This is a genomic window from Pseudomonas sp. HP_14, from assembly GCF_055283875.1.
This window is the reverse complement of sequence record NZ_JBTOQI010000043.1, coordinates 57672-115209: the sequence shown is the minus strand read 5'-3', so window position 1 is coordinate 115209 and position 57538 is coordinate 57672. Positions and strand designations below refer to the sequence as shown.

Annotated in this window: 53 protein-coding genes and 1 riboswitch (2 of these 54 only partly in view); of the genes, 30 read left to right on the top strand and 23 right to left on the bottom strand. The window is 56.8% G+C overall.

The genetic code is table 11. The features are described 5' to 3' along the window. Positions 1-1143 carry the 3' portion of a sensor domain-containing diguanylate cyclase gene (locus ACYASS_RS22315; RefSeq protein WP_463587717.1) on the top strand. 627 nt of this gene lie to the left of the window's left edge, so the window shows 1143 of its 1770 coding nt (coding positions 628-1770); the start codon falls outside the window, past its left edge; the stop codon is at positions 1141-1143. A gap of 17 nt (positions 1144-1160) precedes the next feature. Here ACYASS_RS22315 and ACYASS_RS22310 read toward each other — a convergent pair whose 3' ends face one another. Both ACYASS_RS22310 and ACYASS_RS22305 read right to left on the bottom strand, forming a co-directional pair. Then, the gene (locus ACYASS_RS22310) at positions 1161-1340 is read right to left on the bottom strand and encodes a DUF6021 family protein (RefSeq protein ID WP_463587716.1); all 180 of its coding nucleotides are present in this window, start codon (positions 1338-1340) and stop codon (positions 1161-1163) included. A gap of 111 nt (positions 1341-1451) precedes the next feature. Beyond that, entirely contained in the window at positions 1452-1964 is a 513-nt protein-coding gene (locus ACYASS_RS22305) for an SgcJ/EcaC family oxidoreductase (protein WP_463587715.1), read from the bottom strand. A 177-nt stretch (positions 1965-2141) separates the two neighbouring features. Here ACYASS_RS22305 and ACYASS_RS22300 point away from each other — a divergent pair, with 177 nt between their 5' ends. From ACYASS_RS22300 to ACYASS_RS22285, 4 genes are read left to right on the top strand one after another with little or no spacing between them, the layout of a single operon-like run. Continuing rightward, a complete protein-coding gene (locus ACYASS_RS22300; protein ID WP_463587714.1) occupies positions 2142-3326 on the top strand; it encodes a sensor histidine kinase in 1185 nt (394 codons plus the stop codon). Next, the gene (locus ACYASS_RS22295; protein WP_463587713.1) at positions 3323-3991 is read left to right on the top strand and encodes a response regulator; all 669 of its coding nucleotides are present in this window, start codon (positions 3323-3325) and stop codon (positions 3989-3991) included. Before ACYASS_RS22300 ends, ACYASS_RS22295 begins: the two co-directional genes overlap by 4 nt. After that, positions 3982-6300, top strand: coding sequence for an ATP-binding protein (locus ACYASS_RS22290; protein WP_463587840.1), 2319 nt, complete (start codon positions 3982-3984; stop codon positions 6298-6300). Before ACYASS_RS22295 ends, ACYASS_RS22290 begins: the two co-directional genes overlap by 10 nt. Continuing rightward, positions 6297-6782 (top strand): response regulator, encoded by a 486-nt coding sequence (locus tag ACYASS_RS22285; RefSeq protein WP_463587712.1) that lies wholly within the window; start codon positions 6297-6299, stop codon positions 6780-6782. Before ACYASS_RS22290 ends, ACYASS_RS22285 begins: the two co-directional genes overlap by 4 nt. Positions 6783-6841: 59 nt before the next feature. On the opposite strand, the gene ACYASS_RS22280 is transcribed toward ACYASS_RS22285, so the two are convergent. Then, the gene (locus ACYASS_RS22280) at positions 6842-9520 is read right to left on the bottom strand and encodes a PAS domain-containing protein (RefSeq protein ID WP_463587711.1); all 2679 of its coding nucleotides are present in this window, start codon (positions 9518-9520) and stop codon (positions 6842-6844) included. Between the two features lie 352 nt (positions 9521-9872). Continuing rightward, a riboswitch (cobalamin riboswitch) is annotated at positions 9873-10077 on the top strand. A gap of 107 nt (positions 10078-10184) precedes the next feature. Here ACYASS_RS22280 and ACYASS_RS22275 point away from each other — a divergent pair. The 4 genes from ACYASS_RS22275 (at position 10185) to ACYASS_RS22260 (ending at position 16082) form a co-directional block, all read left to right on the top strand. Next, the gene (locus ACYASS_RS22275; protein ID WP_463587710.1) at positions 10185-12335 is read left to right on the top strand and encodes a TonB-dependent receptor; all 2151 of its coding nucleotides are present in this window, start codon (positions 10185-10187) and stop codon (positions 12333-12335) included. A 121-nt stretch (positions 12336-12456) separates the two neighbouring features. Further along, a complete protein-coding gene (locus tag ACYASS_RS22270; protein WP_463587709.1) occupies positions 12457-12963 on the top strand; it encodes a GNAT family N-acetyltransferase in 507 nt (168 codons plus the stop codon). Positions 12964-13318: 355 nt separating this feature from the next. Next, positions 13319-14752, top strand: coding sequence for a sugar porter family MFS transporter (locus ACYASS_RS22265; RefSeq protein ID WP_463587839.1), 1434 nt, complete (start codon positions 13319-13321; stop codon positions 14750-14752). Between the two features lie 121 nt (positions 14753-14873). After that, positions 14874-16082 (top strand): sugar transporter, encoded by a 1209-nt coding sequence (locus tag ACYASS_RS22260; RefSeq protein WP_243245673.1) that lies wholly within the window; start codon positions 14874-14876, stop codon positions 16080-16082. Here ACYASS_RS22260 and ACYASS_RS22255 read toward each other — a convergent pair. Continuing rightward, complete coding sequence (locus tag ACYASS_RS22255) at positions 16031-18568, bottom strand: sensor domain-containing protein (protein WP_463587708.1); 2538 nt, start codon at positions 18566-18568, stop codon at positions 16031-16033. The two genes, ACYASS_RS22260 and ACYASS_RS22255, sit on opposite strands and share 52 nt — an antisense overlap. A gap of 277 nt (positions 18569-18845) precedes the next feature. On the opposite strand from ACYASS_RS22255, the gene ACYASS_RS22250 reads away from it, so the two are divergent. From ACYASS_RS22250 to pcp, 4 genes are all read left to right on the top strand, one after another. Beyond that, complete coding sequence (locus ACYASS_RS22250) at positions 18846-19358, top strand: sigma-70 family RNA polymerase sigma factor (protein ID WP_463587707.1); 513 nt, start codon at positions 18846-18848, stop codon at positions 19356-19358. Continuing rightward, positions 19359-20309, top strand: a complete 951-nt coding sequence (locus ACYASS_RS22245) for a FecR domain-containing protein (protein ID WP_463587706.1) — start codon at positions 19359-19361, stop codon at positions 20307-20309. Between the two features lie 240 nt (positions 20310-20549). Then, complete coding sequence (locus ACYASS_RS22240; RefSeq protein WP_463587838.1) at positions 20550-22919, top strand: TonB-dependent siderophore receptor; 2370 nt, start codon at positions 20550-20552, stop codon at positions 22917-22919. Between the two features lie 175 nt (positions 22920-23094). Then, positions 23095-23748: a pyroglutamyl-peptidase I gene (pcp, locus tag ACYASS_RS22235; protein WP_463587705.1), complete on the top strand. Its 654-nt coding sequence runs from the start codon at positions 23095-23097 to the stop codon at positions 23746-23748. 55 nt (positions 23749-23803) lie between these two features. Here pcp and ACYASS_RS22230 read toward each other — a convergent pair whose 3' ends face one another. From ACYASS_RS22230 to pmrG, 4 genes are read right to left on the bottom strand one after another with little or no spacing between them, the layout of a single operon-like run. Beyond that, positions 23804-24169: a hypothetical protein gene (locus ACYASS_RS22230; protein ID WP_243246041.1), complete on the bottom strand. Its 366-nt coding sequence runs from the start codon at positions 24167-24169 to the stop codon at positions 23804-23806. 11 nt (positions 24170-24180) lie between these two features. Further along, a complete protein-coding gene (locus tag ACYASS_RS22225; protein WP_463587704.1) occupies positions 24181-24930 on the bottom strand; it encodes a phosphatase PAP2 family protein in 750 nt (249 codons plus the stop codon). Between the two features lie 12 nt (positions 24931-24942). After that, positions 24943-25812 (bottom strand): phosphatase PAP2 family protein, encoded by an 870-nt coding sequence (locus tag ACYASS_RS22220; RefSeq protein ID WP_463587703.1) that lies wholly within the window; start codon positions 25810-25812, stop codon positions 24943-24945. After that, positions 25812-26498 carry a lipopolysaccharide core heptose(II)-phosphate phosphatase PmrG gene (gene pmrG, locus ACYASS_RS22215; protein ID WP_463587702.1) on the bottom strand — a complete coding sequence of 229 codons (687 nt, stop codon included), beginning with the start codon at positions 26496-26498 and terminating at the stop codon, positions 25812-25814. The genes ACYASS_RS22220 and pmrG overlap by 1 nt, the downstream gene beginning before the upstream one ends. A gap of 330 nt (positions 26499-26828) precedes the next feature. On the opposite strand from pmrG, the gene ACYASS_RS22210 reads away from it, so the two are divergent. From ACYASS_RS22210 to ACYASS_RS22195, 4 genes are all read left to right on the top strand, one after another. After that, on the top strand, positions 26829-28469 hold the full coding sequence (locus ACYASS_RS22210; protein WP_463587701.1) for a phosphoethanolamine transferase: 1641 nt from the start codon (positions 26829-26831) through the stop codon (positions 28467-28469). A gap of 62 nt (positions 28470-28531) precedes the next feature. Then, positions 28532-29206: a response regulator transcription factor gene (locus ACYASS_RS22205; RefSeq protein ID WP_463587700.1), complete on the top strand. Its 675-nt coding sequence runs from the start codon at positions 28532-28534 to the stop codon at positions 29204-29206. Between the two features lie 142 nt (positions 29207-29348). Next, positions 29349-29993: an ABC transporter ATP-binding protein gene (locus ACYASS_RS22200; RefSeq protein ID WP_463587837.1), complete on the top strand. Its 645-nt coding sequence runs from the start codon at positions 29349-29351 to the stop codon at positions 29991-29993. Next, positions 29993-30787 (top strand): ABC transporter permease, encoded by a 795-nt coding sequence (locus ACYASS_RS22195; protein ID WP_463587699.1) that lies wholly within the window; start codon positions 29993-29995, stop codon positions 30785-30787. The genes ACYASS_RS22200 and ACYASS_RS22195 overlap by 1 nt, the downstream gene beginning before the upstream one ends. A gap of 172 nt (positions 30788-30959) precedes the next feature. Here ACYASS_RS22195 and ACYASS_RS22190 read toward each other — a convergent pair whose 3' ends face one another. Further along, positions 30960-31841, bottom strand: coding sequence for a LysR family transcriptional regulator (locus ACYASS_RS22190; RefSeq protein ID WP_463587698.1), 882 nt, complete (start codon positions 31839-31841; stop codon positions 30960-30962). Positions 31842-31960: 119 nt separating this feature from the next. Here ACYASS_RS22190 and ACYASS_RS22185 point away from each other — a divergent pair, with 119 nt between their 5' ends. Both ACYASS_RS22185 and ACYASS_RS22180 read left to right on the top strand, forming a co-directional pair. Further along, entirely contained in the window at positions 31961-32809 is an 849-nt protein-coding gene (locus tag ACYASS_RS22185; protein ID WP_463587697.1) for an SDR family oxidoreductase, read from the top strand. Positions 32810-33001: 192 nt separating this feature from the next. After that, positions 33002-33625 carry a hypothetical protein gene (locus ACYASS_RS22180; RefSeq protein ID WP_463587696.1) on the top strand — a complete coding sequence of 208 codons (624 nt, stop codon included), beginning with the start codon at positions 33002-33004 and terminating at the stop codon, positions 33623-33625. Positions 33626-33781: 156 nt separating this feature from the next. Here ACYASS_RS22180 and ACYASS_RS22175 read toward each other — a convergent pair whose 3' ends face one another. After that, a complete protein-coding gene (locus tag ACYASS_RS22175; protein ID WP_463587695.1) occupies positions 33782-34378 on the bottom strand; it encodes a TetR/AcrR family transcriptional regulator in 597 nt (198 codons plus the stop codon). A gap of 212 nt (positions 34379-34590) precedes the next feature. On the opposite strand from ACYASS_RS22175, the gene ACYASS_RS22170 reads away from it, so the two are divergent. Continuing rightward, positions 34591-35268, top strand: coding sequence for a type 1 glutamine amidotransferase domain-containing protein (locus ACYASS_RS22170; protein WP_463587694.1), 678 nt, complete (start codon positions 34591-34593; stop codon positions 35266-35268). Positions 35269-35417: 149 nt separating this feature from the next. Then, positions 35418-36542, top strand: a complete 1125-nt coding sequence (locus tag ACYASS_RS22165; protein WP_463587836.1) for an alkene reductase — start codon at positions 35418-35420, stop codon at positions 36540-36542. Between the two features lie 131 nt (positions 36543-36673). Here ACYASS_RS22165 and ydiJ read toward each other — a convergent pair whose 3' ends face one another. Then, the gene (ydiJ, locus tag ACYASS_RS22160; protein ID WP_463587693.1) at positions 36674-39712 is read right to left on the bottom strand and encodes a D-2-hydroxyglutarate dehydrogenase YdiJ; all 3039 of its coding nucleotides are present in this window, start codon (positions 39710-39712) and stop codon (positions 36674-36676) included. Between the two features lie 158 nt (positions 39713-39870). Here ydiJ and ACYASS_RS22155 point away from each other — a divergent pair, with 158 nt between their 5' ends. Beyond that, the gene (locus ACYASS_RS22155) at positions 39871-40770 is read left to right on the top strand and encodes a LysR substrate-binding domain-containing protein (RefSeq protein ID WP_463587692.1); all 900 of its coding nucleotides are present in this window, start codon (positions 39871-39873) and stop codon (positions 40768-40770) included. Positions 40771-40844: 74 nt separating this feature from the next. On the opposite strand, the gene dapF is transcribed toward ACYASS_RS22155, so the two are convergent. The 4 genes from dapF to ACYASS_RS22135 all read right to left on the bottom strand — a co-directional run bounded on the left by dapF (position 40845) and on the right by ACYASS_RS22135 (position 43736). After that, a complete protein-coding gene (gene dapF, locus ACYASS_RS22150; protein ID WP_463587691.1) occupies positions 40845-41666 on the bottom strand; it encodes a diaminopimelate epimerase in 822 nt (273 codons plus the stop codon). Positions 41667-41709: 43 nt separating this feature from the next. After that, on the bottom strand, positions 41710-42039 hold the full coding sequence (locus ACYASS_RS22145) for a DHCW motif cupin fold protein (protein ID WP_463587835.1): 330 nt from the start codon (positions 42037-42039) through the stop codon (positions 41710-41712). Between the two features lie 286 nt (positions 42040-42325). Continuing rightward, positions 42326-42637 (bottom strand): TM2 domain-containing protein, encoded by a 312-nt coding sequence (locus ACYASS_RS22140; protein WP_463587690.1) that lies wholly within the window; start codon positions 42635-42637, stop codon positions 42326-42328. Positions 42638-42815: 178 nt separating this feature from the next. After that, positions 42816-43736, bottom strand: a complete 921-nt coding sequence (locus ACYASS_RS22135) for a LysR family transcriptional regulator (protein ID WP_463587689.1) — start codon at positions 43734-43736, stop codon at positions 42816-42818. Between the two features lie 232 nt (positions 43737-43968). Between ACYASS_RS22135 and ACYASS_RS22130 the strand changes: the two genes are divergently transcribed. From ACYASS_RS22130 to tal, 4 genes are all read left to right on the top strand, one after another. Continuing rightward, positions 43969-44859, top strand: a complete 891-nt coding sequence (locus tag ACYASS_RS22130; protein ID WP_463587688.1) for an arginase family protein — start codon at positions 43969-43971, stop codon at positions 44857-44859. A 103-nt stretch (positions 44860-44962) separates the two neighbouring features. Then, positions 44963-45418, top strand: coding sequence for a hypothetical protein (locus ACYASS_RS22125; protein WP_463587687.1), 456 nt, complete (start codon positions 44963-44965; stop codon positions 45416-45418). Between the two features lie 180 nt (positions 45419-45598). Further along, on the top strand, positions 45599-46597 hold the full coding sequence (gene dusA / locus ACYASS_RS22120) for a tRNA dihydrouridine(20/20a) synthase DusA (protein ID WP_463587834.1): 999 nt from the start codon (positions 45599-45601) through the stop codon (positions 46595-46597). 179 nt (positions 46598-46776) lie between these two features. After that, complete coding sequence (gene tal / locus ACYASS_RS22115; protein WP_463587686.1) at positions 46777-47703, top strand: transaldolase; 927 nt, start codon at positions 46777-46779, stop codon at positions 47701-47703. 107 nt (positions 47704-47810) lie between these two features. On the opposite strand, the gene rssC is transcribed toward tal, so the two are convergent. After that, positions 47811-48293 carry an anti-sigma factor antagonist RssC gene (gene rssC / locus ACYASS_RS22110; protein WP_122666469.1) on the bottom strand — a complete coding sequence of 161 codons (483 nt, stop codon included), beginning with the start codon at positions 48291-48293 and terminating at the stop codon, positions 47811-47813. After that, a complete protein-coding gene (rssB, locus tag ACYASS_RS22105) occupies positions 48290-49474 on the bottom strand; it encodes a two-component system response regulator RssB (protein ID WP_243245696.1) in 1185 nt (394 codons plus the stop codon). Before rssB ends, rssC begins: the two co-directional genes overlap by 4 nt. Before the next feature lie 264 nt (positions 49475-49738). On the opposite strand from rssB, the gene ACYASS_RS22100 reads away from it, so the two are divergent. Continuing rightward, on the top strand, positions 49739-50038 hold the full coding sequence (locus ACYASS_RS22100) for a PilZ domain-containing protein (RefSeq protein ID WP_243245697.1): 300 nt from the start codon (positions 49739-49741) through the stop codon (positions 50036-50038). Between the two features lie 78 nt (positions 50039-50116). Here the strand turns inward: ACYASS_RS22100 and ACYASS_RS22095 are convergent, their stop codons facing one another. Next, entirely contained in the window at positions 50117-50818 is a 702-nt protein-coding gene (locus tag ACYASS_RS22095) for an MlaA family lipoprotein (protein ID WP_122666467.1), read from the bottom strand. A gap of 209 nt (positions 50819-51027) precedes the next feature. On the opposite strand from ACYASS_RS22095, the gene ACYASS_RS22090 reads away from it, so the two are divergent. Together ACYASS_RS22090 and ACYASS_RS22085 are read left to right on the top strand one after the other, a co-directional pair. Continuing rightward, positions 51028-51636 carry an HAD family phosphatase gene (locus ACYASS_RS22090; protein WP_463587685.1) on the top strand — a complete coding sequence of 203 codons (609 nt, stop codon included), beginning with the start codon at positions 51028-51030 and terminating at the stop codon, positions 51634-51636. Positions 51637-51832: 196 nt separating this feature from the next. Beyond that, positions 51833-52096: a DUF4404 family protein gene (locus ACYASS_RS22085; protein ID WP_122666465.1), complete on the top strand. Its 264-nt coding sequence runs from the start codon at positions 51833-51835 to the stop codon at positions 52094-52096. A 61-nt stretch (positions 52097-52157) separates the two neighbouring features. Here the strand turns inward: ACYASS_RS22085 and queF are convergent, their stop codons facing one another. The 5 genes from queF to ACYASS_RS22060 form a co-directional block, all read right to left on the bottom strand. Beyond that, on the bottom strand, positions 52158-52988 hold the full coding sequence (gene queF, locus ACYASS_RS22080; RefSeq protein WP_463587684.1) for an NADPH-dependent 7-cyano-7-deazaguanine reductase QueF: 831 nt from the start codon (positions 52986-52988) through the stop codon (positions 52158-52160). A gap of 74 nt (positions 52989-53062) precedes the next feature. Continuing rightward, positions 53063-53575 carry a copper-resistant cuproprotein CopI gene (gene copI, locus ACYASS_RS22075; protein WP_463587683.1) on the bottom strand — a complete coding sequence of 171 codons (513 nt, stop codon included), beginning with the start codon at positions 53573-53575 and terminating at the stop codon, positions 53063-53065. Positions 53576-53667: 92 nt separating this feature from the next. Further along, a complete protein-coding gene (locus ACYASS_RS22070) occupies positions 53668-54912 on the bottom strand; it encodes a lipoprotein-releasing ABC transporter permease subunit (RefSeq protein WP_463587682.1) in 1245 nt (414 codons plus the stop codon). A 72-nt stretch (positions 54913-54984) separates the two neighbouring features. Beyond that, complete coding sequence (gene lolD, locus ACYASS_RS22065; RefSeq protein WP_205504740.1) at positions 54985-55668, bottom strand: lipoprotein-releasing ABC transporter ATP-binding protein LolD; 684 nt, start codon at positions 55666-55668, stop codon at positions 54985-54987. A 7-nt stretch (positions 55669-55675) separates the two neighbouring features. After that, positions 55676-56926: a lipoprotein-releasing ABC transporter permease subunit gene (locus ACYASS_RS22060; RefSeq protein WP_243245702.1), complete on the bottom strand. Its 1251-nt coding sequence runs from the start codon at positions 56924-56926 to the stop codon at positions 55676-55678. 125 nt (positions 56927-57051) lie between these two features. Between ACYASS_RS22060 and ACYASS_RS22055 the strand changes: the two genes are divergently transcribed. Further along, a protein-coding gene (locus ACYASS_RS22055) for a PilZ domain-containing protein (protein WP_463587681.1) crosses the window boundary here: on the top strand, positions 57052-57538 show its 5' portion. The gene runs 95 nt beyond the window's last position; the window shows 487 of its 582 coding nt (coding positions 1-487); its start codon is at positions 57052-57054; its stop codon lies beyond the right edge, outside the window.

Sequence of the window (57538 nt, the reverse complement as noted above, 5' to 3'; positions counted from 1 at the left end):
GCACTCGACCATGGCCCGGGGCTGGTGGGTGCCAAAGCGGCCAGCATTACAACTCGCATTAATGAGGCATTGGGTGAAGAGCTGACGGCTTATCACATCAGTGAGCGCCACCTGTGCCTGTTGCTACCCGCAGAACCTCAGGATCAAAGCGAACTGATCCTTACGCTCAGCACATTGGTTTGCGAACCCTGCGCGGAGGACTCCATTTCGACATTACCCGGCATTCGTATGGGCATTGCAGTGTGTACGGATGGCAAACAGTCCATCGGTGATCTGTTGCGCAAGGCTCGCAGCGCGGCAGACACGGCAGCCAGAGACGGGATCGATTGGTCGGTATGGGACGAGGATCCAAATTGTGCATCGCGCCGCTCCGAAGCACTGATTAACGATGTTGCGGGGGCTTTGTCGAACGGCGGTATTTCTCTGGTCTTCCAGCCACGCTTCAGGCTTGAGGACGGTCGCCAGGTCAGCGCCGAAGCATTATTGCGCTGGAATCACGAAGTCTTCGGTCCCGTCTCCCCTGCAGAGTTCATCCCGCTGATCGAACGTTCCGGCCAGATCAGCCTTGTCACGCGTTGGGTCATTGATAACGCGCTCGCTCACGCTGCAGCCTGGGTGGATAGCGAAGCCAAGGTTTCCCTGAACCTCTCCGCACTGGACTTTCAGCACATCGATATCGCTCAGGCTCTGAAGGCTGGATGTGAAAAGCACGGGATTGGCGCGCATCGGGTGGAGGTGGAAATAACCGAAGGTGAATGGATCAGGGCCAGCACAACAGTGCTGGCTCAGTTAGCAGATATCCGTCTGCTTGGTGTGGATGTCGCAATTGATGACTTCGGCACCGGCTACAGCAACTTTGCCTACCTGCATGAAATCCCTGCCAATGTGATCAAGCTGGATAAGTCGATCATTACTGACCTGGAAAACAAACCACGCAATCGCGTCATTGCTCAATCCATTTTCCAGCTCGCGCATCAATTGGGTTATCGAACCGTTGCGGAAGGTATCGAAACCTTCAAATGCATGGACCTCGTCAGAGGCTACGGCTGCCATGAGGCCCAGGGGTTTTTCCTGAGTCGACCGCTTTCCGGAGAACAGATCAGGCTCACGGCAACCGGCAGCAACTTTCTTTTAAGCGCCTGATAAGTCTGGTAAATGCCCTACTTATCGGCCTTGTAAGGTGGGTAGTCGTCATCGCCCACGCGCTTGTCCTTGCTTGGGTCCTTGCCATCCTCGGGAGACTTTGCCGGACCCACAGGGTCAACTTGTGGGTCCGCAAGGTCGGGGGAATCCGGATCGAAGCCCAGATCCTGCTCAGGGTCGCGCTTATGGTTCGCCATGCTCACCTCTCCTGGTAAATGCCCAACCGCGTCGGGCTACTCATTTAAGAAGAAAGCCTGCGCGCAAAGTGCAGCGCAACTGACGAGCGGATCCTCATCAGTGGAGGCTGGTCACTGCTGCGGCATGGCCGAAGAGTGGTGATTGAGTATGAGCCATTCACCGTCAATCTTCTGATAAAGATAGGTGTAGCGCGCCTGAACCTGACGTTTGCTGCCATCAGCCTCGGTGAGCGTGAAGGTATAAACGCCCGTGTCCAGCGCCTTGTTTTCATTCAGGCGACGAATCTCGCGGAAGTTGATGACACCGACCGGTTTTAACAAAAGGAAGTGGTCAAAGTAATCCTTGATCTCCGCAGGGGTGGTGCGCACCTTGTTGGACACAGTGGGTTGCAGAATGGCGTTTTTCGCATAAAGGGCCGTGACCTTGGCAGAATCACCGGTCTGCAGCGTGCGGTTCCAGCGCTCGAACAGAGCGGCAATTTCGCGATCCTTGACGTCCGTCGGTTGCGGGGCAACCGATGTGTAGGCATACGGTTTGACCGGCGCGGTATCTACAGCATGGACCAGAGGAGTCGCCAGCAGAGCAATCAGCGTCACGGCAGACATTTTTACGTTGAGCTTCATTTACAGTATTCCTATCGGCTTTTGGTGGAGCTACTGTGCCGCGTCACAAAAACTCGGCCATCAGCCGATTGGACCTATCTGCCTATGCCATTTGGCAGATAGCGGCACCACACCGGAAACAGGTCTAATGGCGCCACTTTCTGCCGAATGGATCCGGCCCCTGTGTTGGAGCACCACATGCACAAGCCCCCTGATGATTCGGCCAGCGCGCTCAACCTGCGTAGCCAGTACCGCCAATGGGAAAGTCGTGCAGCCCGTTTGCGACTCCTTGTGGACACCGGCCAGGAACTGACGCGTCTTTCGCCTTCAGCCATGCGCCAACGTGCACTGCAACGAGCGTGCGCGTTTCTGGCCATGAACAAGGGTGTACTGCTTGAATGGAACGGCGAGGCGCCGGCCAGGCTCAGCGCCAGCCAGGGAAATCCGCAGTGCGTGGACACGCTGATGACGCTCCTCGACAGGACAATCCTTGCGCCTGAATGGCAAGTACAGCCCTGCCCCCAAGTACCGTGCATGCTGCATTTACCGCTGCTGAACGCTGATGGAGAGCCCTTTGCCGCGCTACTGCTGGCGAACAGCGCGAATATCGCAGCACCGGGTACCGAGGACTTGCAGTCACTGCAATTGCTGGCCACGCTTCTCGCGGCACATCTGGAAAACAGTCGCCTGCTTGATGCACTGTCGGTGCGTGAGCGGGCCATGTCGGAGCTGGTCCACCGTTTATTCACCGCCCAGGAAGACGAACGCAAGCGCGTCGCTTACGACCTGCACGACGGGCTGGCGCAAACCCTGGCCGGTCTTCACCAACGCCTTCAAGGTTTCGCCAGTCAATGCCCTGAGCTTCCTGCCCCGTTGAATCAGGAACTGACAACCATTCTGCAACTGGCGCAACGTTGTGTGGGCGAGGGTCGGCAGGTCATCAGCGGCCTGCGTCCGGTTGTACTGGATGACTTCGGCCTTGTTCAGGCCATCGACAAGGAAGCGGATCGCCTGCGCGAAGCTGGCTACTCCGTACAATGGACAGCCAAGTACGCGGAGCGGTTACCCGACGCGATTGAAATCACGCTGTTCCGCATTGCCCAGGAGGGCATCAATAACATCCTCAAACACGCGGGTCCCTGCAGTGTGCTGCTTGCCCTGCAACTGCGTGACGCCGATGTATCCGTGCTGATCGAAGACCTCGGCCAGGGTTTTGCAGTCCGACAGCCCGCTCAACCAGGCTCGACAGACGGGCTGGGATTAACGGCAATGCAAGAACGCGCACATCTTGTCGGCGGGCGTTTTGACTGCATCAGTCACCCAGGCAAAGGGACACGCCTGAGTGCGACTGTCCCGCTACATAGCCTGGAGGTGCAGGCATGAGCAGGACATTGAGAATAGTCATGGCAGATGACCATGAAGTGACGCGCGCAGGCTTCATCTCATTGCTCGCGGGTCATCCGGAGTTTGATGTGGTTGGACAGGCCGACGATGGTCAGATGGCACTGGAGCTATGCGAGCGTTTGCGCCCTGACATCGTCATTCTCGACGTGCGTATGCCGATTCTCAACGGCCTGGGTGCCGCCCGCCTTCTGCAACAGCGCATGCCGGAAATAAAAGTAGTGATGTTTACCATGGACGACAGCCCGGATCATCTGGAGGCTGCCATTGCCGCCGGCGCTGTTGGCTATTTGCTCAAAGACGCGACTCGCGAGGAGGTCATCAATGGCTTGCGTCGCGTCGCCGCCGGGGAAGATGCTCTTAACAGCGCGATGAGCGCGAGGCTACTCAGGCGTATCGCAACGCGCCGGGCCTCAGGCAATACGCCCCGGGAAAACCTGACCGAGCGGGAGCGTCAGGTACTGGGGCTGGTTGCAGGCGGCTTCAGCAACCGGGAGATCGGCGAAAAACTGGGCATCGCTACCGGCACCGTCAAAGCACACGTCGAACGCGTAATCAGCAAGCTTGATGCCTCCGACCGGACCCAGGCAGCGGTACGCGGTATCGCTCTGGGGCTGGTGGCCCAGCCTGATGGAAACTGGACGTGAGTCGCTGGTCGGACCTTCCCCTGCGAGGCAAGGCGCTGGTTGCAATCGCCCTGCCCCTGATCATCCTCATGTCATCGCTTGTGCTGATTTACCTGGCCGAACGGCAAACCGCACGTGCCGAGGAAGATGTGCGCAGGGTCTTGCTGGTACAAGGCGATATTCAGGCTGTTCATACCCTGCTTGCCGAGGCAGCAGCCAGCGAACGGGGCTACCTGCTCACCGGCCGTGAAGATTTCCTGCCCGCTTACAACAACGCAAAACCGCTGATCGACGCAGCTTTGCTGCGTCTGGACGCCAACGTTCGTGACCCTGAAATTCGTGAGCGCCTGCAACTCATGACGCCGCTGATCAGAATCAAACTTGGCGCCCTGGCGAAACTGCGCTTGAGCAACGGCAAGGATCCGGAGCAGGTCACAAACATTCTTGTGAGCAACAAGCAGGTTCTCGACACCCTGCGTGAACAGATCAGCGCCATGCGCAATCGCGAGGATACGCTGCTGGCGGAGCGCAGTGCTGCTGCTACGCAAACCCGCGAGCAACTGGTATTCGCCACCTTGCTGGCAGCGTGCTGCGGAGTATTTGCGGCGATCGTGGCGATGCTGTTGCTGTCCAGAGGTATCGTCAGCCGGGTCGAACATGTGAAACGTAATGCGCAACGCCTGGCCTTGGGTCATCCACTGTTGCCGCAGCCACCGGAACAAGACGAAATTGGCCAGCTGGGCACGCGTCTGGTAGAAGCCGCCCACCTGCTGGCACAACGCGAAGGTGCCTTGCGCGATAACGAAGAACGCTTGCGGCTTATCATCGATGCGGTCAAGGATTACGGCATCTTCGCCCTTGACGCCAACGGCCGCGTCACCTCATGGAACGTCGGGGCGGAACGGATCAAGGGCTACAGTGAGCAAGAAATCCTCGGTCAGCCATTCTCGGTTTTCTATTTGCCGGAACAATGCCCGCAGCGTCCGGAAATGGCATTGCGAGAAGCCAGAAGCAAAGGCTACTTCATGGAAGAGGCCTGGCGGCGCCGCAAGGATGGCAGCCGATTCTGGGCCAGCGTTGTTATCAGTGCCCAATACGACCACAGTGGAACCCTGCGCGGTTTTTCCAAGGTGACCCGCGATATCAGCGACCGCCATGCAGCCGAGATAGCGTTGAGTGCAGCCCGTGAAGAAGCTGAGCGCGCCAGCCGGGCCAAAAGCGAGTTTCTCTCCCGAATGAGCCACGAACTGCGTACGCCTTTGAACGCGATTCTTGGTTTCGCGCAACTACTTGAAATTGATCCTCAACCGGCGCAACGCCAACAGATCGGACACATCCTGAAAGCCGGTCAACATCTGCTGACACTGATCAACGAAGTCCTCGACATTGCCCGAATCGAGTCAGGCCATCTGCCCGTCAATCTGGAACCGATCAGCCTGGAAACGGCCTTGAAGGAAGCGCTGGCACTGGTCGCCCCCATGGCAAACGAAGCCCGGATCCGTATCGCGCCGCTTCCACTGATCCGCGCCGAAGAAGGTGTTATCGCCGACCGTCAGCGCTTGATGCAGGTGCTGCTTAACCTGTTATCCAATGCCATCAAGTACAACCGTGCAGAGGGAGAAGTCACGATTCAGGTTGCCCGAAGCGGTCAGCAGGTCACTGTGACGGTTTCGGACACCGGCCCCGGCATTGCCAAGGACCAATTACACAAACTGTTCCGGCCTTTTGAGCGATTGAACGCAGATCATCAGGTAGAAGGCACGGGCCTCGGGCTGGCGCTGAGTAAAAACCTGCTGGAAATGATGGACGGCAGCCTCAATGTCCTGAGCGCAACGGATGCAGGGTGTCGCTTCACGCTCAGTTTGCCTCATGCCTTCATTCAGCCGGACGAGACTCGCATGGTTTCGCCGCCAAATGCGCTCAGTGTTGAACCTGGGCAATCAACGGCTGGATATCGCGCCAGCGTGCTCTGCATCGAAGACAACCTGGCCAGCCTGACCCTGATCGAGACATTGTTGCAGCGGCGGCCCGGTATACAACTGTTTTCCAGCATGCAGGGGCAGATGGGACTGGATCTGGCGACTCGCCATGCGCCGGATCTGATCCTGTTGGACGTTAATCTTCCCGATGTCTCGGGTATCAGGATTCTACGCCGCCTGCGTCGCGCCACTCGTACTGCCAATACCCCTGTCCTGATGATGACCGCAGACGCCTCGCCGATGACCCATAACGTGTTACGCGAAGCGGGTGCTACCGCCATCCTGGTAAAACCGATCAATGTCCGCATGTTTTACGACCATATTGATCAGTACCTGACGGAGCCTTTATGACTCAAGATCTTCGTATCCTGCTGATTGACGATCAGCGCACCAATATAGAACTCATGGAGCAGTTGCTGGCTCGTGAAGGGCTGCTCAATGTGTTGAGCACCACACAGCCCACTCACACACTGGAGCTGTTCAATAGTTTTGAGCCGGATCTGGTTATCCTCGACCTGCACATGCCCGAATTCGATGGCTTCGCGGTGCTCGAACAACTGGGTCGGCGCATTTCACCTCATGAGTATCTGCCCATTCTGGTGCTGACCGCAGATGCCACCCGAGGCACCCGGATCCGCGCCTTGGCCCTGGGGGCTCGGGATTTCATCAGCAAACCCCTGGACGCCCTGGAAACCATGCTCCGGGTCTGGAATCTGCTGGAAACCCGCGTGCTCTACAAAAGCCTGCGTCAGCTGCTGCCAGCCGAACAGATTGAGCTTCTACAGCAGCGGCGCGGCGTGAATCTGCAAGAGACCAAAAGCATATCCCTGTAGGAGCTGCCGAAGGCTGCGATGCGCTCATCCTGATACACCGCTATCGCGACCGTTGGCAGCTACAGGTTAATGACTGGCGGTATCTGCCGCATACTGATCTCGTTGCGCAGCAGCCTGGCCAACGCTTCTACGGAATAGGGCTTCTGCAGAAAGGTAAAACCCTGTGAGTTCCCCTGTGCCAACGCGGGACTATAGCCGCTGGTCAGGACAATCGGGAGCGTTGGATAGAGCCTTTGAATTTCAAGGGCCAGCTCCACCCCGTTCATGCCCGGCATGACAACATCGGAAAATACTGCCTGAAAAGCGTCGGCTCGCTGCGCCAAAACCTCCAGAGCCTCCACACCACTCTTGGCCCAGTGAATGTCGTACCCCAGCTCTCTCAACGTCTGACTGGAAAACTCGCCAATTTCAAGGTTGTCCTCAACCACCAGCAGACGAGCACCTTCGCCACTGCTTTGCAGCTCCGGCTCCATCGCAGCATATTCGGCACCCGGTATCGCAACGGATCTAGGCAGGTAGAGAGTAAACGTACTGCCCTCGCCCAACCGACTGGCGACCAACACCTCGCCACCCGACTGTTTGGCAAAACCGAACACCTGAGAAAGCCCCAGCCCGGTGCCTTTACCGACGTCCTTGGTCGTAAAAAACGGGTCGAAGATACGATCAATCTGTTCCGGGTCGATGCCTGAGCCGCTGTCGATCAATGACACGGCAACATAATCGCCAACCACTGCGGCATGGGTGCGGCGAGCAGGAATTTGCCCGACAGGCTCAACACAAATCCTCAAGGTCCCCTCGCCATTCATGGCATCACGGGCATTGACCGCCATATTGATCAGCGCGGTATCGAACTGACCAGCGTCAGCGTTGATGTAGCAAGGCTGGGCAGGAAGCTCGATCAGCGTTTTTATCCGGGCTCCGGTCAATGAACCAATCATCTCGCCAATAGCCCGGACACTTTTGCCGACTTCAAAGACTTCCGGGCGCAAGGTTTGCTGGCGAGAAAACGCCAGCAACTGCCCAGTCAACTTGCTGGCCCGATCGACCGCATTGGAAATCGCGTCGATGTAACGTCGACGTCGCTCTTCATCCAGATTGCGCTTGAGCAGGTCTGTAGAGGCTTTGACCACCGTCAGCAGGTTGTTGAAGTCATGAGCCACACCACCGGTCAATTGCCCCACGGCTTCCATCTTCTGCGACTGACGCAATGCAGCTTCTGTGCGGCGTAGTGCTTCGGCGGCCTCCCGCTCAACCTGAACGTCGCGTCCCACGGCATGGATATAGGATTGATCCGGCACAGCGGTCCAGGCGATCCAGCGATACGAGCCGTCTTTGTGCAAATAGCGATTTTCGAAACTGGAGACACTGATGCCCTGCGACAATTCCGCCGCGGCAGAGGCAGTGGTCAAATCATCATCCGGGTGCAGAAGCTCCAGAAACGACTTGCCCAGCAACTCATCAGGACTCCAGCCAAGCACCTGAGTCCAGGCTGGATTGACCGCCACGATGTCGCCGCTGAATTCGGCAATCAGCATCAAGTCGGTGGACAACCGCCAGATGCGATCGCGGTCCTGAGTACGGGCTTCGACCCTCTCCTCCAGCGTAGCGTTGAGCGTACGCAGGTCTTCTTCAGCGGCGCGGGTTGCCGTGATGTCTCGGGAAATGCAGAGGATTTTTTCTACGGCCCCCGCCTCATCAAACATCGGCGTAACCTGCACATCCCACCATTTGGGGGTGCCCAGATAGGTGTTGGCAAAACCCTGGAAACGACCGGGGACGCCTGTTCTGGCGGCGACAATGGCAGCCTGAGCGTCGATATGCCCTTGATCCTGCCAGAAGTCCGGCCACGGGCAGCCTTGCACGTCGTTGAAGTTACTGATTTCCATGACGCGCATGCCGCCTTCACTCATGAAGGTAAGCTTGCCATCCAGGTCGATCACCTTGATGCAATCGTTGCTGCTGGCCAGCACCCGGCTATTGAACTCCTCGGTATTGCGCAAAGAAGACTCAATTCGCCGGGCCTCGGTGACATCCTTGAACAGCATCGCAATGCGGTTGTGCTCGGCCCCCTGGACTTTGTAGGCGTAGATTTCATACCAGCGCCCGCCAAGCGCAACCGCAGGCGCGTCAAAGCCAACTGACTCGCCACTCAACACCACGCTCGCATACACCTCAAACCAACGTGCAGGCTGGCCGTCTGCGATGTCCCGCATACTCTGGCCAATCTGCTGTTTGAGTTCTGTCATGTTGTCGAACGCGGCGTTGACCTCGATCAAATGGCAGGCCGTCAGCAGGTTATGGGTGTAGGTGACTTCAAATACGCCAAAGCCGATATCGATGTCACTGAACAGCGCACGATAACGTTCGTCGCTGGACTTCAGTTGCTGACCAAGGCGCACGGAGTGGGTGGTTTCAACCGTATGGCACAGAACACCCAATATGGACTCTTCATGCTCGTCGTACACCGGCGAAAATGAAAAGGTCCACCAGGTCTGCTCTTCAACCCCATAGCGGGCCATGCTGATCGGATGATTTTCATAGCGACTGGATTCGCCGCCAAAGGCCCTCTCTATCATGGGCCGCACCTGCTCCCAGGCGTCTGCCCACAGCGTGGTGATGCTCTGCCCCACGGCAACGTCAAGACGGGGGCCGAGAATGGGCCGATAGGCATCGTTGAAGAAGAAGTGCAGATCCGGCCCCCACACCAGATAAAGGCTTTCCGGGGAACTGAGCATCATGCTCAACGTCGAGCGAATGGGTGCGGGCCAATCTGACATAGGCCCAAGAGAGGTCGCGGACCAATCGAAAGCTCTGATTGCTGCGCCTGTTTCGCCGCCTGGAAGGGAGCGTGAAACCGGGCTGTTTAAAGGGTTCATGGCCATTTACTAATTGCTGGGGCGTCACTGGACGAAGATGATCGGCCGCATCAGCGGAGGAATGTGCTGAGTTTGGAGGGATGGCGAACAAGTGGCAACCACCGCACAGCGATTATCCATGCGTTGCCATGTCGCACACGAATGGACCCTGAGGACATCACAACGTTCTCTACCTCGCGGTGCGGCCGATTGACGTGACCGTTCATCGGTGGTCAGATGCGCGCCAGTTTCAGGTGTCTCATGCCGCCGAGCATGAGGTGAAACGGGAAGCCGGTGCGTCATTTCGATGATCAGTCCGGCGCTGCCCCCGCAACGGTAAGCGAGCGAAGCATTCGACAAACCACTGTGCTCCGGCATGGGAAGGTGAATGTTTCATGACCCTCGCAAGCCCGGAGACCGGCCTGGAACTTCGTTTTGGCAAACCCGCGGTGGGCGGGCGCAGGCCGGTTTCCGTGGGCTTTTGCGCCCGCGATTCCTCATGCGTTATTCCCCCGGGATCCATTCATTCCTCATTGGCTGGAATCGTATGTCCCGCAACTTCCTGTTTCAAACCCTGGCGAGTCAATCGCTGCGCATCACGCTGTTCCCTTGCTTCGCCATTTCGCCTGCGGCCTTTGCCGCTGACGACACTGTGATCGCCCTGCCGTCAATGGCAATCATCGATACCGCAGACAACGGCGAAACCAGTCTGGCCACTGCCCTGCCCGCCGGTTCCCGGTTGAATATCAGCGCGCTTGAAAACCCGGCCAGCCTGAGCAGTCTGGATGAGTCCGCCATCCACAACCGTAATAACCTTACTTTGCAGGACGCCGTCAGCCGCTCGCCCGGCATCACCAGCATCGCTACGCCGGGTGATGGCAACACGGCGCTTTCAGCACGCGGTTTCGCCGGACATTCTTCAGTGATGACATTGTTCGATGGCTCGCGGCTGTATACCGGGGCTGGCACCCAGACCTTCCCGGTCGACCCGTGGATGGTGGAGCGCATCGACGTTATTCGCGGCCCTGCCTCGGTGCTGTATGGCGAAGGCGCAACAGGCGCCGTGATCAATGTGATCCCCAAGAAGCCACTTGAAGGAGATGTTCGCAACACGCTGCGCCTGGGCTATGGGTCCAATGACCGCCAGCAGTCAGGGCTGGACAGCGGCGGCTCGCTGAGCGACACACTGAGCTATCGCCTGACCCTGAACCAGGAGCAAAGCAACGGCTGGGTGGATAACGGCAACTCCAGAAACCTGGCCCTCAGCGCCGCCCTGCGCTGGCAGGCAGCTGACAACCTGAGCTTCACCTTTGCCCATGAGCGTGGCGACAGCGAACCGATGAGCTACTTCGGCACGCCGCTGATCGACGGCCATTATCGCGACAGTCTGCGGAACAAAAATTACAACCTGCAAAACGCCGTGCAGCGCTACAACGATGAGTGGACCCGACTCAATACCGACTGGCAGATAACCGACAACGTCAGCGCCAGCAACCAGCTTTACTACATCAAGAGCCGTCGTCACTGGCGCAACGCCGAGACCTATAGCTGGAGTAACGCGCAAGGCCAGCTTTTGCGCGGAGACTATCTGGAGATCAAACACGATCAGGAGCAGATTGGCGATCGCCAGAGCTTCACCTTCGATCATTCACTGTTCGGGCTGGACAGCAGAACGGTGGTCGGCGCCGAGTACAACAAAATCCGCTTTGGCGTCGATAACAACTCGCCGTATACCGATGTCGGTGGAGACTACGTCGATCCATGGAACCCGGCCAACGGCTACTTTGAAAGTCAGTCGCCCACCCAACCTCTGAGCGACAGTACGACACGTACCTTCGCACTGTTTGCAGAGAACCGGCTGCAGCTGTCCGAGCGCTGGTCGCTGGTGACCGGTATACGGCGCGATCAAAATCATCTCGACCGTAACGACTTGCGCGCCAATACGCGCAGCGATCGGAGCCTCACCGGCGGCAATTGGCGCGCCGGACTGGTTTTCGCGGTGACAGATCAGCTGTCGTTGTATGGCCAGTATTCGACCAGCGAAGACGGGGTCAACAATCTGATCAGCCTTAATCCGACCCAGCAGCAAATGGACCTGACTGAAGCCAGACAGACCGAGTTCGGTCTCAAGCAGCAATTCTGGGAAGGCCACGGGGAGTGGACGCTGGCGGCTTACCACATCGTAAAAAAGAAAATGCTCACCACTGACCCGGTGACGCGTTTGGCGCAGCAGGTCGGCCAGCAATCCTCGGACGGCCTGGAGGCCTCGCTGGAACTGGCGTTAAGCCAAGGCTGGCGTGTATCAGCCAATGCCTCGGTAGTGCGTGCCGAATATGACGAATTCAATGAAACCGCTGGCGGCCAACTGGTGTCCCGGGCAGGCAACCGTCCCACCGACGTGCCTCGTCGCAGCGCCAATCTGTGGTTGAGCAAGGCGCTGACTCAAGACCTGGATGCAGGCATGGGCCTGCGCTATGTCGACGCCCGCTATGCCGATACGGCCAATACCACCAAAGTACCTGGCTACAGCGTAGTGGACGCAAACCTGGGCTGGAATGTGGTGCCGGATGTGCGTCTGGGCCTGCAGTTGAATAACCTGCTGGATCGGCGTTATGCAGCAGCACAGTACAACAGCGGCCAACAATGGCTGATGGGCCAGCCACGGTCGTTTTTCGTGACCGCGGATTACAGCTTCTGAGTAACGGGCCAATACACTGACCGCGCTGGCACGATTCGCGTGCCAGTTCTCAGTGCAAGCCCTGTGACACAAGGCTGCCGTATACTGACGGGCCGCACCCGCACTTAAGGAATGAATGCCAATGCGCGCCCCGTCTTCTGCCATCGTCCTCGAACGCTTTACTGAAGCGCACGCCGAGGGCGTTGCAGCGCTGTACAACGTCCCAGCAGTCGCCAGGCAAGTCCTGCAGATGCCTTTTCAGTCCGCTGACATCTGGCGCAAGCGACTGGACAGTAGCAATGAACGACTGGTCAGCCTTGTAGCGCTCCATGAAGGGGCCGTCGTTGGACAAGGCTCTCTTGAGCAGTTTTCCCGCATCCGCCGCAGCCATTGCGGTGCCATTGGCATGGCCGTCGCTCAGGATTGGCAGGGTCAGGGTATCGGCAAACAACTTTTAACCGCACTGCTGGATATCGCCGACAACTGGATGAAACTGCGCCGGGTCGAGCTGACTGTCTATGCGGACAATCAGGCGGCGGTAATCCTCTATGAAAAGCTGGGGTTCGAGACTGAGGGTTTGCTGCGTGATTACGCGATTCGTGACGGGCAGTTCACCGATGCGCTGACGATGGCGCGTATTCGCGGATGATGCGGTCCAAGGCACATTGTTAATGCCCAAGGACCGGCCGGGCGGCGTTCCGATTTAGCCGGGAGGCCGTCATTTATGCTGAAAGATTTGCCGCGAATCCATCAGCCATCTCCCGGCTGAAGCGGAACGCCGCCCGGCCGGTCCCTCAGGGGCGTAGCGCCACTCCCGCAAATCCCACCCGCTGAATCGATTAACCCTTCAGTGAATATGTTTCCAGTTTTTACGGAACTCGCCCGGCCTGACATCCCCTAAGCCTTCAAGCCAGCGGACTGGCAAGGCTTTGCCTCATGCACCGACGGCACCGTCGGAATATATCCGCTCACCTTCCCGGCCGCCTAACCGTTCAATCAAGGATTTGCAGTTCATGTCCTCAAACACTACGACCGCCTCCGCGCGCAACGATAACGACGGGCAACGTATGTCACCCCGCAGGATGATATTCATCTCCGTGCTTGTCGCCACCATGGGCGCCCTCGCCTTCGGGTATGACACGGGCATTATTGCCGGTGCGTTGCCGTTCATGACGCTGCCTCTGGATCAGGGTGGGCTCGGATTGAACGCCTTCACTGAGGGGCTGATCACTTCTTCGCTGATTGTCGGCGCCGCCTTCGGTTCGTTGGGCAGTGGTTACCTGTCAGACCGCTATGGACGACGCGTCACCCTGCGAGTGCTATCGCTGCTATTCATTGCCGGTGCATTGGGTACTGCAATCGCCCCTTCGATTCCGTTCATGGTCGCGGCGCGTTTCCTGTTGGGCATCGCAGTAGGTGGCGGATCGGCCACGGTACCGGTGTTCATTGCGGAAATCGCCGGTCCAAAAAAACGTGGTCGCCTGGTCAGCCGTAATGAGCTGATGATCGTCAGCGGTCAGTTGCTGGCCTATGTGCTAAGTGCCCTGATGGCTGCCTTGCTGAGTTCTTCGCACATCTGGCGCTACATGCTGGCTATTGCCATGATTCCCGGCCTGTTGCTATTGATTGGTACCTTCTTTGTTCCGCCTTCGCCACATTGGCTGGCTGCCAAAGGTCGTTTTGAGGATGCTCAAGACGTGTTGGAAAAGCTGCGTGATACGCCAGAGGAAGCGAAGCGCGAAGTCGAGGAAATGAAGGCCCAGAAGGAACATGCCCGCAAGCGCCCGCCTATCTCCGAGCTGCTGCGCCAGGGTTGGGTGATCAAGTTGCTGCTGATCGGTATTGGCCTGGGCTTCACCGCTCAGTTCACCGGCGTGAATGCCTTCATGTACTACACTCCGATCATTCTCAAAACCACGGGTATGGGCACCAACGCAGCATTGACAGCCACCATCGGTAACGGGGTGGTGTCCGTAATCGCGACCCTGCTCGGCATTTGGGCGATTGGCCGATATGGCCGCCGCCATTTGCTGATGACGGGGCTGGTCACGGTAGTTCTTGCCCAGATAGCGCTGGGTTGCGTGCTGCAGTTCATGCCGCAGAACCTGACCCAGAGCTACGCCGCCCTCGCCTGCATTCTGCTGTTCTTGCTGTTCATGCAGATGTGTATTGCACCGGTTTACTGGCTGCTCATGTCTGAACTGTTCCCGGCGCAAATCCGCGGTTTGTTGACTGGCACAGCGGTGTCCATGCAATGGCTGTTCAACGCAACAGTGGCTTTCCTGTTCCCGATAGCGCTGGACACATTGGGCAACCCTACATTCTTCGTCTTTGCAGTAATCAATGTCGGCTCTTTGCTGTTCGTGTTCTTCTGCCTGCCGGAAACCAAGGGCAAGTCACTGGAAGAGATTGAAAAACACATGAAAAAAGAGCTGTAAACGCTACTGGCCTGCTGCTCTAATCGCAGGAGCTTGCAGGCTTTATGACGCCGACTGGCTCAGACACACACGGCGGCTGCCCGGTTTCAGGGGCATTCGCCAAGACTATTTGCGAGGATTCATGAGTACGCCTGCCGACGCGCAACAGGCCAGCTGGATCAGTGTAGGCGCACTGGCAGTAGCGGCTTTCATCTTCATAACCACCGAGTTCGCCCCGGTGGGCCTGCTTTACGCCATTGGCAGCAGCTTCGACATGACGGCCGCCCAAGTGGGCCCGATGCTTACGGTTTACGCCTGGACGGTGTCGCTCATGTCGCTGCCGATGATGCTGCTGACGCGTAACGTCGAGCGACGGCTATTGCTCAAGGTTGCCATTGGCACGCTGATCGTAAGCCACATCGTGCTGAGCCTGGCCCCCAACTTCACCATGGTGGTCATTAGCCGGATCGGTATCGCCCTGGCGCATGCGGTGTTCTGGTCAGTGACTGCATCGCTTGCAGTTCGCCTGGCACCAGGGGGCAACCGTGCACGAGCACTCAGTCTGCTGGCGATGGGCGCTTCGTTGGCGATGGTTCTGGGGATTCCCATCGGCCGGGTGCTGGGCGAAAGCATGGGTTGGCGCGCAACGTTTGTGACCATCGCCGCCGTCGCTGCCCTGATCTGGATTCTGCTGACCAAGAAGCTGCCGCTGCTGCCGAGTCAAAACAGCGGCAGCCTGAAGAGCCTGCCCATTCTGTTCAAGCGACCTGCACTGGTTTCGTTGTATTGCGTCACTGCGCTGGTGGTTACGGCCAACTTCACGGCCTATACCTACATTGAAACCTTTGTGCAATCGGTCGCGGGCTTCAGCGAACAGACCACCACCTGGATGCTCTTGTTGTTCGGGCTGGCCGGTTTGATGGGGTCGATTTTCTTCAACACGCTGTACACCCGATTCGCCAACCACTTGACCGTCATGGCCATCGGTTCGCTGTGCATCTGCCTGACCTTGATGCTCTGGGCTTCATGGAGCATTTACACATTGGTCGTGGTGTTTGCGCTGTGGGGGCTGGCGATGTTGTGCTTCGGGATTCTGATGCAGTCGCAAGTGATCCAGCTGGCACCGGACGCCACCGACGTAGCGTCCGCGATGCACTCGGCCATCTACAACGTCGGCATCGGTGCCGGTGCGCTGCTGGGCAGTATCGTGGTGCATCACCTGGGCTCAGCCTGGGTCGGATTCGTCGGCGGTTTCCTCGCCCTGTGTGCGTTGGTGATCAGTCGGGTGACCAGCAAGCGTTATGGCGATTCCGAGCCATTGCCAGCGGGCTCAGTGGAAATCATGCACTGAGCCGCATCGTCACGACGCAGCTCCTTGAGCCGCTCGGTGGCAGACACCGGGTGGCCAAACAAGAAGCCCTGAAAATGTGAGCAACCTTCTGCTTCCAGTTGCAGCTGTTGTTCACGGGTTTCCACGCCTTCGGCAGTGGTCTTGATCGACAGGCTGTTGCTCATGCCGGTAATCGCCCTGATGATCGACAAGGCTTCCTGGCTTTTGCCCATGTCGCGAATGAATGACTTGTCGATCTTGATGCGATCAAACGGGAACGAGCGCAAATAACCCAGCGACGAATACCCCGTACCGAAGTCATCCAGCGAAATAGCGACCCCCAACGCTTTCAGCTCCCGCAACGTGCGGATATTCGCCTCGGTATCGTCCAGCAGTACTGACTCGGTGATTTCCAGCTCCAGACGCTCAGGCGCAAGCCCCGACTCTGCCAGTACCTGAGCAACGGTATCGACCAGCCCGGCCTTTTTAAACTGCGTCGGCGACAGATTGACCGCCACGGTCTGCTCTGTCCCCCAACTCACGGCTTCCCGGCACGCGAGGTCAAGTGCAAGGTGGCCGACCTCATGAATCAATCCCGTTTCTTCGGCAATGGAAATAAAGTCCAGCGGCATGATCATGCCTTTAACCGGATGCTCCCAACGCATCAACGCTTCGTAGCCGGAGATATGCCCATCCTGAGTATCAATGATGGGCTGGTAGTGCAATTGCAACTGGCCCAACTGCAGCGCCGTGCGCAGGTCGGTTTCGATGAGGCGACGACTGCGCGCAGCTTCATCGAGTTCGTGGCGGAAACACTCCAGGCGATTGCGCCCGTTACGCTTGGCCTCATAGAGCGCCATGTCGGCATATCCCAGCAGTTGTTGCGCGCTGTTGTGGTCATCCGGCGCGACGGAAATACCAATACTGACACCCACAGAAAGACCGTGGCCTTCGATTGAAAAAGGCGTGGTGATGGTGTTGATCAGCCTTTGCGCGGTAATGCGTGCGGCATCCAGGTTATCGATTGCCGACAACACAATCGCAAACTCATCACCGCCCAGGCGCGCCAGCGTGTCCTCATCGCGCAACTCACGGCGCAAACGCTTACCCAGGGCAAGCAGCAGTTTGTCGCCGAACGCATGGCCCAATGCGTCATTGATGTTTTTGAAGTTGTCCAGATCCAGGCACAGGACGGCGGTCATCCGGCCTTCTTGATGGTCGCGCTCCAGCGCCTGGCCCAGACGCTCGTTGAACAAGGTCCGGTTAGGCAGCCCGGTGAGACCATCGTGATGCGCCATGTGATGGATCTGCGCCTGAGCGGCAAGCTCCTCGGTAACGTCTTCGGCGACAAACAATACATAGCCCGGCTGGCCGTCGACGTTTTTGCACAGCAGCGTACGACTTCTCAGCGTTCGCTCCCCGGTGGCTGTCGTAACCTGTGTCTCAGCCAGTTGAACACCCGGGTGGCGCAGACCCCGTTCCAGCTGATGCTCCATGTAGTCGGCGACGGCAGGTTGCAATCCCTCATTCAACCCAAGCCCGACCATGCTGGCACGTCGACCGCCGAAAAGGCGTTCGGCCTGTTGATTGGCCAACAGGATCTTCTTGGTCGCGAGATCCTGCGCGATCACACTGGCAGGAATATTCGAGATTACCGAATCAAGGAAACCGGAAAGAGACGCCATCTCATGGCTATATTGTTCTGCCAGCTCTTTGGCCTGAATCAACTCCAGTGCCTGACGGCGACGCTCACTGATGTCCCGGGTGATCTTGGCAAAACCGATCAGTTGGCCGTCTTGATCGTCGTAGATGGCGTCAATCACCACGTTTGTCCAGAACAGCGAACCGTCTTTGCGCTGACGAATGCCTTCGGCCTCAAAGCGCCCGTCGCGCAGCGCTATGTCCAGTCCTTGCTGGGGCAGCCCTTGCACGCGATCCTGAGGGGTGTAGAAAACCGAGAAATGCTGACCAATGATTTCTTCGGCCAGATAACCTTTCGCGCGCTGCGCCCCGGTGTTCCAATTCACCACATGCCCTTGCGGGTCGAGCATGTAAATGGCGTAGTCCGTCACGCCCTGCACAAGCAGACGAAAACGGCGCTCTTGTTCCTGTTGCGCAAGCAACGCAGCCTGTTGCTCGGTGCAATCGCGAGTGATTTTGGCAAAACCAATCAGATCCCCGGACTCGTCACGTATGGCATCAATGACCACATGCGCCCAAAGGGAAGTTCCATCCTTGCGTAGCCGCCAGCCCTGAGTCTCGAACTGCCCTGTCGTTCTGGCGGTCATCAAACCTCTTTCAGGCAGGCCCGCGTCGCGGTCCTCCTGGCTGTAGAACGCAGAAAAATGACGACCGACAATTTCATGCGACTTGTAACCCTTGGCCCGCTCCGCACCGGGATTCCAGTTGGCCACGATCCCCTCTGGGGTCAGCATGTAAATTGCGTAATCAACCACGCTCTGTATCAGTTGGCGATACATCAGGTCGGAGCTTTCAATCAACGGCATAACGAACAAACCTCAGGCGAATCCCAGGCCAGGAAGCCCATTCCAGAGGGGCACATCAGAGCTGGTCACATGTTTTGATATCGGCATGATGCCACTTTTTTAAAGGTTTTTTCCGACCAATGTCCAGCCACAGCCCCTGCGCCACCGTGTTTTGCCTTCACAGGCTCGGCGCTGTGAAGAGGCTGTTGGACACGTCAATGCAGGCCAGGCTTGCCAAACCTGGTTACAACTATGAAAATGAGAGTCATTACCAGTTAATCATTTTCAGGCCTCCTCCATGTCCTCTGCCGACCCGTCGCTGCAACAAGCGGTGCATACGTTGTATGTGGATCACCATCGCTGGCTTTGCGCATGGTTGCGCAAGCGTATTGGCTGTGTAGAGCATGCGGCGGACCTCGCTCAGGACACCTTCATTCGAGTCCTGACGCAGCGCAAGGGGCCGGAACTGCGTGAACCTCGCGCTTATCTGAGTACCGTCGCGCGTAGCCTGATGATTGACAGTTTCCGCCGACGCGCGCTTGAGCAGGCGTACCTGGAAACCCTGGCCGCGCGCCCTGAGCTACTCGATATTTCTCCCGAAACCCGCCTGCTGATCATCGAAGCGCTGGTGGAAATCGATCGTCTGCTCGATGGTCTGGGTAGCCGCACTCGCGAGATCTTCCTCATGGCGCAGCTGGACGGTTTGAGTTACGTGGAGATCAGTCGGCAGTTGAAGGTTTCGGTAAACACAGTCAAAAAACACGCAGCTCGCGCACTGACTCATTGCCTGCTGTCGGTCGAGGACTGCTGAGTGGCCGTCGCCCATGCCCCCGATCGTGCCACTCTGGAAGCCGCGGCCCGTTGGTACGTGGACCTCAATTGCGAAGAACTGGACGACGCCACCCGTGAAGCTCATCGCCACTGGCTTGAGTGCGACCCAAGCCATCAGCAGGCCTGGGAACGACTGGGGCGACTGCAGGCAAAATTCGAACTGGTTACCCCCGGTATCGCTCGGCCGACATTGAACAGTGCACGAGCCAAACGCCGTGATGTGCTCAAAGTGCTGTCCCTTCTATTGGCCGCAAGTGCCGCCGGTGGAGTGGCATGGCAAACCACGCCGTTACCAAACTTATTGGCTGACCAACGCACTGGGGCGGGTGAACGTCGACGTGTGCGCCTGGACGATGGCAGCCAACTGCAATTGAACACCGCCACTGCGGTAGACATTCACTACAGTGCGCAACTGCGTGAACTGCGCCTGCTTAGCGGTGAAATCCTCATCGAAACCGCACGAGATACGCTAGCCCGGCCGTTCATCGTCCACACCCGCGAAGGCAGCATTCGCGCCCTTGGTACCCGTTTCATCATCCGCCAGGAAGGCGACCAGACCCGGGTTTGTGTGCTGGAGCATGCAGTGGAAGTGCGCCGCGCCAGTTCGACTGAAGCCGTGCGCGTGGACGCTGGCCAGCAAATCAGCTTCAGCGAAGCCAGGCTGGGGCCATTGCAATCGGCCGACCAACAGGCCGATGCCTGGACCCGTGGCATGCTGGTGGTCAACGATTGGCGGCTGGGGGATTTCATCGCAGAACTACAGCGTTACCGAAGCGGCCACCTGGGATGTGACCCGGCAATTGCGGCGCTGCGCATCTCGGGTGCGTTTCACCTCGGCAATACCGATACCGTCCTGGAAAATCTGACCACGACCTTGCCGGTGCGCATTCGTCGTTTCAGCCGCTACTGGGCGAGTGTTGAACCTGTTTGAAGGCTCAGGAGACACTGCCGGACGACATTGAAAAAACTCTGCCAAGGGGGTTGTTGATTCCTGTTCTCGTTCGACTTTGTAGATAGAGGCGCAACAGACGCCGCAATCACGCAACAGGACGAAAAAGGAACCCGCATGTCTCCGCGCACGCCAACCACTGGAAAACTTCACATCAATACCTCGTCAATCCAGACACCCCCCAGGGCATTGGCGCGGGCGGTTCACTTTGCAGTGTTCAGCATGATGCTGGGGGCAACGTCGACTGCCGTGATGGTCGCACCTCCCGCATGGGCTCAGACCAGCACCGAAACCGAATTCAATATCCCCGCGGGCTCGGTCAGTTCGGCACTGGAACAGTTTGCCGCAACCGCGGGCGTAACCGTTTCCTTCGAACCCGGCGCGGCACGGGGTAAAACCACGCAAGGCTTGCAGGGTCGCTACAGCACCGATGCCGGCCTGCGGCAGTTGCTGGTCGGGAGCAAGTTGCAGGCATTGCCTCACGCCAATGGTAGCTATTCGCTGGTGCCCGTGATCGGCGATGCCTCAACGGTACAACTCGACTCGACCAACATTTCCGGCAAGGCTGGCGAATCAGCGGCCGGCCCTATGGACAGCTACGTGGCTACCCGCACCGCTGCGGGGACCAAAACCGATACGCCGATCATCGAAGTACCGCAGTCCATTTCGGTGGTCACCCGCAAGCAGATGCAGGACCAGGGCGCGCAGACGGTAACCGAAGCACTGCGCTATGTACCCGGCGTAAAAGTCGAAGGTTACGGCCTGGACCCCAAAGGTTTTGACTGGCTGTTCATTCGCGGCTTCAACGGCCAGTCCACCAGCGACTACCTCAATGGCTTGCGCCAGCAGAACAACAGCTACGCGTTTTTCCGCAGCGACCCTTACGGTTATGACCGTATCGATGTCGTCAAAGGCCCCTCCTCGACCCTGTTCGGTCAGGGCGACGCGGGCGGCATCATCAACCGCGTCAGCAAAAAGCCTGAAGCCAATCACGTCAACGAAGTGCAGTTGGCTGCTGGCAGCAATGACCGCCGTCAGGGCCAGTTTGATCTGGGCGGTGCACTGGATGACGAGCAACACCTGCTCTATCGGGTGGTCGGTTCGGTGCGTGATGCCAACACCCAAGTGGATTACGCCGATGGTCACGAGCTGAAAGATGACCATCTGTATATCGCGCCGTCCTTCACCTGGGCGCCGAATGAAGACACCAGCCTGACGCTGCTCAGCGACTTCATGCAGGACCGCAACGGCGGTTCGCTGTTCGCGTACAGCACTCCGAGCGGTCACACCACCAACACGCTGATGGGCGATCACAGCTTCAACCACTTGAATCAGGATCAATACAGCTTCGGCTACGAATTCCGCCATCGCCTCGACGACACCTGGGAATTTCGCCAGAACGCACGCTACGGTCAGGTGGACGTGATCTTCCAGAACCTGCTGCCCTTCAGCGTCGACACCACCACCGGTGAGACGGTTCGCGGTGCAGATCGCTTCGATCAGCACATGAACACTTTCGCCCTGGACAACCAGTTGCAGGCGGACTTCGACACCGGGTCGCTGAGCCACAAGCTGTTGATGGGCGTCGATTACACCTGGCAGGAAGCCGACATTACGCGGTGGCGTATTCAGGGGCCGAACCTGAACATCTACAACCCGGTTTATGGCCAGCCCGTTACCCGGCCAACGCAAGCCAACAGCGGCAATTCGATCGATTACGACCAGAACATCGAACAGATCGGTGCTTACGTTCAGGATCAGATCAAGTTCGATGATCACTGGATTCTCACTGCTGGCGGTCGCTATGACTACGTGCGTAACGATCTGGACAACCATGCCAATATCAACGGCTCATCCAACCAGAAGGACAACGCGTTCACTGGTCGCCTCGGTCTGACCTATGTCACGGAGTTCGGCCTCGCACCGTACGTCAGCTACGCCGAATCGTTCGCACCCAATACCGGGCTGGACAGCAGCAACAGAGGCTTCGATTCCAGCGAGGCGCACCAGTGGGAAGTCGGGGTGAAATATCAGCCAAGCGACGCCATCCTGATGACCCTGGCGGCCTACGACCTGACCAAGACCAACGTGCTGACCGCCGAACTGGTCAACGGCGCCACCACCGGTTTTTCGGTCGCGACCGGTGAGCAACAGTCGCGGGGTATCGAAGCGGAAATCAAAGCAAAACTGGATCAGAATTGGGACCTGATCGCGGCGTACACCTACACCAACGCCGAGATTACCAAGAGCAATAGAGGCGACGAAGGCAATCGTCCGGCCAACGTGCCGAAACACATGATGTCGACCTGGCTGAGTTATACCTTCCGCGACAACCTGCTCAATGGCCTGATGCTGGGCGGCGGTGCCCGTTATACAGGCGTGCTGTATGGCGACAACGCCAACACGTACCACATCGACAACTACACCTTGTTTGACGCGGGAGCGAGCTACCCGATCAACAAAAACATCACCGTCTCCCTGAACGCGCAAAATCTGCTCGACGAAAAATACGTAGCCACCTGTGACGACTCTTATGAGTGTTACCCCGGCCTTCGTCGCACCCTTCTGACCAGCGTGAAATATTCCTGGTAACACCTGAAGGTACGCCTCCTGCAACGGGAGGCGATTGCCCCGTAACGTGCTGTCTGGAGCCGGACGCCAGGCAGCCCTGCGGCACAATACTGTTCCGTCCAACGGCCACGTGTTGCGCCGTACATTCTGGTGATAGAGTCACACTTTTCCCGACCTGCCCGATAAAGGAATGCACGTGAGCAAAACTGTTCTGTTGACCGGCTTTGAACCCTTCGACGGTGAGGCAATCAACCCGGCCTGGGAAGCGGTTAAAGCACTGGATGGCGTCGAAGTTGTGCCCGGCTATCACATCGTCAGTCGGCAATTACCCTGCGTTTTCAACCTGTCACTGAAGGCGCTGGAGCAGACGCTGCAGGCGCTACGCCCAGCATTGGTGATTGCCGTAGGCCAGGCCGGTGGTCGCCTGGACATCTCGCTCGAACGCGTAGCAATCAACCTCGATGACGCGAGAATCCCGGACAATGCCGGTCAGCAACCGATCGATAGCGCAGTGATCGAACACGGGCCAGCCGCGTACTTCTCCACCCTGCCGCTCAAAGCGATGTTGCTGGCGTTGCGCGAGAACGGCGTACCGGCCAGTGTCTCGCAGACCGCGGGAACGTTTGTCTGCAATCACGTGTTTTATGGCCTGATGCATCTCTTGCGCGACTATTCGTCAATGGTCCGTGCCGGTTTCGTGCACATCCCTTATCTGCCGCAACAAGCTGCGCGTTTTCCCGGAACGCCGAGCATGAGCGCTGAACAGGTCACTGCTGCCTTGAGGCAAATGGTGGTCACAGCGCTGGACGTGAAGGAAGACGTGGCGGTCAGCGCGGGCGCTTTGCACTGATTTTTGATCAGGGGTGAACGGCAGAGCTGCGAAGGCACTGCCCAAGCCTCTATCGTCAATGCCTGATTGCCTTGCTCCACGCCTGATCCTTGCTGTGCTGCCAGTCCCGATCGGCCTGGCTGTCGATGCCCACATGACGCTGAAAATCGCTGGTCGTGCTGGCCTGGCACTGGCGAAAACCATCATCCCAGCCTGTGGCGTATTTACGATCATCCAGGTAAGCAGGCACGTTCTTGCGAAACTCACCCAGTGCTCCGGCCGCTTGCCTGCCGCTGCCGCAGCCATCTTCAAAGCCGCTGGCATACGGCGCTGGATAGCCCTGAGCGAGTAGCCGTTCCCGGGTACTTTCACAGCCTGTCAGCACCGTGACAGATAGCAACACCGCCAATGCAGCAATGCCACGTTTACCCAGGATTTGCATGCACATGATATTCAGCCCTTCCCGCCTGCCACTTCTGCAGTGCCAGAGTCGAGTGATGCCTGTGCCTGCGGACGATAGAGAATCCAGCGGTAGCAGAGCACACAGATCACCCAGTCAAAAAGCAGGGTCCAGATGTTATGGGAAAGGAAATGGGCGCCCTGCAACATCCGGCCCACAGACAAAATCACCCCTAACCCGAGCGCGAACCCAAGGGCGATGCGCGCGCCGCGCTGATGGCGGTCACGCAAGGCAAAGAACAACGCCAGCAACGAAAACCCGGTAGACGCATGACCGCCCGGCCAGCAGCGGCCCGGTTTGAGGGTGTCCGGTCGCTGACTGAGCAATGGCGTGTAAGTCTCCGTGCCACCGAAATCGCTCAGGCTCCACGGGCACTGCACGGCCGTCACCACCTTCAGCGGCGTTACAATTGACGTGGTCAACGCGATGGCCAGCACCGTGTAGCCCAGCGGCCGACGCCATTGCGTGAGCTTCGACGAAAACCAGCTGCCCAGATAGGCAATCGTTAATAGAACGAACAGGAGAATCACCGCCTGCTTGACACGGTCGTGCAGGATGTCCTCCAGCCAGTAACTTTTACGCCCGATAAAGCCCTCTCCCGGCACGTAAAACATCTGAGCGATGGAAAAATCCAGCGCGGTCGGGTCAAGCAGCAACATCAACCCCATCAAAACGATGGGGATACCTAACGCGAGTCGAAAATCAAAAGGTCGCGATGCGCGAATTGGTAGTGCAATAGCCATGGACAGGTTCCGTTATTGGATGACAGAGGCAGTGCTTGTTACGTGTTGAGGCGTCGGGTTGATTAACGCTGGTTCAAATCGAGGCTCTGCTTTGACGCGGATCGGCTGTTGCAAGGCCGAGCGACCATAGAAAAACAGCGCCACAAGGAAAGTGCTCAGCCAGACAAAAATGCCCGCCCAGAAGGTATGTGACAGGTAGTGCCATCCCTGCAAAACCCGCGTTGTGCCATAGACGAGGCCCAGTAAAACCACACCCGCCAATAAAAGCCTGGAGTGCTGCCAGCGATAACGTCGCGCGACGAAATACAACGCGAACAGGCTAAACGCGCTGGAGGCGTGACCACCTGGCCAGCAGCGCCCGGCGCCCGCCTCGCGCCAAAACGTGAAGTGCTCGAACCATTCTTTATGCAACTCCTTCCCGCCGTACAGCGTGGTTTCCACCGGGCAATAAATACTGGTGTGGCTTTTCAGGTAATGAATCAGCCCGGTGCTCAGTGCAAATGCGACGATGACGAAAAAGAAATCCAGACGGTGGCGCTGCAGGAACTTCAGCGGGCTTACGACTCGCGAGCGGGTGATAAATCGGCCGGGCTGCGTGTGACGATAGCGCTCAACACAAGGCCAGACGAACGACAGCAATGCACCGATGATCGCCAGCTCACCCGTCCAGTCCGGAATTATTCGCGCCCACTTGTGAGTGATCTTTTCAAAGAGATGACTTTCACCGATAGGGAACGCGCCCACGACAGGGTCGAAGAACAGGTTGCTGAACAGCCGGTCGAGATCCGTCAGATCAAAAGCCAGAAAGGTGAGCAACGCCAACAACACGGGCAAGCCCAGATAGCGGGAATAGAAACCGGAACGGGCACTTGAGGCCTTCATCAATTCACCTGCCCAATCGTCATGTTTTTCCACTGCGCTGCGTCCATTGAACCGATGATGCTCGGCGCATGTTTACCGTCTACGTTCACGAACACAGCCTGGGCGTATTCACTGGAACGATCCCCGGCGCGTACACCCATCTTGCGTTCGAACTGATCAATGCAACCGCTATGGGTGATGAGCACCAGATTCTGTGCAGACTTTTTGTGGGCAAGAACCGAGTCTCTGAAACCACTATTACAATCGCTGACCCAGCTCTGGGTTGGCACGACTCGGCCCAGAATAAGGTCAGCGGTCTGACGAGTGCGAGTCAGCGGACTGGCAATGGCCTGGGCGTTTTCAAGGCCCATCTGCTGCATACCGACACCCACCGCCTGCGCCGAATGACTGCCGTTGACCGTGATGCCATCCGCGCTGCCCAGACACGGGTTGCCAGAGCGATCACAGCGTTCTGCGTGTCGGACCATGACCACAACATCGCCTCGGGTCCAGCGCTCATACAAGTTAGAGTTATTAAAGTTGTTATGGATACTTAAGTCGACAACCGGTGTCATTCTGTAAAACCAGATAATTAATACCACGGCCAAAATAGCCACCGCCATGGCCATTACTGAACGGCCGCTGAACATTGAAGCGAAAGAGGCTTTACCGGAAAGAACCTGCTCATTGATCAAGGTAGTGCTCACGCCACCGCTCCTGCAAAAAATACCACCCTGACAAACGTCAGGCGCTGTGTTCTGAAGTTCGCCGTACTGTGGGCAGCAGCCTAAAGTGAGCCACGTGGGAGAGCGGTGAAAACAATGTGAAAAATAAGTCGTAAAAGATGCACTGAAATACGGTTATTCAGCCACCGTTCAGTTGCTAACAATTAGCATTAACTTCTACCAACACCCCTACTTTTTATTGGCATGTTTTTCACAAAAATTTGATCATTCGCTGCCTAAAGTCTGCGCCATTGGAGACGTCATGCTCAGCCACACCCGAGCGCCCTCCCTAATTGAGTGAAGCGGAATCACATGTTTAAAATTAAACCCATACGCCCCGAGGTGGCGACACTGCTCGCCAGCGCCTTCTTGTTGCTCGGATTCAACAGCAGGCTGTGGCAGCACCTTTTAAGTATCACCGACCACAACGCAATGCTGCGCCTGGCGTTCGGTATTATGTTGTTTGGTGTTTTCAACATCACGCTCACGTTACTGGCCTTTCGTAAAATATTTAAACCGGTGCTGATCGCCTTATTCATGATCAGTGCAGGCGTCGCTTACTTTATGAGCCGCTATGGGGTACTGATCGACGCTGGCATGTTACGAAACTTCGCTGAGACCAACGCGACTGAAGTGTGGGATTTACTTTCACTTAAACTATTTGTTTACATTTTGCTGCTTGGCCTGTTGCCGTCGTTCCTGTTGTGGAAGACACCCATTAACTATCGCCCGTTGCCCCGCGAGCTCATCAGCAAGACACTGGTCAGTATCGGCTGTGCTGCGGCTATTGGCGGCGTCGCATTACTCAACTATCAAGGCTTGTCATCACTGTTTCGCAACCACCACGAGTTACGCTTGATGGTCGTGCCCAGCAACTACATTGGTGCCTCAATCGGCTACCTGCATGAGCAAATCGTTACGGCGCAAAAACCCTTCTTGAAAATCGGCGAAGACGCCTCTCGGGACAGCGCCTGGGCACAGCGACCGCGCAAATCGTTAACCGTATTGGTCGTCGGTGAAAGTGCACGCGCCGAGAACTTCGGGATTCTCGGATACAACCGGGATACAACGCCGCAGCTACGAGCCGAGCAAGGGTTGATTGCCTTTACTGACGTACATTCCTGCGGTACTGAGACAGCGGTGTCGGTGCCGTGCATGTTTTCCAACATGGGCCGTAAAAACTACGACGCTTCCACGGCCAAAACAGAGGAAGGTCTGCTGGATGTACTCAAGCGTGCCGGAGTAGACGTGATCTGGCGTGATAATCAGTCTGGCTGCAAAGGTACCTGTGACCGCGTTACGCTGCAGGATGTCAGCAACCTGAAAGACCCTGGCCTGTGTGCCAACAGTGAGTGCAGGGATGAAATCCTGCTGCAGGGGCTGCAGAACTTCATTGAGCATCTGGACAAGGATACCGTGCTGGTACTGCATCAAATGGGCAGCCACGGCCCGGAGTACTTCAAACGCTATCCGAAGGAATTTGAGAAATTTACCCCCGTCTGCGAAAGCAACGCGCTGGACAAGTGCAGCCGGGACAGCATCGTGAACGGCTATGACAATACCCTGCTCTACACCGATCATGTGTTAGCAAGCCTGATTGATATCCTGCGCCATAACCAGGCCAACGTAGACACCGCGATGATTTACCTTTCCGACCATGGTGAGTCGCTGGGCGAATACAACCTGTTCCTCCACGGCACGCCTTACATGCTTGCCCCGGACCAGCAAAAACACGTGCCCATGATGGTCTGGTTTTCGGATACCTATCAGCAGTCATTTGCCCTTGATACGGCGTGTTTGCAACAAACACGTAATGCGTCCCTCAGCCAAGACAACCTGTTCCATTCAATGCTCGGTTTGCTGAAGGTGCATACTCACGTCTACGACCCTTCGCTGGATATGTTTGCCGGGTGCAGCAACAACACTGCAGACGGCGTATTGGCCAACAAATAACAGACGTCATGCCGGGGATAAAAAGCGACAGTCCCGGCAGACCACAGAATAATGTGAGCCTGATGCGCATACTTGTTATCGAAGACCATAAAGACATCCTCGCCAACGTCTCAGAGTACTTCACGCTCAAGGGCTGCGAAGTCGTCGGAGCGCTGGATGGCCTCACGGGGTTGCATCTGGCGACGACGGGGAATTTCGACGCGATCATCCTCGACCTGATGCTGCCCGGCATGGACGGTAATCTGCTCTGCAGAAAGCTGCGGGAGGATGCACGACAGAACGTTCCGGTACTCATGCTAACTGCCCGTGACCAACTGGAAGATCGTTTGACCGGGTTCCACGTGGGCGCCGACGATTACATCGTCAAACCTTTCGCCCTCTCGGAGTTATATGCCCGGGTTGAAGCGGTGACATGGCGCTCCACCGGCCTGAAAAAGAACGTGCTCAAGATCCATGACCTGACTTACGACCTGGATTCGCTGGAAGTCAGGCGAGGCGGCACATTGCTCAGACTTAACCCTACCAACAGGCTGCTGCTCGAATTACTGATGCGCAAAAGCCCAATGGTGGTGAAACGCAAAGAGTTCGAGCAGGCTATCTGGGGTAGCAATGCACCGGATTCCGACAGCCTGCGGACCAGCCTGTACACACTGCGCAAAACCATCGACAAACCGTTCGATACGCCGTTACTGCACACCGTTCATGGCATGGGCTACAAGCTGCAAGGACCGCGTTAAGTAACCGGGCTTCTTGTATTTACCCTGATGGCGCGAGCAAACTTCACCGTTAACCTTGCGCTTTTGGAGTCTGTACTTGTCGTCACCCACCCCGCCGAGCATTCAAGACTCCAAACTGGTCGAAGCCCGCGCGCTCAGTCGCATGGATCAGAGCAACGCTGTTCAACTGCTGCACCCGGTGAATTTCACCTTGAGCGGCGGCGACAGAGTGGCGATAACTGGCTCGTCCGGGTCTGGAAAAAGTGTTTTTTTGCGCACGTTGGCGCTGCTGGATGCGCCCGGTTCCGGTGAAGTGGTCTGGCGAAATCATCCTGTTGTGGCTGCGCAGATTCCTGCTTACCGCAGCCGGGTTTGCTACATTGCGCAACGTCCAGCACTGGTCGATGGCACGGTTGAGGACAACCTGCGTTTTCCCTACAGCCTGAATATCTTCAAACAGCAGACCTTTGATATTGAGAAAGCCAGAGCACTTCTGCGCCAGGCTGGCAAACCAGAAAGCTTTTTACTGAAGACCGCAGAGGATCTTTCGGGTGGAGAGGCCCAGGTCGTTTCGCTGATTCGCGCTATTCAGCTAGACCCGGAAGTCATGCTGCTGGACGAACCCACTGCCGCGCTGGACCCTCAATCATCCAGAGAAGTGGAGGCATTAGTCGATGTGTGGTTTGCAAATGACACCGCAGCCAAGCGTGCCTATATATGGGTCTCGCATGATCACGATCAGGCGCAACGGATGAGCAACATCCGACTTGAAATGCACGCAGGTGTGCTGACGGCCATGGATCACTGATGAATTATCAAAGCTTGTCGGCGGCGGATATCGCCATTGCAGCGTGTCTGATATTGATCAACGGCGCCTTGTCTCTGGGCTTGAAACTGGGGCTGGGCCGCCAGTTGATCTGGGCCTCGATACGGACCGTGGTTCAGTTACTTGCCATCGGCTACATCCTCGGCTGGGTGTTCGAATTTGCCTACTGGTATGTGGTGTTGCCGCTGATGTGCCTGATGACGCTCATCGCCGGTGTTTCTGCGGCCGGCCGTGGCAAACGCACCTACGCCGGGCGCCGGGCGGACAGCATTGTTTCGGTGTGGGGCAGCTCGTGGCTGGTGACCGCTATCGGCTTGCTGCTGGTCATCCAGATTCGCCCCTGGTACGAACCGCAATATGCGATTCCGATTCTGGGAATGATCCTGGGCAACACGCTGACTGGTGTATCACTGGGCATTGAACGCATGATGCAGGAACTCTCGTCAGGCCGAAGTACCGTGGAGATGATCCTCGCACTGGGCGGCTCGCGCTGGGAGGCCGCCCAAATGGCGGCGCGACAAGCCGTCAGAGCGGGCATGACCCCGACCCTGAATCAGATGAGTGTGGTGGGCATTGTCAGCTTGCCGGGCATGATGACCGGTCAGGTGCTGGCCGGACAATCACCCGCCGAAGCCGTGCGCTACCAGATTGTGATCATGTTTCTGATTGCCGCGTCTTCAGCGCTGGGAACGGTGTGTGCGGTATTGCTGACTTACCGCCGCCTGTTCTCCGCTGATCATCGTTTCATGATGCACAAGCTGACCACCAGGATCTGAACACGCCGCGATCGTGAAACGCATCGCACATCCGGATTCTGTAAGAGCCATCGGAGATTACGAAGGTCGCCAAGCGGTGTACCAGACAGAACGCTATCGCTGCCTCACATTGAACATGAGTGCCTGAAGCGGCCGCACTTGCTGCGTGACAGCGAGGTGTAAGAATCTGTCCTCAGCGCCTCAAGGCCTGAATGAACCCGATAAACGCCCGCAACGGAGCAGGCACATTGCGCCGCCCCGGGTAATAGAGCATCAACCCTGGCTCGTCCGGGCACCAGTCGCTCAACAACACCTGCAGTTTCCCGTCAGCAAGACTTTGCGCCACAGCGTGTTCCAGAACAAACGCTACCCCCAGACCACTTTCGGCAGCCTCTATCATCAGGGCCATCCGGTTGACAGTCAGCGAGCCCGGCACATCGAGCTCTATTTCCTCTCCTTGACGCGCAAACTCCCAGGCGTAGCGCTCACCTCTGGGCATTCTGACCCGGATACATTTATGCGCCATCAGGTCTGCCGGATGAGCAGGACGGCCGTATTGCTGAAGATAGTCTGGAGAAGCCACGGGAACGAAACGTGCCTTGCCACCAAACGGCACTCCGATCATATCGGCCGGAACACTCGCGCCCAGTCGAATACCTGCGTCACAGCCATCAGCGACGATGTCCACCGGCCGCTCCTCGTGACGTAGCTCAAGCTCGATGCCCGGATGGAGCCTCATGAAGTCCGGCACGACCTCTTTCAACAAATAACGTGCCGCGGCAAACGGGGTATTGATGCGCAGCTCACCGCTGATGCGGCCCTCATGCTGTTGATTGATTTCGTCGAGGGCGACGCTCAGGTCGCCGAGTACTGGACGAATACGACACAGGAAAGCCGCACCCTCCACTGTCAGCGCAACGCTGCGCGTGGTGCGATGAAACAGGCGCAGCTTGAGCGTGTGCTCAAGCTCGGTAATCGCATGACTGAGGCTTGACGGCGCCATCTCAAGCGAATGAGCTGCGCGGCGGAAGCTGCCGGTATCAGCGACGGCTAACGCCATACGCAGGCTTTTCAAATTGAGCTCGTTGATTAGTGGCAATTTTCGATCAGCCTGTTCGTCATTGATGGTCTATTCAGAACAGCATGACAGTCCCATTCTTGGTTTGAAATACACACATAAATGAGGACATCAACATGAGCACTTCATGGTTTATCACTGGAGCAAACTCCGGCTTCGGCAGACTGATGACCGAAACGCTGCTTAAACGCGGTGACCGGGTTGCTGCAACCTACCGCAGCGCCGGGGCACTCGACGACCTGACAAAAAATTATCCGGCGGCACTCATCCCCATTCAACTGGACCTCACTGATAGCAAACGCATCGCCCCGGCTGTTGCTGAAGCATTTCAGGCACTGGGGCATATCGACATCGTTATCAGCAATGCCGGTTACGGAACATTTGGTGCAGCAGAAGAGCTTTCATCGGATCAGATCAGGCGCCAGATCGAGACCAATCTGCTCGGCTCGATTTTTTTCATCCAGGCGCTGTTACCTCACCTGCGCAAGCAACGGAAAGGCCGGGTTCTGCAGGTCAGTTCTGAAGGTGGCAGGATCAGTTATCCGGGCTTTAGTCTGTACCACGCCAGCAAATGGGGTCAGGAGGGGTTTATCGAAGCAGTGGCTCAGGAAGTCGCACCCTTTGGCATCCAGATGTGCCTTTTGGAGCCCGGACCGACGGGTACGAACTTCCTGGCAGGCATCGACAGTGCGCAACCGTCAGCGGCTTATGAAAACAGCCCGGTGGGCGACCTGCGCAAACGCCTCGAAAGTGGCGATTTCAGTCCGTCCATGGGCGATGCGAGCAAGATTGCCAACGAGATGATCGCGATAGCACAGGCTGACAAGGTGCCGCTCCGGGTGCCGCTGGGCAGTATCGCCTGGAACAATATCACTGCGAAATTAACCGAGCGCCAAGCGTTGGTGAGCACTCAGAAAGACCAGGCTTATCGTTGTGATGTCGACGCGAAACAAGGATCCCGATAACTCGATAAAGCGTTACGCGCCCGGCAGATAATCATGAGTATGAATTTCATCAATTCCGACAATCAACGGAAGCATTTGAAATTATTAATGAAATAGCGTCCCCTTGCGAGCCGTGACACATCGTGTTGCATCCGCAAGCCAGGAGCTTTTGTTTTGCCCCTCATGTTCAAAGATTTAAAAACCGCGTCACTCATGCTCCTGCTCAAGCTGGTACTGACGGGCGTTGTTTTCGGGATGATCTGGCTGGATATCGCCGTATTTGATACGCAATTGCTGGAAATTTCATTTACCGAAATCACTCAGGAACTGATGCTCTTCGCCTGCGCCCTGCTCTTCTGGTTTTCACCGGTCAATGAGGGTCAGAAAGGCTTCAAGACGTTGGTTGCAGGTTTCTTTGCCTGCCTGTTGATGAGGGAGCTCGACGGCCTTTTTGACCCGATCAGTCACAGCGCCTGGTGCTGGCCATTTCTGCTGATCGCCATTACGTCAGTGATGATTGCGTTCAACCCGGCAAACCGTGAGGACACCCTACGTGCCTTGGCAGCCTTCACCCGAACACCAGCGTTCGGGACCTTGTCGACCGGATTGTGCGTGTTGGTGTTTTCCCGGGTATTTGGCATGGGAGCACTCTGGCATCTGATTCTGGACGACGGTTATGCGCGTCTGGCCAAGACAGCTGTCGAAGAAGGGATTGAACTGATGACCTACGCCATGTGGTTGGTGGGCAGTCTGGATTACTGCCTGCAACAGAGAACTGTGGCTGCACATGTTCCCGGCACACTGGATGCGTCAAAGCTGCACACAAGCGCTATCTGATTACTCATCTAAATCGCAACCCTGATCCCTGTAGGAGCCATCGGAGGTTACGACGGTCGCGAAGCGGTATGTCAGTCACACCGCTATCGCAGCCTCGCGAAGCTCGTTAGCTCCTACAAAACCGTAGTCGCATAAATCGAATCTTGTCCCAACCAATCAAACGCTGTCTGAGACACCCAACAGCTGTCTGGTCGTGCTCATAGACGTCTGCAATGGCTGCCCATCGCGTTGCAGCTTATTCAGCAGGCTCGCACCCAGCCACATCTGGTACAGCGTTTCGGCCAGCTGTCGCGCGTCGTTGCCAGGCAAGCAACCGTCGGCCTGGCCCTGCTTGATGCAGGCGGTGATGCGCGACACGATTTGCTCTGCACCGTCACGTAATGTGATGCGCATCGACTCGGACAAGTCAGCCACTTCGGCGCTCAGCTTGACCACCAGGCACTCATTGCCACTGAACGGCTCGACGCATCGCTGCTGCCATCCCAACCAATAATCCATCAGTCGCTCGCAAGGCGTTAACCTTGGCAGCGCAAGACGTCGATCCATGTCCGCCAGATAGCCCGCGAAGTAATCTTCGAGCAAGGCTTGTCCGTATTGCTCCTTGGATTTGAAGTAGTGGTAGAACGAGCCTTTGGGCACGCCAGCCACTTGCAGGAGCTCGCTGAGCCCCACACTGGTAAAGCCCTTGCCCGCCATCATGCGGTGGCCGGTGTCGAGCAAATGCTGGCGGGTATCGTCATAAGTTGGTTTCATGCGCGAAAAATAGCAAACATTAGACCAGTCGTCTAGTTTTGAACCAACCTTCCGTTTACGAGACAAACCTTCAGGGCAGCAATCTGAAAAAAAACTCTAGACGACTGGTCTATTTTCAATCTAAGCTCTGCTCCATCGGTCACCAGAAGCACTGGCGCCGTAGATGTCCACGCTGCTTCATTGACCAACCTTTCCTCTTCAAGGAGTGCTTTATGAAAATTCTTATGGTTCTGACCTCTCACGATCAACTGGGTAACACCGGCAAAAAAACCGGCTTCTGGCTCGAAGAGTTTGCCGCTCCCTATTTCGCTTTCAAGGATGCCGGTGCCGAGATCACCGTCGTCTCCCCGGCCGGCGGTCAGCCACCGCTCGATCCAAAAAGTGACGAGCCGGATGCGCAAACCGCTGAGACGGATCGTTTCCGCAAAGACCCTGAGGCGCAACGCGTCCTCGCCAACACCGGCCTGCTGTCGGGTGTCCGCGCTGAAGACTTCGATGCCGTCTTCTACCCAGGTGGCCACGGCCCATTGTGGGATCTGGCCGTAGACAAGGACTCTATTGCACTGATTGAAGCCTTTGACCGTAGCAACAAGCCTCACGGCTTCGTCTGCCACGCACCGGGTGTGCTGATTAATGTCAAAGGTGCAGACGGCAAGCCGTTGGTCAGCGGTCGTAAAGTCACCGGTTTCACTAACTCTGAAGAAGAAGCCGTTGGCCTGACCAAGGTGGTGCCGTTCCTGATCGAAGACGAGTTCCAGCGTCTGGGCGGCGACTATTCGAAGATTGGCGATTGGCAGGTTTATGTAGTTGAAGACGGGCAACTGGTGACTGGCCAGAACCCTGCCAGCTCCGCAGCAGTCGCTGCAGCGTTACTGAAAAAACTGGGCTGATTCTCGCGCTTCAAACGCCCTGTGACACGATTACCGTGGACGCCAAGCCGACCGGCAAAGCGTCCATTATTTTCAGATGAAAAATAGTCGACTGGTCTAATAAACCCTAGACACTCAATGTCGACCAAGGCCTATCAATGAACGACTCGATAACGAACAGCCCATTCTTTACCCCGACCAAACTGGGCAATCACACGCTCAAAAACCGCATCGTACTGCCGCCCCTCACCCGGCAACGCAGCACGCAGCCAGGCAACATCGCTAACGAACTCATGGCGCAGTATTACAGCCAGCGCGCAGGTGCCGGGTTTCTGGTTACCGAAGGCACGCAAATCGAACCGCGCGGTCAGGGCTACGCCTGGACACCGGGTATCTACACACCAGAACAAATCGCTGGCTGGCGCAAAGTTACTGAAGCGGTGCATGCAGAAGGCGGCGTTATCTTCGCCCAGCTGTGGCATGTCGGCCGGGTGTCCCATACCGCGCTGCAACCGAATGGCGCCGCGCCCGTATCGGCTTCTGCCGTTGCGGCAGACCAGGTAAGCGTGTTTATCGAAACCGCACCCGGTGCAGGCGAACTGGTTAAACCTTCCGTGCCGAGAGCGCTGACTACCGATGAAGTCCAGGAGCTTGTTCAGCTCTATATTCAAGCGGCACGCAATGCGATCGACGCCGGTTTCGATGGCATCGAGCTGCATTGCGCCAATGGTTATCTGGTTAACCAATTCATTTCAGCCCACAGCAATCACCGCAAAGATCAATACGGTGGCTCGCTGGATAACCGCCTGCGCTTCTTGCGTGAGATCGTCGCCGGTGTCGCCGAGTGCATCGGCAAAGAGAAAGTCGGTGTACGTTTCGCACCGCTGTTCACCAGCACTGATGAAGCCCGCACGTACCTGGGCCTGGTGGAGGAAGATCCGCACACCACGTATATCGAAGCCATCAAGGTTCTCGAGAATGCCGGTATTGCTTATCTGTCCATCGCCGAAGCGGATTGGGATAACGCCCCTGCGATGCCTGAAGCGTTTCGTCGTGACGTGAGAAGCACGTTCAGCGGGGCGATCATGTATGCCGGTCGCTATACCTCGCAAAGCGGCGCGGCACTGCTGGACTCAGGCCTGGCTGACCTCGTTGCGTTCGGCCGCCCGTTCATTGCCAACTCGGACCTGCCAGCCCGTATCGCCAATGACTGGCCGTTGAACCCGATCAATCCGGCGACGGTGTATGGCGGCACTGCCGAAGGCTATGTGAATTACCCGTTGTACGCGCAGTAGCCATTCAAGTACGAGGACGACGACCATCTGTAGGAGCCGAGCTTGCTCGCGAAGAACGGTGACGCGGTACATCTGATGTACCTCATCGACTGATTCGCGGGCAAGCACCGCTCCAACAGAACGTGGCCAAATCAGCCTGCGACTTCCCTCAAGCGCGCCAGCAAAACCTGCAGCGGGTGGAGCACCGTTGTCCCCTCCTGACGCTTGACCTGGCTGCGGCAGGAATAGCCATCGGCGACGACCCGCCCGGACGTGTTGAATTTCTGGATGAGCAGCTTCCACGACTGCCCGTAGATGATGTCCGACGTCGCAGCGTTTCGCGTTTCGTGCCCGTAAGTGCCTGACATTCCACAGCAGCCACTGGCCTGAACCTGCAATTTCAGCCCTGCCCGTTCGAAGATTTTCTGCCACAAACCGATGCTGCCGGGCTCGTTGGTCTTTTCCGTGCAGTGCGGCAGGAAGTGATAAGGCTCGGCTTCTTTCAGCACTTCGCCATCCGGCAGTGCATTGATCAGCCACTCCTGCGCCAGCATCACCGAAGGTGTCTTGTCGGCATCCAGAACCTTGGCGTACTCCTGCCGATAAACCAGGGTCATCGCCGGATCCAGTCCCACCAATGGAATCTGATACTGCTGCAGACTGAACAGTGACTGGCCGTTGAAGCTGGCAGCCTTTTCAAACGCTTTGAGGAAACCCTGCACCTGCAGCGGCTTGCCATTGGGCGCGTAAGGGGCCAGATAAACCTTGTAGCCAAGCCTTGAGATCAGCTCCACCCAATCAGCCAGCAACGGGGTTTCGAAGAACCGGGTGAATGCATCCTGAACGAGGATCACACTTTTTGCCCGTTGCGCGTCTGACAGCAGTGCGAGGCGCTGCGGTGTCGCTATCTCGACATTCCAGCGTCGGCAAACGGCGGCAAAGTCCACCAGGCTCAACAAAGGACTGTCGACCATCCCCGCCATGCGCTCCAGCCCCCAGCGAACCGGACGTGCGCCCATGACGAAGTTATAGAGGCGCGGCATCCTGGCAATATAAGGAACGGTGTATTCCAGCGAACCGATCAGGTAATCCTTGAGCGGACGCAGATAACGGCTGTGATAGAGCTCAAGAAAACGCGAGCGGAATTCCGGCACGTTTACTTTCACAGGACATTGCCCTGCACAGGACTTGCACGCCAGACAACCTGCCATCGCGTCGTAGACCTCGTGGGAAAAATCGTCCTGCCCCAACTTCTGCCTGACGGTATTCACCGCTCGCCGGGCGATATTCTGCGTCGCCCCGGAGGCGGCATTCAAAACATCAACACCCTGCGCCCCTTGCAGTCGCAGCCACTCACGGATCAGCGAGGCCCGCCCCTTGGGAGAATGAACACGATTGCGCGTAGCCTTCCACGAAGGACACATGGCGTCATCAGGGTCGAAGTTGTAGCAGGCGCCATTGCCGTTGCAGTGAAGCGCCGCGTCATAGCTGCGCCACACGCGCTCATCAATGGTGCGATCCAGTTCGCCACGCAAACGAACCTCGTCGACCCGGGTCAGTTGAGCGCTCGGCACAGTCCCCGGTGTTGCGATCTTGCCCGGGTTGAGCTGGTTGTGCGGGTCAAACGCCGCCTTGAGTGCCTGCAAAGCAGGATAAAGCTCACCGAAGTAGTCCGGCACGTACTGGGAGCGTAAGCCCTTGCCATGTTCGCCCCACAACAGACCGCCGTGCTTTTGCGTCAGGGCCGCAACGGCGTCGGAAATCGGCCGGATCAAGGCCGCCTGATGCGGATCTTTCATGTCCAGAATCGGCCGAACATGCAACACGCCAGCATCGACATGACCAAACATGCCGTACTGCAGGCTGTAGCTGTCCAGCAGCGCCCGGAACTCCTGAATGAAGTCAGCGAGGTTTTCAGGGGGAACAGCGGTGTCCTCCACAAACGGCTGCGGCCTGGCTTCGCCTTTGACGTTGCCGAGCAAGCCCACTGCGCGTTTGCGCATGGCATAGATACGTTTGAGCGCGTCGGCGCCTACCGCAAGGGTGTGCCCCAGTCGCACAACAGACGTGTCGCGCTGCAGGTGCAAGACGAATTCATGGACTTTTTGCTGAACGACTTCTTCATCATCGCCGCTGAACTCAATGATATTGATGCCCAATGTCGGCGTGTCGGGGTTTTCCGGGAAGTACTCTGCGACGCCGTGCCAGACGATGTCTTTCATCGCCAGCATCAGGACTTTCGAATCGACGGTTTCGATGGAAAGAGGCTTCAATTCCATCAACGCTTTTGCGTCGCGCAACGCATCCATGAACCCCGCGTAACGCACGTTCACCAGAATCGAATACTTGGGAATCGGCAAGACATTCAATTTGGCTTCAACGATGAAGCCGAGTGAGCCTTCGGAACCGCACAGAACGCTGTTCAGGTTAAAACGACCGTCCGGCTCGCGCAGGTGCGCCAGGTCGTATCCGGTCAGGCAGCGATTGAGCTTGGGAAATGTGCTTTCGATCAGTTCAGCCTGCGTATCAACAATGCCCAGCGCACACCGATACACCTCACCTGAACGATCACTGCGATTCACGAGTACCGCAAGTTTATCGGCATCAATCGGCATGCTGTCCAGGCGGTCACCACCTAGCAGCACCGTGGAAAGCTCAAGCACATGGTCTCGGGTTTTACCGTAAGTGCAGCTGCCCTGCCCGCTTGCATCGGTGTTGATCATGCCGCCAATCGTCGCGCGGTTTGACGTCGAAAGCTCGGGCGCGAAGAACAACCCGTGAGGCTTGAGCGCGGCGTTGAGTTGATCCTTGACCACACCACTTTGCACCCTGACCCAACGCTCCTCGACATTGATCTCAAGGATGTTGTTCAGATGGCGGGACAGATCAACGACCACCCCGTCAGTCAACGACTGACCATTGGTGCCCGTGCCACCACCACGGGGAGTGAGGACGACCTTGCTGTGCCGAGGATCAGCGACCAGCCGGGAAACAACCGCTACGTCCTGTTCATCCAGAGGGAACACTGCCGCCTGGGGCAGACGCTGGTAAATCGAGTTATCCGTTGCCAATACCGTCCGGGCGCCATAATCACGGACTATTTCGCCACGAAAACCCGCAGCCTGGAGCGCGTCGAGAAATGCTTCGTACGTGGTGTTCTGGACATCAGGCAGCGGCAACCGGGCAATCATGTGGAATTCCTACAGGCTAAAAAGCTAATCTATGCATTCACGTTGGGCATGCTCGGCTTATCGCACGCAGAGCATCAGACTCTATTTTTTGTTAATTTTTGCGCCTCTCAGGCTTGGTCACAAGCGTAATTCCTGCTGGGTTTGCATGAGCGTTATGAATGAACCCTAGAAGACTGACCCCATCAATGTCGCTGTTGATCGCTTTTGAGGCCGCCGCCCGGCATGGCAGTTTCACCAAGGCAGCCGAGGAACTGACGCTGACCCAAAGCGCTGTCAGTCGCCAGGTGCAGACGCTGGAGGCTCAACTTGAAGTCGAACTGTTCCGACGTGACGGGCGCAAGATCGAACTGACCGCCGCAGGTGCGCTGTACCAGCATGAGCTGGCGGCAGCGCTGGGGCGCATTCGCAGCGCAACCTTGCAGACCATTTCGTACAAGAATGATGGCGGGCCATTGAATCTGGCAGTCCTGCCAACCTTGGGTTCGAAGTGGCTGCTACCGCGCATGCATGAGTTCTATGCAAAACACCCCGGGATACTGGTGCACATCCACTCACGGATTATTCAAGCGGAAACCCAGCCCACCACTCACGACATGGACGCCATCATCTGCGTCGGCTCAGGCGAATGGCCAGGCTACATCTCGCATAAGTTGCTCAGCGAAAAACTCGTCGTCGTTGCCAGCCCCACTGCCCTGCCTGAGTGCCGCTCCATGTCACCGGCTAACGTGGCCGAGCATGCGCTGTTGAACGTGGTATCAAGGCCAAACGCCTGGTCGGACTGGTTCGACAGCCATGATGTCGACCACCGAAACATGAGATCCGGCCCGAGCTTTGAGCTCACGGCACATCTTATTCAGGCAGTTTCGGCAGGCATCGGGATAGGACTGGTCCCTGAAATACTCGTGCAGGACGAGCTCAAAAGCGGCGAACTCGTTGCACGGTTTGACTCGATGGACAGCGGACGCAGCTACTACCTTGTCTACGCGACCCGCTACCAGCATCTGCCTTCGCTGAACACCTTCAGCCACTGGCTACTGTCGCTGCCGTTTCCTGACTAATGGCGTCGGCAGAGTACGCCCGACGCAGGGCCTGTGGGAGCGAGGCTTGCCCGCGATGGGGACGCCGCGGTGCATCAAGCCTGCAACGCTAGCAGTCCCTCCGCTATCTCACCCGACGCAACACTCTCTACCGACCCGATAAGAAACACCGGCCCTCTGCCGTCCCAGCGAACCGTTACGCTTCCGCCATCGCACTCGACTTCGACACATGAGTCCAGCAGGCCACGACGAATACCGTTCACAACCGCGCCGCAGGAGCAGGAGCCTGAACCGAGCGCAATGCCAGCCCCCCGCTCCCAGATACGCAATCGAATATGCTGGCGACTCATAATCTGAACAAAATGCACATTCGTCTTGAGCGGAAACAAGTCATTGGTCTCAAGCGCTGGACCGATTTTAGCGATATCGACATCGGCCAGATCTTCTACGAAATAAGTGCAGTGTGGATTGCCCATGCTGCAAGCTGTCGGACGACCGGCCAGAGGCAAAACAACCGAGTCCAGCTCCAGGGCCAGCGGAATATCCGCCCAGCCAAACAGCGGCTTGCCCATGTCGACCGCGATATCACCGTTCGATGTTCGCTCGCACGCCAACAATCCGCGATTCGTCCTTAACGTTACCGACGTGACGTGCGCTTCGCGCATCAACAGATCGGCAACACCCCGCGTCGCGCTTCCACACGCATCCAGCGAAGAGCCGTCCGCGTTCCAGAATATCAAGCGCGCCGCTGCATCATCGCAATCCAGCAGCACCGCGAGTTGATTGAAGCCAAGACCCCGATTCCGGTCACCCAATCGCCGGGCAACGGCACTGGTGAACGGATTGGCAGCGTTTCGCGTATCCACAACGACGAAGTCATCGCCATTGGCATGCATTTTATGAAAACCAAACGGCATCAATAGATCCTGCGACAAGACATGGGGTGATGTTCAGAGCGCTTCAGTCCACCACAAACAACCTGGCACCGGTAGTGGTAAATGATCGATGCCCTTCGGCGTCATTGCTCACTTGATAGCTCATCCCGGCAGTAAGGATGAACTGTCGGCCATCCTCCAGCTCGGTGTGCAATTCGCCCTCCAGACACAGCAGGATATGGCCTCTCCAACACCAGTGATCAGCCAGATAACCGGGGCTGTATTCGACCATGCGAACACGGACCGAACCAAACTGGCAGGTGCGCCAGTAAGCAGTACCGGTTTCACCGGGATGTTCTACAGGTTCGATTGTCGACCAGTCGGTTGTACCGAACGGGAAAGCGGTAAGTTCAATCATGGCGGGCTCAAAACACAAGGGATGTAAACCGTATCAGCCTGACGGAGCGGCCGACAGATACAGATTACTCAAGGTCGCGGGATACAGAGCGCATCCTTTCGGCCTTACGAAATTGGGTCATGCATATTGAGAGCGATACATTTACTCGCCCTACTGAAGAAGTAGCGAGCTTGCGGAAAACACAAACAAAGAAGGCGCCTCGCCGGCGCCCTTCCCTGATTCTACGAACCCACTGACAGACTTGCGTGCTACGCAATTCAAGCCGCCAGCGACTATTGCAAATTTATTTTTGCTGAAGGATTGCCACTTCAAGACGTGCCTCATGACGAGCTTTTTCGGCGCTTGCCTGAATAATTCCCGGAATCAGAAAAGCATCAATCAACAGCCAGATGCCCGTAATGATCAGAGGGAAAATGGTGAAGCAACCAATAAGGGTAATGATCAGTTGAACAACTGCAGTGCCCGTTTTGCCGAGATAAAAACGGTGACCGCCGAACCCGCCCAAAAAGAACCACAGCAGATAAGCGACACCCGTAGATTTCTTGGCATTCGCGACTTTCTGCTCAACCAGCATTTCGGCTTGCAACGATGACATTCAGGTTTCCTTTCCCAATCGGGATTCCATGTGTCGAACTGACACGATCTGATTTGAAGTGGGAATGGTATCATTTTGAAATCATCTAGTTCTTGAGAAAACTCGATGAGTTCTGACAAAAAAATCCCGCCTGCAAAAATGGCATCGCAGGATGCAGTGCTTTGCAAATCGCGCTGGTTCAGGCCGACTTTTCAGCAATACTGGCATGGCCCGCAACATCATTACCTAAAGCGCCCTTCAAAAACTCTATCAACGCTCTCAGAGCACTAGGCATTCGATGCCTGGAGAGGTAGACCGCATAGATGCCGAGCGTTGATATTTGCTTGTCCGAAAAGAGACGTACAAGGCGGCCCTCGGCGATGTCTCGTGTTACGGCAAAGCCGGGGAGCATCGCGATACCAGTTCCACTCAATGCAGCACGCACAACGATAGCCGCTTCGTTCGTCGTGAAACTGCCCGCCACTGGAACCGTGATCGCCTCTTCCCCACCACGGAAATACCACACGCTTCGCCCATAGTGGGCGTACGTCAGGCAGTTATGGGCCGCGAGATCTTGAACATCAACAGGTGTACCGTGTTTCAACAGATACTCGGGACTTGCGCAAATGTAAGACTGCACTTCTCCGAGCCTGGTTGCGATCAGATTAGGGTCAAGATCATTGGTGACTCTGATCGCCAGGTCGATACCGTCTTCAGCAAGGTTGGTCATCCGATCTACGACTTGCAGGTCAACTGAAACGGCAGGGTTCAGCTGCAAGAACCTCATCAAAACGTCGGTTAGACAATATTCCGCAAAAATCGAGGCCGCCGTTACTCGCACGAGGCCCTTCGGCGTGCTTTCCAATGTCGTTCCTATTGCACACACACTTGCACTTAACCTGACGAGCTCGTGGCAGATCGGGACCAGCAACTCCCCTGCAGGAGTCAGGCTGAGTTTGCGCGTCGTTCGATGCAGCAGACGTGCCTGGGCCCACTCTTCGATTGAACCCACATAGCGCGTAGCCATCGCCCGCGACATCCCAAGATGCTCAGCAGCACCGGAGATACTTCCCCTACCCACAGTCTCCAAAAACACCTTGGCCGCAGTAATTCGGTCCATTTGCTCGATCCACGCAACAAAGAGTCAACCTTAGCCATATATATCTCCACTGTGCAAGCAAATAGAATCCCTGCAAAGCACGCTGCGCAAGCTAACGGGATTTCGATAATCTCCTCCCCAACAGGCTTCGCTAATCTGGATAAGTTCGAGCCGGATTTCCCGGTTACGGGCATTGCGCCACGCAGACCTCGACTGTACTGAGCCCATAATTCCACTCAGGAGTTCAAGATCCATGTCCATCTCCGATGGCAAAACTCTGCGCCTGATTTTTCCTCAATGGCAGGGGGGCAACAATGCACCGTATCACTTCGGCGCGCAGTTGCTGGCGTGGTTAGCACCAGAGCACTCCGGGCCGACAGAACACGTATCGGTAGCGACACCGTCACAAGCTGTGTTGACTGAGGAATGCGGGATCGTTGGCCGCAGCGCATTGCTGGCTCAGTTACATAACGCCCGAAAACTCATCGATCACCACCACCCGGAGCGACTAGTCATACTCGGGGGAGACTGCCTCGTCGACTTGGCGCCGTTTGCTTACTTAAACGAACGATACGAGGGTGAACTTGCTGTTCTGTGGGTGGATGCCCACCCCGATATCATGACTCCTGAGCAATTCAATAACGCCCACGCGATGGTTCTCGGGATGCTCATGGGCAACGGTGACGCGGACTTCGTAAGCGCTGTCACCCGGCCATTGAAACCGCAGAACATTATGTATCTGGGCATGCATGATCCGACCGAATGGGAGGCGTCTGAAATCAGCCGTCTGGGTTTAAGAAACGCAAGCCCAGCTCAGGTCGCTCAGATGGGAAGCCAAGCCATCCTCGAATGGTTTGAATCAACAGGCGCAAGGCATCTGGCGATCCATTTCGATCTGGACGTGCTGGATCCCAAACTGTTTCGCTCGCTGTTATTTGCCAACCCTCAAAAGCCCGCCGGCGCTTTCGAGGGAATTGCCCAAGGAGAGCTTAGCATCGCGCAAGTTGTCGACGTATTGCGGGACGTCGCTGAGATCGCAGATATTGTGGGCCTTGGCATTACTGAGCATCTACCGTGGGACGCGTTAGCGCTAAAAAACATGCTCGCAAGACTGCCGCTGATTGGCAATCAAGGCAGTGCCTGATTTAACACTCGCTCATACCAACAAATATGGCTAATAAAAGTATTTCTGGCTCATAGCGCTAAAAACCCTAACAACGCCCCCCCCCCCCGGGACTAAAACCCTGATGAAAATCACACCCCTCGCGAACACGCCCATCATGCAGGATCGACTGACGACAGCATCGTCAGCTTCGACGACCGAAAACTCCGCGGTCGCCAGCTCCGCACCCGCGACTACGAAAGTTCAGATATCTAAAGAAGGCCATGAGAAATCGGAGAGTGAGAAGTACGCCGACATTGATCGAGCTCCGTTACCAGAGGACGTTAAAGAAGTACTGAAGAATATTCGTAAGCTCCAGGAAAAAATCGCCCAGAAAAGCCAGGAACTAATGGAACTGGCGAGCGATAAAACGCTGTCTGACGAAGAGCGTAAGCGTCAGCGTGAAGTTCTTACAACCGAGATAAGAAGCATGCAATCTGCTTTAGGAGTAGCAACAAACGCACTTAATAACGCAATGTCCAATCACAACATGAATTCCGAAGGCCGCAGCCTGGCCAAGGGCCTTGTCGGGATGAAGTAATCAGATTGGTCTTGTTTGATTCTCTACCCGGATCAGGCTGACAGGCCAAGGATCGTGGGGATCTTCCGCGCGAGGCAACGGTCACGCTCCAGCGGACGACCGAAGCGATTGGCTAACGTGGATGCACGACGGGCGCGATGGTAGAATCTCGCCCTGTATTCCTCCGAGCTCCCGATGCTAATGTCATCTGAAAAACCCGATATAACGCCTGAATTCAGTCGGCGTTTTTCTGTTGCACCCATGATGGACTGGACTGATAGACATTGCCGTTTCTTCCTGCGCCTCCTGTCAAAGAATGCCCTGCTCTACACCGAGATGGTCACCACTGGTGCGTTGCTGAACGCTGATCCGCATCGTTTCCTGCAGCACGACGAGGCGGAGCATCCGCTGGCGTTGCAGTTGGGTGGCAGCGTGCCGGCGGATCTGGCGGCGTGTGCGCGGATGGCTGAGGCCGTGGGCTATGACGAGGTCAATCTGAATGTCGGCTGCCCGAGTGACCGGGTGCAGAACAATATGATTGGTGCGGTGCTGATGGCGCATCCGCAGTTGGTGGCTGATTGCGTCAAGGCGATGCGTGATGTGGTGTCGATTCCGGTTACGGTCAAGCACCGGATCGGGATCAATGGACGCGACAGTTACGAGCAGCTGTGTGAGTTCGTCGGCACCGTGCGTGACGCTGGCTGTACCAGTTTTACGGTGCATGCGCGGATTGCGATTCTTGAAGGTCTGTCGCCAAAGGAAAACCGTGACATCCCGCCACTACGTTATGACGTGGCTGCGCAGCTGAAGCGGGACTTTCCTGACCTGGAGATCATTCTCAACGGCGGCATCAAAACCCTGGAGCAATGCCAGGAGCACTTGCAGGTGTTCGACGGCGTGATGCTGGGTCGTGAGGCGTATCACAACCCTTATCTGCTGGCTGAAGTCGATCAGCAGTTGTTCGGTAGCGATGTTCCGGTGATTTCCCGCGCCGAGGCGCTGGCTGCGATGCGTCCGTACATTGCAGCGCATATCCAGAGCGGTGGTTCGATGCATCATGTCACCCGCCACGTACTGGGTCTGGGCACTGGTTTTCCGGGGGCACGGCGCTTCCGGCAACTGCTCTCGGTGGACATCCACAAGACTCAGGATCCATTGGCGCTCCTGGATCAGGCGGCCGGGCTGCTGGAAGGTCGCTGAAACTACAGAACTGAACAATGGAACAAGCGCGGCAGATCGCGCTCCAACCAGTCTGGATCGAGTTTTCGCCCACCCGGGCAGCAGGCCGCCCTGTTCTGGCGCGGCGTTATGCTTTGCGCCCTTGAGTGGGCAGCAACGCTCGGGTAATGTCACCTAACCGCACAGGACAGAGCACGCTCATGACTTCCAAGCTGGATCAACTCAAAGCATTCACCACCGTTGTTGCCGACACCGGCGATTTCGCTGCCATCGAGAAACTCAAGCCGGTCGACGCGACCACCAACCCCTCCCTGCTGCTCAAGGCCGGTTCCAGCGACAGCAATGCTGACCGCCTCAAGGCAGCCTTCAGCGGCGCTAATGGCGATATTGGCCTGGCGTCTGATCGCTTTGCCGTCGCTATCTGCCAGGAAATTCTCAAGGTTGTGCCGGGCCGCGTTTCCACCGAAGTCGATGCCCGCCTCTCTTTTGATACCGATGCCTGTATCGACCGCGCCCAACGCCTGATCGATATGTACGACAAGGCCGGGATCAGCAAGGATCGGATTCTGATCAAGCTGGCGTCGACCTGGGAAGGTATCCGCGCTGCGGAAGTACTGGAAAAGAAAGGCATCCAGTGCAACCTGACTCTGCTGTTTTCCTTCGCACAGGCCCAGGCGTGTGCCGATGCTGGCGTCTTCCTGATTTCGCCGTTCGTGGGCCGGATCTACGACTGGTACAAAAAGGCTGAAGGCAAGGATTACGTCGGAGCCGAAGATCCGGGCGTGAAGTCCGTTACCCGCATCTACAACTACTACAAGGCCAATGACTACAAGACCGTGGTCATGGGTGCCAGCTTCCGCAACCTGAGCCAGATCGAACAATTGGCGGGCTGTGATCGCCTGACCATCAGCCCGGACCTGCTGCAGAAGCTGGCAGAAGACACAGGCACACTGGAGCGCAAGCTGAACCCGGGCAACGCCGGTGAGCCGCGTGTAACACTCAACGAGAGCCAGTTCCGCTGGGCGTCCAATGAAGATGCCATGGCAACCGAGAAGCTTGCCGAAGGTATTCGTCAGTTCGCTCGCGACCAGGAAAAACTCGAAGCATTGCTCAGCGCCAAGGTCTGATCAATGCACTGAAAGACCAGGCTGAAATACTAAAAGGGCGGCATCCTCACAGATGCCGCCCTTTTTGCTGTCCGCCCTTTTAGTGGCGAATCGGTAGTTCTGATTGATCAGTGACGCTCAAGCGCGTTGACCAGATCATGGAACGCTTCGCGATTGGAATCGTTGAGCCCCATCAGAATCTTGTGCGCTTCCAGCACCTTGGCCTTGACCACTTCTTCGCACTGATCCTGGGACGGCAGATCCGTCAGGCATTCAGGGCACGGGATCGGCCGGTCGACAATGTTGAACACCTGATCGAAACCCATCGACTGCAAAAGCCGGGTGATGTCTTCATGGGTGGTGACCAGCGTCGGCAAGAGCCCGACTTTTTGACGCGACAAAATCGACAGCTTGGCCAGCAAGCCAAGCGTCGTGCTGTCGATGCTACGGGTTTCGGTCAGGTCGATTACCACCGCCGAAAAATTCAGAGCGGTGAAGATTCGCTCAATAGTCGCATCCAAAGCCGAACATAAGGTCAGGCGCACTTCCCCAACAAACTTGAGAACGAAGGTGCCTTCTTGCTCGGCGAACTGGATTCTACCGGTACTCATTCAAGGTTCCTGCTCAACACTAACAAGGCGATATCATCCGGCATCTCCCCTAGCGTGGCCAATCCAAAAGTCTGACGCAAGCCATCCAGGCTGCCGCCCGCCGCTTTTACCAGTTCAGGTAACGCGGCCTCTTTCTCTTTGAGTGTATCACCGGGAAGCAGATCCAGAATGCCATCAGACAACAGAGTCAGACTAAACGACTCTGGCAAGTCGATCACATGATCCTGATAGGTGGCTTCGTTAAACAGACCCACCGGCAAACCGCGACCTTGCAGGTAGCGTGCTTCACCCGGCGTATACATCACAGGCAACGGCAGATGACCGCCGACTGCGTACGTCAATTGCCCCGACTCCTCGTCAATCACACCGCCTACCATCGTTACATGCTTGCCCAGCTTGCAACTGATCAGGCCGCGGTTGATGTGGCCAAGAACGTCAGAAGGCTTGAACTCCGGCAGCGTACCACCGCGCTTGGACTCGAACAGCAAGCGCGTGGTCATGAACTTCAGCAGCACGGTAATGAATGCCGATGAAGCACCATGTCCGGAAACATCTGCCAGATAGAACGCCACCCGGCGCTCGTCGACACGGAAGTAATCGACGAAATCACCCGACAGATAAAGCGACGGGATGATTTCATGGGCAAAGTTAAACTGGTCGATCGACCATGGACTGATCGGCAGCATGTTCATTTGCACCTGGCGACCGGCATCCTGATCTTCCTGAAGAAGATGCAGGCTGGCCTCCAGTTCGCGGTTGGCGGCTTCAAGCTTCTTGCGGTAAAGCTGGTTTTCCTGAAGCAGACGAGCGCGATCCAGAGCCCGACGAACCGAGTGTTCCAGCACCGCCAGGTCTTCAAGGGGCTTTATCAGGTAATCGGCAGCACCCAGACGTAGCGCCTCGACGGCATCATTCATGACGCCCGCACCAGACACTACGATCACAGGGGTTTCCGGCGCGATCGCCGTTACTTGACGGATAAGCTCGAGCCCGCCCATCTGCGGCATGCGCAAGTCACAGATCACCAGATCGGGCTTGTCCTGCTCGAATATCTGTATGCCCTGTAAGCCATTGTTAGCTTGCAGGACGCTGAAGCCACTGTCTTCCAAGTAGGCGGCGAGGCTCGCTCGCACTACTTCGTCGTCATCGATTATCAGCAGCGTGGCACTGGTTTTCTGCATGTGGGCAAACGGCGCCAGATTAGGTTGGCGTAGGCAACCCGGTTCACGGGTCTGCGTACTGGATTCGCTTCTAGCCTCTCTGACCGCACGACCGGACTTTTGATCCTGTAAGTGGCGTTTCAGAGGTGCCCTTCAAGGCGCAGACGGTACTCCCATCCGACGGGCGTTTCAAGCACGCGCCAACGCCCACTTTGCGTCTTTACACGGCAAATCGCTCAGAGTTATAAGAACCATGAATTCAGCAACGAAAACGAAGGACTAGACATGAGTCTAAATGATCGAAGCTACGAGGAGAAACGAGACTACATCCGGATGCGCGTGGAAGCCGACATCAGTTTGATCTACGCAGGCCAGGTCATCCCGGCTGTGTGCATTGATTTATCGAGCTCCGGGATGCAGGTACAGGCACCCAGAACTTTCAAAGTGGGCGACAAACTGAGCGTACGAATCGATTCAGACCATGCAGCCCTCAAGGGCCTTGAAGCAGAAACAGAGGTCGTGTGGGTAACTGACGAGGCCGATGGCGGACAAAAACTGGGCCTGACTATCGTCAAGATGAACTGAGACCCGGCGGAACTGGTTCACAAATAGTAAAAAATAAAGGCGACCACAGGTCGCCTTTATTTATTTCCATCGCATCAATCAGAAATCGTCAGTGACCTGACCGTCCTTGACGCGGAACTCGCGGTTCTGCAGATACGCGTTACGAATGAAGATGTACTTGTCGCCATTGATCAGCCGCTCGGCCGACAACAGACTGGCACGGGTATCAACCAGATTTATGCCCAGCGCAGTGTTGCGCGTAGGCACGTGATCGATGTAGCGGTACGGCGAAGTATAAGTATCAGGGTACTTGGCAATGGCGTCACGCACAGTGCTTGGACCAAACAATGGCAGTACAACATACGGACCGCTTTGCACACCCCAGTAACCCAGTGTCTGACCAAAGTCTTCGTCACTGCGCTGAAGGCCCATCTTGGTGCCCACATCAATGAAGCCCAGCAGACCGAAAGTGGTGTTGAAGATCAAGCGAGCGGTATCGACACCGGCAGCAGCAGGTTTGGCCTGTAGCACATTGTTGGCCAGATTTCCGACATCACCGATGTTGTTGAAGAAGTTATGCACGCCGTCTTCGACAAACTGCGGGGCAATGAATTGATAACCCTGCGCGATAGGCTTCAGTGCATAAGTATCAATGGTGTCGTTGAAGCGGAAGACGACGCGGTTAACACCTTCCCACGGATCTTCTTCGGCGGCCTGTGCAACCATTGGCACCAGCGCCATACCGGCACAAACACACAGCTGAGCAAGACGATTGAACACACCAGCACCGGTCACGGGCATAGCTGAAACTCCTGGCAAAAGTAATGAAGCGGGCGCTACGCCCCCACACGTCAAGGCGGGGAGTATAAGGCCATATGACAGGAATTAGGCAGCACCTTGGCTATTCGAGCCTGTAAGACCGATAAAACACTTTTAAACACCATCACCAGATGTTCATCTTACTGTCACAAATGCCCCGTAGCGTTCAGCGTTATTTAAGAGATATCGCCATGCTCGCGCCCGTGACAGCTCCCCTGCCCGCGTTTACAGCCGTTCTTTTTGGCCTGAGCGGCTGCCTGGTGGATTTTGGTGCGCAAGCGCGCAATGCGTCCGAATTCAGCGATGAGCATTCTCTGCCTACGCCTGGCGCCTTGAGAGCATTACAGAGGCTGCATCAGCAGGCAGTGCCTTGTGCATGGCTGGACGAATTACCCGAAGACCTTACGAATCAGCTGGCTCAACCATTGAGCCATCTGATTCGCGCCACCCCTGCCGCCCAAGCAGGTTGGCCCGCTCCCCATGCTTGCTGGCAGGCGCTTATGGAGTTGAACGTCAGCCAACTGAATGGCTGTGTACTCGTCAGCGGCGAGCCACGCTTGCTGCAAGCGGGCCTCAGCGCCGGGCTGTGGACAGTCGGCCTCGCGTCATGTGGCTCGCTGTGCGGCCTATCCCCTTCCCAGTGGCATGCCCTGACCGATGCCGAGCGCGAATACCGTCGGGGCCAGGCGACATTGCAGCTTTACGCGCTTGGCGTGCATTCGGCGATTGATCATCTGGGCGAACTGGAGTCGTGCCTGGCCGATATCGCGCTCCGCCGGGCCAAGGGCGAGAAGCCCTGAAATAGAATTTTTGGGCGCACTCCCGGACTGTAAACACAGACCCGCAGGACTGGCTCTAGCCGCGAGGGCGCCGGACTGGACGCGCAATCTGCAGGCAAGCCGCACCAGAGTGGATTAGTCTTGTCACATACCCATGACGAACCTTTGGCCTGACGCCGGGGTCCATGGGACAGACTTATCAATGAAGGAGCACGTCATGCCTGCCCGCGAACTGCAAGAACAACTCAATACCCTGCGCGAGCAACTGGAGCAGAATCCACCTCTGAATGAAGCAGAGCGCGCCGATCTGGAAGCCCTGGCGCAGCAGATCCAGTCACAAATCGAGCTGGAGTCCGTAACTCAGGATCCTAGCCTGGCCGATGGCGTCAATCTTGCCGTTGAGCGTTTTGAACTTGAACACCCGGGCATCGCAGGCACACTGCGCAATATCGTCGTGACCTTGGGAAACATCGGCATTTGACGTCCTGAGAAGGCAAACCGGTCCCCATAAAAAAGCCCGTCAGTGACGGGCTTTTTGCTGCCTACTGTCGGGCTAGCCGACGGTTATCCGGGGTGATCGACTCCGTGCTGCGATACGGATTGATATCCAGCCCGCCGCGACGCACGTAACGTGCGTACACCGTCAGTTTCTCTGGTTTGAGCAAGCGCTGCAGGTCGAGAAAGATACGCTCGACGCACTGCTCATGAAAATCCGAATGCTGCCGGAAGCTGACGATGTACGCCAGCAGGCTCGCAGGGTCCAGCTCGGCACCGCGATACTCCACCGCTACGCTGCCCCAGTCCGGCTGACTGGTCACCGGGCAGTTGGACTTGAGCAAGTGACTGTGCAGGCTTTGCTCGACAACACGGGATTCATCGCAACGCAGCAGTTCAGGCTGCGGCCGGTCGTAGCTATTGATACTCACATCAAGCTCGTCGATGCACCCCCCCGGCATCGTCGCCACGCCTTCGCTTTCAATGTCCGCCAGGCTGCGAATGCGCACACCTACTGGCTTGCCTGCAGCGGCTGACAAGTCCTTCACCAAAGTCGCGGTCAGATCGGCACGGTCAGCAAAGGCCGTCTGATTCAACGAGTTCAGGTACAGCTTGAACGATTTGGACTCGATGATATTCGGCGAATCAGCCGGGATGCTGAACTCGGCAATGGCCACGACCGGCTTGCCGGATGGCAGCAGCCAGGACAATTCATAGCAATTCCAGAAGTCCACGCCCTGATAGGGCAACGTCTGTGCAGTCAACCCCAGCTCGGCCCATTTCGCGGCACGCGGGATCGGGAACAACAGGGACGGTGTGTAAGTGGCAATGTATTCACTGGACTTGCCCAGCGGCGAGTGTTCGGCTGCAGGATGCATGACGGTACCTGGATCACTTGAAGCTATCGGAGTAAGCCGACAAGTTTATAGAGTTTACGCCGCGCTTTCAGCGGCTACTCGGTAATTGTCAGTTTGCCGACCATGCCCGCCTGATAATGCCCAGGCAGATTGCAGGCGAATTCAAGATTGCCGGCCTTGGCAAAGGTCCATGTCAGCTCAGTGGTTTTCCCAGGCTCAACCAGCACGCTGTTGGGATCATCGTGCTTCATTTCCATGGAGCCGTGATCCATTGCGTGATGATTCATGCCGGTGGGCGTGAGCATGCCGCTCTGCTGCATCTTGATCATTTCCTGCTGATGACTGGCATGCATCGCTGCATCACCCAGATTGAATTCATGCAGCAACTGGCCCTTGTTGATCAACACAAAGCGTACGGTCTCACCGGCTTTGACCTGCACCGCCTTGGGATCGAAGTACATATCACCTAAAACCAGTTCGATCGTGCGCGAGGCCTGAGCGGCTGGCGCAGCGTGCCCGAACGTAAGTGCGGGGGTCGGCGATGCGAGCAATGGCTGACTGAGTGTCAGAAGCGCGGCAACCAGTGAGAGACGAGCGATAGAGGGCATGGTGTTCTCCAGAGTGGCGAAAACAGAGGCGGAAGTGGGCGGCACTGGCGGGCAGACCTGACAACAGGAAACTGTCAGGCCCACCCCATCAATTACTCGTAACGCAATGCGTGCGCTGGCTGAATCTGCGCCGCACGCCAGGCAGGGTAAAGCGTGGCCAGAAAACTGAGAATGAAGCCAGCGCTACAGATCAGCACCACGTCGCCCGCTTGCAACTCGGAAGGCAGGTTGCTGATGAAGTACACATCGGAGCTGAAGATGTGCTGGCCACTGACCCGCTCCACCCAACCCACAAGACTACTCACGTTGATTGCTGCGATGATCCCGAGCACGCCGCCAATAATAGTGCCGACGATACCGATGACCGTTCCCTGAACCATGAAGATGGTCATGATCTGCCGGGGCGTCGCGCCGATGGTGCGCAGGATCGCAATGTCCGCGCCCTTGTCATTCACCACCATGATCAGCGTGGCGATGATATTGAACGCCGCCACGGCGACGATCATCAGCAGCAACAGGCCGATCATGGTTTTTTCCATTTTCATCGCACTGAACAGACTGCCCTGAGTATGGGTCCAGTCATCGGCTCGGTAGTCCGCACCCAGCCCGCCAGCGATTACCTTCGAAACCTCAGGCGCTTTATACAGATCTTTCAAGGCCAGTCGCACGCCCTGCACCTGATCAGGCTGCCAGCGTTGAATCTGCGCGGCGTCGGCGACATTGATCAAGGCCATGGAGCCATCAAGCTCGGCACCCACCTTGAAGATACCGACCACGGTCAACCGTTGCAGACGCGGCGTGATGCCCCCCGGCGCGCTGCTGACTTCAGGCACGATCAAGGTCAACTTGTCACCGACGTTAAGGCGGAAGCGGCGAGCACTCAGCTCGCCCAGCACCACACCGAACTCACCGGCTTTCAAGTCCTGCAGTTTGCCCTGCACGATATGCTGGGCAACGATCGATACCTCATGCTCCAGCGCAGGATCGACACCGCTGATCTGGATTGGCTGCATCGCCCCTTTGTAGGACAGCATGCCGTCCATTTCAGTGAACGGCACAGCGGCAGTGACCTCAGGATTTTTCAGCGCGGCGTCGGCGACCGGCTTCCAGTCATTCAGCGGCTGGACGCCTGCGATGACCGCGTGAGGGACCATGCCCAGGATGCGCGAACTCATTTCCCGCTGGAAACCGTTCATTACAGACAGCACGACAATCATCGCCAGCACACCGAGCGCCAGGCCGATCATCGAGGTCATGGAAATGAACGAGATGAAATGGTTGCGGCGCTTGGCGCGGGTGTAGCGCGTGCCAATAAAAATGGATAACGGTCGAAACATTCGCAGTGCACCGTAGAAAAAATTACCGCAAAAATGACACCCGGCGCGATCGATTGTGCCGGGTCAACGGGGTCACGCTTCTACCAGACGCCCATCTTCCAGACGCCACACACGATCCATCTGTCTGGCCAGATTCATGTCGTGAGTCACCACCAGAAACGCAGTACGCGACGAAGTGCTCAGCTCCAGCATCAAATCCTGAATGCCCTGCCCGGTGTGGTGATCCAGGTTACCGGTCGGCTCGTCGAGCATCACCAGGCCAGGCTGATTGACCAGTGCACGGGCAATGGCCACGCGCTGACGCTCACCACCAGACAACTCGGAAGGTTTGTGCGCCAGACGGTGCCCAAGCCCTACCCGCTCCAGTAACGCTGTCGCACGCTGACGGGCTTCCGGAATCGCCGTCTTGCCAATCAGCAGCGGCATGCAGACGTTTTCCAGCGCAGTGAACTCCGGCAACAAATGGTGGAACTGGTACACGAAACCCAGCGCCCGGTTGCGCAACAGGCCGCGGGCCTTTTCACCCAATGCGGAAAGCTCTTCGCCCGCCAGCCAGACACTGCCCTCGGAAGGCGTATCGAGGCCGCCCAGAAGGTTGAGCAAGGTACTTTTGCCAGAGCCTGAACTGCCGACAATCGCCACGCGCTCACCCGGGAACAACTCCAGTTGCAAACCCGACAGAACCACTACCGACTCAGGGCCTTCCTCATAGGATTTGCCCAGGTTACGGCAACTCAATACTGCTTTATCACTCATGCCCGACTCACTCATAACGTAACGCCTCCGCCGGTTGGGTGCGCGCTGCGCGCCAGGCCGGATACAAGGTGGCGAGGAAACTCAGGACCAATGCCGCACCGCATACCATCAACACGTCTTCGGCCATCAGTTGCGACGGCAGGTAGTCGATGAAGTACACGTCAGCGTTGAGAAACTTGTGGCCGATCAGGCCTTCCAGAACGGAAATCGCGGCACTGACGTTGAGCGCGGCGATGATGCCTACGACCGCGCCTATAAAGGTTCCGACGACGCCGATCACCGTGCCCTGGACCATGAAAATCGCCATGATCTGCCCAGGCGTAGAGCCCAAGGTGCGCAGGATCGCAATGTCGCCCTTCTTGTCGTTGACCACCATGACCAGCGTGGAAATAATGTTGAATGCAGCTACTGCAACAATCAGCAACAGCAGCAGCCCGATCATGGCTTTTTCCATGCGGATAGCCTGATACAAGTTGCCGTGGGTGCGGGTCCAGTCGCGGGAATAGTAGTTGTGCTCGCCGAGGGTCTGGGCGATTTGATAAGAGGTTCGAGGCGCTTCGAACAGGTCTTCGAACTTGAGACGCAGCCCTTGTACTTCGTTCGCTTTCCAGCGATGCAAACGGCCCAGATCGTCAAGGTTGGTCAGCCCCAGGTAACCATCAAGCTCACCAGCCCCCACATGAAAAATACCGGTCACGGTAAAACGCTTCATGCGCGGGAACATGCCCGCAGGGGTCACCGTCACTTCAGGGGCAACAAAGGTCACCTTGTCACCCACTCCGACACCGAGCTTGGTGGCTGCCTTGTCGCCGATCACGATACCGAAGTCACCGGCCGCCAGATCATCGAGCTTCCCCTGCTTCATGAAGTTATCGATGATCGAAACTTTCCGCTCCTGCGCCGGGTCGATGCCATTGAGCAGGACTTTCTGCACGTTGCCGTTATTGGTCAGCAAACCCTGCATCTGGGTGAATGGCGCGACAGCGACAACCTGCGGATTTTGCCTGACCTTGTCAGCCAGGGCCTGCCAGTTGCCGATCGGTTCACCGGCTTCAATGGTGGCGTGCGGGACCATGCCGAGCACGCGAGTACGCATTTCATGATCGAAACCATTCATGACCGATAAGACGACTATCATGACCACTACGCCCAGGGCGAGACCAATCATGGACGTCAGGGATATGAAGGAGACAAAATGATTTCGGCGTTTGGCACGGGTGTAACGCGTGCCTATGAATACAAAAAGAGGTCTGAACATTTAGGGACTTGTTCGGAGGAATGGGGACGTCCTTGTGGCGGGCCTAAGCGTGCAGCTTTACACTCGAAAACACTCTAAGCACTGCGAGCAACCACTATGACCATCGCCGCTACCATGGGTTCGCCATGTCGACATTAGATGAAGAAGAACGCCGCGAATACTACCGTATCGAGGACAGCGTCGCACTGGAAATTAACCTCCTCTCCAGCACCGACCAAGCCGGGCACCAAGCCATGCGCGAGACCTCGGCACTCTTTGAGCTGCTCAGCGAACTGCACATCAACGAGTTCGAATCCCAGCACCTTTTGCGTCAGCTGGACGAGCGGGATCGAGTGGTGAGCAGCCTGCTGCAGTCGTTCGGCAAGCGCATTGAACTGCTCGGCCGGGTGGTGGCGCAAACCACACTGGGCAAGCTCGGGGCCCCGCAGCCAGTGATTATTTCTGAAGGCGGCGTGCAATTTCACAATCCTGCAAGCTTCGCCGTTGATGCCCAACTGTCGATCAAAATAGTCCTGATGCCGCAAGCTTCGGCTTTAATGCTGCACGCCAAAGTGACGCATTGCGACATGCTGCCGGATGGCCAATTCGAGATCGGTACCGAGTTCATCGATC

Excerpts from the sequence above, each read along its gene's own strand:
- ACYASS_RS22225 (WP_463587704.1), bottom strand. The coding sequence starts at position 24,930 with ATGGCTATTGCACTACCAATTCGCGCATCGCGACCTTTTGATTTTCGA.
- queF (WP_463587684.1), bottom strand. The coding sequence starts at position 52,988 with ATGCATCCTGCAGCCGAACACTCGCCGCTGGGCAAGTCCAGTGAATAC.
- ACYASS_RS22275 (WP_463587710.1), top strand. The coding sequence starts at position 10,185 with ATGTCCCGCAACTTCCTGTTTCAAACCCTGGCGAGTCAATCGCTGCGC.
- tal (WP_463587686.1), top strand. The coding sequence starts at position 46,777 with ATGACTTCCAAGCTGGATCAACTCAAAGCATTCACCACCGTTGTTGCC.
- ACYASS_RS22090 (WP_463587685.1), top strand. The coding sequence starts at position 51,028 with ATGCTCGCGCCCGTGACAGCTCCCCTGCCCGCGTTTACAGCCGTTCTT.
- ACYASS_RS22280 (WP_463587711.1), bottom strand. The coding sequence starts at position 9,520 with ATGATGCTCAGTTCCCCGGAAAGCCTTTATCTGGTGTGGGGGCCGGAT.
- rssB (WP_243245696.1), bottom strand. The coding sequence starts at position 49,474 with ATGCAGAAAACCAGTGCCACGCTGCTGATAATCGATGACGACGAAGTA.
- ACYASS_RS22285 (WP_463587712.1), top strand. The coding sequence starts at position 6,297 with ATGACTCAAGATCTTCGTATCCTGCTGATTGACGATCAGCGCACCAAT.
- ACYASS_RS22095 (WP_122666467.1), bottom strand. The coding sequence starts at position 50,818 with ATGCCCGTGACCGGTGCTGGTGTGTTCAATCGTCTTGCTCAGCTGTGT.
- ACYASS_RS22175 (WP_463587695.1), bottom strand. The coding sequence starts at position 34,378 with ATGAAACCAACTTATGACGATACCCGCCAGCATTTGCTCGACACCGGC.
- ACYASS_RS22125 (WP_463587687.1), top strand. The coding sequence starts at position 44,963 with ATGAAAATCACACCCCTCGCGAACACGCCCATCATGCAGGATCGACTG.
- ACYASS_RS22305 (WP_463587715.1), bottom strand. The coding sequence starts at position 1,964 with ATGAAGCTCAACGTAAAAATGTCTGCCGTGACGCTGATTGCTCTGCTG.
- ACYASS_RS22295 (WP_463587713.1), top strand. The coding sequence starts at position 3,323 with ATGAGCAGGACATTGAGAATAGTCATGGCAGATGACCATGAAGTGACG.
- ACYASS_RS22195 (WP_463587699.1), top strand. The coding sequence starts at position 29,993 with ATGAATTATCAAAGCTTGTCGGCGGCGGATATCGCCATTGCAGCGTGT.
- ACYASS_RS22200 (WP_463587837.1), top strand. The coding sequence starts at position 29,349 with ATGGATCAGAGCAACGCTGTTCAACTGCTGCACCCGGTGAATTTCACC.
- rssC (WP_122666469.1), bottom strand. The coding sequence starts at position 48,293 with ATGAGTACCGGTAGAATCCAGTTCGCCGAGCAAGAAGGCACCTTCGTT.
- dapF (WP_463587691.1), bottom strand. The coding sequence starts at position 41,666 with ATGCCGTTTGGTTTTCATAAAATGCATGCCAATGGCGATGACTTCGTC.
- ACYASS_RS22230 (WP_243246041.1), bottom strand. The coding sequence starts at position 24,169 with ATGCAAATCCTGGGTAAACGTGGCATTGCTGCATTGGCGGTGTTGCTA.
- ACYASS_RS22240 (WP_463587838.1), top strand. The coding sequence starts at position 20,550 with ATGATGCTGGGGGCAACGTCGACTGCCGTGATGGTCGCACCTCCCGCA.
- ACYASS_RS22155 (WP_463587692.1), top strand. The coding sequence starts at position 39,871 with ATGAACCCTAGAAGACTGACCCCATCAATGTCGCTGTTGATCGCTTTT.
- dusA (WP_463587834.1), top strand. The coding sequence starts at position 45,599 with ATGTCATCTGAAAAACCCGATATAACGCCTGAATTCAGTCGGCGTTTT.
- ACYASS_RS22300 (WP_463587714.1), top strand. The coding sequence starts at position 2,142 with ATGCACAAGCCCCCTGATGATTCGGCCAGCGCGCTCAACCTGCGTAGC.
- ACYASS_RS22185 (WP_463587697.1), top strand. The coding sequence starts at position 31,961 with ATGAGCACTTCATGGTTTATCACTGGAGCAAACTCCGGCTTCGGCAGA.
- ACYASS_RS22170 (WP_463587694.1), top strand. The coding sequence starts at position 34,591 with ATGAAAATTCTTATGGTTCTGACCTCTCACGATCAACTGGGTAACACC.
- ACYASS_RS22255 (WP_463587708.1), bottom strand. The coding sequence starts at position 18,568 with ATGCCGTTGATTGAAAGCTCCGACCTGATGTATCGCCAACTGATACAG.
- ACYASS_RS22310 (WP_463587716.1), bottom strand. The coding sequence starts at position 1,340 with ATGGCGAACCATAAGCGCGACCCTGAGCAGGATCTGGGCTTCGATCCG.
- ACYASS_RS22085 (WP_122666465.1), top strand. The coding sequence starts at position 51,833 with ATGCCTGCCCGCGAACTGCAAGAACAACTCAATACCCTGCGCGAGCAA.
- ACYASS_RS22060 (WP_243245702.1), bottom strand. The coding sequence starts at position 56,926 with ATGTTCAGACCTCTTTTTGTATTCATAGGCACGCGTTACACCCGTGCC.
- ACYASS_RS22140 (WP_463587690.1), bottom strand. The coding sequence starts at position 42,637 with ATGTCATCGTTGCAAGCCGAAATGCTGGTTGAGCAGAAAGTCGCGAAT.
- ACYASS_RS22100 (WP_243245697.1), top strand. The coding sequence starts at position 49,739 with ATGAGTCTAAATGATCGAAGCTACGAGGAGAAACGAGACTACATCCGG.
- ACYASS_RS22130 (WP_463587688.1), top strand. The coding sequence starts at position 43,969 with ATGTCCATCTCCGATGGCAAAACTCTGCGCCTGATTTTTCCTCAATGG.
- ACYASS_RS22250 (WP_463587707.1), top strand. The coding sequence starts at position 18,846 with ATGTCCTCTGCCGACCCGTCGCTGCAACAAGCGGTGCATACGTTGTAT.
- ACYASS_RS22260 (WP_243245673.1), top strand. The coding sequence starts at position 14,874 with ATGAGTACGCCTGCCGACGCGCAACAGGCCAGCTGGATCAGTGTAGGC.
- ACYASS_RS22220 (WP_463587703.1), bottom strand. The coding sequence starts at position 25,812 with ATGAAGGCCTCAAGTGCCCGTTCCGGTTTCTATTCCCGCTATCTGGGC.
- ydiJ (WP_463587693.1), bottom strand. The coding sequence starts at position 39,712 with ATGATTGCCCGGTTGCCGCTGCCTGATGTCCAGAACACCACGTACGAA.
- lolD (WP_205504740.1), bottom strand. The coding sequence starts at position 55,668 with ATGAGTGATAAAGCAGTATTGAGTTGCCGTAACCTGGGCAAATCCTAT.
- ACYASS_RS22070 (WP_463587682.1), bottom strand. The coding sequence starts at position 54,912 with ATGTTTCGACCGTTATCCATTTTTATTGGCACGCGCTACACCCGCGCC.
- ACYASS_RS22180 (WP_463587696.1), top strand. The coding sequence starts at position 33,002 with ATGCTCCTGCTCAAGCTGGTACTGACGGGCGTTGTTTTCGGGATGATC.
- copI (WP_463587683.1), bottom strand. The coding sequence starts at position 53,575 with ATGCCCTCTATCGCTCGTCTCTCACTGGTTGCCGCGCTTCTGACACTC.
- ACYASS_RS22210 (WP_463587701.1), top strand. The coding sequence starts at position 26,829 with ATGTTTAAAATTAAACCCATACGCCCCGAGGTGGCGACACTGCTCGCC.
- ACYASS_RS22205 (WP_463587700.1), top strand. The coding sequence starts at position 28,532 with ATGCGCATACTTGTTATCGAAGACCATAAAGACATCCTCGCCAACGTC.
- ACYASS_RS22270 (WP_463587709.1), top strand. The coding sequence starts at position 12,457 with ATGCGCGCCCCGTCTTCTGCCATCGTCCTCGAACGCTTTACTGAAGCG.
- ACYASS_RS22135 (WP_463587689.1), bottom strand. The coding sequence starts at position 43,736 with ATGGACCGAATTACTGCGGCCAAGGTGTTTTTGGAGACTGTGGGTAGG.